This window comes from Citrobacter sp. Cf136 (genome assembly GCF_030333815.1).
In the GTDB taxonomy this organism is placed as follows: Bacteria; Pseudomonadota; Gammaproteobacteria; order Enterobacterales; family Enterobacteriaceae; genus Citrobacter; species Citrobacter freundii.
This window is the reverse complement of the sequence record NZ_JAOWFE010000032.1, coordinates 170,753-228,423: the sequence shown is the minus strand read 5'-3', so window position 1 is coordinate 228,423 and position 57,671 is coordinate 170,753. Positions and strand designations below refer to the sequence as shown.

The 57,671-nt window shown below is 52.9% G+C and carries 49 protein-coding genes and 1 pseudogene (2 of these 50 running past the window's edge); 22 read left to right on the top strand and 28 right to left on the bottom strand.

Annotated features, from left to right (window positions below):
- The 6 genes in view from napB to napF are tightly spaced (at most 6 nt apart) and all read right to left on the bottom strand, a layout consistent with a single transcriptional unit that may run on beyond the window.
- On the bottom strand, positions 1-84 hold the 5' portion of the coding sequence (gene napB / locus OGV98_RS05375) for a nitrate reductase cytochrome c-type subunit (RefSeq protein ID WP_003839442.1). It extends 366 nt beyond the left edge of the window; the window shows 84 of its 450 coding nt (coding positions 1-84); the start codon lies at positions 82-84; its stop codon lies off the left edge, out of view.
- Complete coding sequence (gene napH / locus OGV98_RS05370; protein ID WP_003027552.1) at positions 81-944, bottom strand: quinol dehydrogenase ferredoxin subunit NapH; 864 nt, start codon at positions 942-944, stop codon at positions 81-83. The genes napB and napH overlap by 4 nt, the downstream gene beginning before the upstream one ends.
- Complete coding sequence (napG, locus tag OGV98_RS05365) at positions 931-1,626, bottom strand: ferredoxin-type protein NapG (protein WP_003027555.1); 696 nt, start codon at positions 1,624-1,626, stop codon at positions 931-933. The genes napH and napG overlap by 14 nt, the downstream gene beginning before the upstream one ends.
- Positions 1,627-1,632: 6 nt before the next feature.
- Positions 1,633-4,119, bottom strand: coding sequence for a nitrate reductase catalytic subunit NapA (gene napA / locus OGV98_RS05360; protein ID WP_003027558.1), 2,487 nt, complete (start codon positions 4,117-4,119; stop codon positions 1,633-1,635).
- Positions 4,116-4,379, bottom strand: a complete 264-nt coding sequence (gene napD / locus OGV98_RS05355) for a chaperone NapD (RefSeq protein WP_032936605.1) — start codon at positions 4,377-4,379, stop codon at positions 4,116-4,118. Before napD ends, napA begins: the two co-directional genes overlap by 4 nt.
- Entirely contained in the window at positions 4,369-4,860 is a 492-nt protein-coding gene (gene napF / locus OGV98_RS05350) for a ferredoxin-type protein NapF (protein ID WP_003027564.1), read from the bottom strand. Before napF ends, napD begins: the two co-directional genes overlap by 11 nt.
- A 412-nt stretch (positions 4,861-5,272) precedes the next feature.
- Here napF and eco point away from each other — a divergent pair, with 412 nt between their 5' ends.
- Positions 5,273-5,770 (top strand): serine protease inhibitor ecotin, encoded by a 498-nt coding sequence (eco, locus tag OGV98_RS05345; RefSeq protein ID WP_044711545.1) that lies wholly within the window; start codon positions 5,273-5,275, stop codon positions 5,768-5,770.
- A gap of 92 nt (positions 5,771-5,862) precedes the next feature.
- Here eco and mqo read toward each other — a convergent pair whose 3' ends face one another.
- Positions 5,863-7,524: a malate dehydrogenase (quinone) gene (gene mqo / locus OGV98_RS05340; protein ID WP_202581147.1), complete on the bottom strand. Its 1,662-nt coding sequence runs from the start codon at positions 7,522-7,524 to the stop codon at positions 5,863-5,865.
- Between the two features lie 278 nt (positions 7,525-7,802).
- Between mqo and OGV98_RS05335 the strand changes: the two genes are divergently transcribed.
- Positions 7,803-9,050: a SulP family inorganic anion transporter gene (locus tag OGV98_RS05335; protein ID WP_202581146.1), complete on the top strand. Its 1,248-nt coding sequence runs from the start codon at positions 7,803-7,805 to the stop codon at positions 9,048-9,050.
- Here the strand turns inward: OGV98_RS05335 and mgtE are convergent.
- The 6 genes from mgtE to OGV98_RS05305 form a co-directional block, all read right to left on the bottom strand.
- The gene (gene mgtE, locus OGV98_RS05330) at positions 9,013-10,449 is read right to left on the bottom strand and encodes a magnesium transporter (RefSeq protein ID WP_003027576.1); all 1,437 of its coding nucleotides are present in this window, start codon (positions 10,447-10,449) and stop codon (positions 9,013-9,015) included. The genes OGV98_RS05335 and mgtE overlap by 38 nt on opposite strands.
- A gap of 105 nt (positions 10,450-10,554) precedes the next feature.
- Positions 10,555-12,198 carry a multidrug ABC transporter permease/ATP-binding protein gene (locus tag OGV98_RS05325; RefSeq protein ID WP_003027580.1) on the bottom strand — a complete coding sequence of 548 codons (1,644 nt, stop codon included), beginning with the start codon at positions 12,196-12,198 and terminating at the stop codon, positions 10,555-10,557.
- Between the two features lie 75 nt (positions 12,199-12,273).
- The gene (gene alkB / locus OGV98_RS05320) at positions 12,274-12,924 is read right to left on the bottom strand and encodes a DNA oxidative demethylase AlkB (protein WP_003027582.1); all 651 of its coding nucleotides are present in this window, start codon (positions 12,922-12,924) and stop codon (positions 12,274-12,276) included.
- Positions 12,924-13,988: a bifunctional DNA-binding transcriptional regulator/O6-methylguanine-DNA methyltransferase Ada gene (gene ada / locus OGV98_RS05315; protein WP_160180006.1), complete on the bottom strand. Its 1,065-nt coding sequence runs from the start codon at positions 13,986-13,988 to the stop codon at positions 12,924-12,926. Before ada ends, alkB begins: the two co-directional genes overlap by 1 nt.
- Positions 13,989-14,067: 79 nt before the next feature.
- A complete protein-coding gene (gene apbE, locus OGV98_RS05310) occupies positions 14,068-15,120 on the bottom strand; it encodes an FAD:protein FMN transferase ApbE (protein WP_202581144.1) in 1,053 nt (350 codons plus the stop codon).
- 115 nt (positions 15,121-15,235) lie between these two features.
- Positions 15,236-16,336, bottom strand: coding sequence for a porin OmpC (locus tag OGV98_RS05305; RefSeq protein WP_057101391.1), 1,101 nt, complete (start codon positions 16,334-16,336; stop codon positions 15,236-15,238).
- A gap of 738 nt (positions 16,337-17,074) precedes the next feature.
- Here OGV98_RS05305 and rcsD point away from each other — a divergent pair.
- Both rcsD and rcsB read left to right on the top strand, forming a co-directional pair.
- The gene (gene rcsD / locus OGV98_RS05300) at positions 17,075-19,744 is read left to right on the top strand and encodes a phosphotransferase RcsD (protein WP_003845134.1); all 2,670 of its coding nucleotides are present in this window, start codon (positions 17,075-17,077) and stop codon (positions 19,742-19,744) included.
- 16 nt (positions 19,745-19,760) lie between these two features.
- Positions 19,761-20,411 (top strand): response regulator transcription factor RcsB, encoded by a 651-nt coding sequence (rcsB, locus tag OGV98_RS05295; protein WP_003027592.1) that lies wholly within the window; start codon positions 19,761-19,763, stop codon positions 20,409-20,411.
- A gap of 112 nt (positions 20,412-20,523) precedes the next feature.
- Here the strand turns inward: rcsB and rcsC are convergent, their stop codons facing one another.
- On the bottom strand, positions 20,524-23,370 hold the full coding sequence (gene rcsC / locus OGV98_RS05290; RefSeq protein WP_202581143.1) for a two-component system sensor histidine kinase RcsC: 2,847 nt from the start codon (positions 23,368-23,370) through the stop codon (positions 20,524-20,526).
- 121 nt (positions 23,371-23,491) lie between these two features.
- Positions 23,492-26,128: a DNA topoisomerase (ATP-hydrolyzing) subunit A gene (gene gyrA / locus OGV98_RS05285; protein ID WP_044701169.1), complete on the bottom strand. Its 2,637-nt coding sequence runs from the start codon at positions 26,126-26,128 to the stop codon at positions 23,492-23,494.
- A 158-nt stretch (positions 26,129-26,286) separates the two neighbouring features.
- Between gyrA and ubiG the strand changes: the two genes are divergently transcribed.
- The 5 genes and pseudogenes from ubiG to OGV98_RS05260 all read left to right on the top strand — a co-directional run.
- Positions 26,287-27,015: a bifunctional 2-polyprenyl-6-hydroxyphenol methylase/3-demethylubiquinol 3-O-methyltransferase UbiG gene (gene ubiG / locus OGV98_RS05280; protein ID WP_003839414.1), complete on the top strand. Its 729-nt coding sequence runs from the start codon at positions 26,287-26,289 to the stop codon at positions 27,013-27,015.
- Between the two features lie 488 nt (positions 27,016-27,503).
- Positions 27,504-29,789, top strand: coding sequence for a class 1a ribonucleoside-diphosphate reductase subunit alpha (gene nrdA / locus OGV98_RS05275; RefSeq protein ID WP_003027604.1), 2,286 nt, complete (start codon positions 27,504-27,506; stop codon positions 29,787-29,789).
- Between the two features lie 110 nt (positions 29,790-29,899).
- Complete coding sequence (gene nrdB, locus OGV98_RS05270) at positions 29,900-31,030, top strand: class Ia ribonucleoside-diphosphate reductase subunit beta (RefSeq protein WP_003027605.1); 1,131 nt, start codon at positions 29,900-29,902, stop codon at positions 31,028-31,030.
- Positions 31,030-31,284: a ferredoxin-like diferric-tyrosyl radical cofactor maintenance protein YfaE gene (yfaE, locus tag OGV98_RS05265; protein ID WP_003027609.1), complete on the top strand. Its 255-nt coding sequence runs from the start codon at positions 31,030-31,032 to the stop codon at positions 31,282-31,284. The genes nrdB and yfaE overlap by 1 nt, the downstream gene beginning before the upstream one ends.
- Positions 31,285-31,305: 21 nt before the next feature.
- A pseudogene (locus tag OGV98_RS05260) lies at positions 31,306-31,395 on the top strand (hypothetical protein); the annotation flags it as partial.
- 62 nt (positions 31,396-31,457) lie between these two features.
- Here the strand turns inward: OGV98_RS05260 and glpQ are convergent.
- Both glpQ and glpT read right to left on the bottom strand, forming a co-directional pair.
- The gene (gene glpQ, locus OGV98_RS05255) at positions 31,458-32,525 is read right to left on the bottom strand and encodes a glycerophosphodiester phosphodiesterase (protein ID WP_003839410.1); all 1,068 of its coding nucleotides are present in this window, start codon (positions 32,523-32,525) and stop codon (positions 31,458-31,460) included.
- Positions 32,526-32,528: 3 nt separating this feature from the next.
- On the bottom strand, positions 32,529-33,887 hold the full coding sequence (gene glpT, locus OGV98_RS05250) for a glycerol-3-phosphate transporter (RefSeq protein ID WP_032949686.1): 1,359 nt from the start codon (positions 33,885-33,887) through the stop codon (positions 32,529-32,531).
- Positions 33,888-34,157: 270 nt separating this feature from the next.
- Between glpT and glpA the strand changes: the two genes are divergently transcribed.
- From glpA to OGV98_RS05230, 4 genes are all read left to right on the top strand, one after another.
- Positions 34,158-35,786: an anaerobic glycerol-3-phosphate dehydrogenase subunit A gene (gene glpA, locus OGV98_RS05245; protein ID WP_003845117.1), complete on the top strand. Its 1,629-nt coding sequence runs from the start codon at positions 34,158-34,160 to the stop codon at positions 35,784-35,786.
- Positions 35,776-37,035, top strand: coding sequence for a glycerol-3-phosphate dehydrogenase subunit GlpB (gene glpB, locus OGV98_RS05240; RefSeq protein WP_044714025.1), 1,260 nt, complete (start codon positions 35,776-35,778; stop codon positions 37,033-37,035). Before glpA ends, glpB begins: the two co-directional genes overlap by 11 nt.
- Positions 37,032-38,222, top strand: a complete 1,191-nt coding sequence (gene glpC / locus OGV98_RS05235) for an anaerobic glycerol-3-phosphate dehydrogenase subunit GlpC (RefSeq protein WP_003027620.1) — start codon at positions 37,032-37,034, stop codon at positions 38,220-38,222. The genes glpB and glpC overlap by 4 nt, the downstream gene beginning before the upstream one ends.
- 320 nt (positions 38,223-38,542) lie before the next feature.
- Positions 38,543-38,743, top strand: coding sequence for an Rpn/YhgA-type helix-turn-helix domain-containing protein (locus tag OGV98_RS05230; protein WP_072211985.1), 201 nt, complete (start codon positions 38,543-38,545; stop codon positions 38,741-38,743).
- 38 nt (positions 38,744-38,781) lie between these two features.
- Here the strand turns inward: OGV98_RS05230 and OGV98_RS05225 are convergent, their stop codons facing one another.
- Both OGV98_RS05225 and OGV98_RS05220 read right to left on the bottom strand, forming a co-directional pair.
- Positions 38,782-39,978: a nicotinamide mononucleotide deamidase-related protein YfaY gene (locus OGV98_RS05225; RefSeq protein WP_016150688.1), complete on the bottom strand. Its 1,197-nt coding sequence runs from the start codon at positions 39,976-39,978 to the stop codon at positions 38,782-38,784.
- A 79-nt stretch (positions 39,979-40,057) separates the two neighbouring features.
- Positions 40,058-40,600: a YfaZ family protein gene (locus OGV98_RS05220; RefSeq protein WP_202581142.1), complete on the bottom strand. Its 543-nt coding sequence runs from the start codon at positions 40,598-40,600 to the stop codon at positions 40,058-40,060.
- A gap of 317 nt (positions 40,601-40,917) precedes the next feature.
- On the opposite strand from OGV98_RS05220, the gene nudI reads away from it, so the two are divergent.
- The 8 genes from nudI to arnF all read left to right on the top strand — a co-directional run bounded on the left by nudI (position 40,918) and on the right by arnF (position 49,004).
- Positions 40,918-41,343, top strand: coding sequence for a nucleoside triphosphatase NudI (nudI, locus tag OGV98_RS05215; protein ID WP_003027643.1), 426 nt, complete (start codon positions 40,918-40,920; stop codon positions 41,341-41,343).
- Between the two features lie 284 nt (positions 41,344-41,627).
- A complete protein-coding gene (gene arnB, locus OGV98_RS05210; RefSeq protein WP_003027645.1) occupies positions 41,628-42,767 on the top strand; it encodes a UDP-4-amino-4-deoxy-L-arabinose aminotransferase in 1,140 nt (379 codons plus the stop codon).
- A 2-nt stretch (positions 42,768-42,769) separates the two neighbouring features.
- Positions 42,770-43,753 carry an undecaprenyl-phosphate 4-deoxy-4-formamido-L-arabinose transferase gene (gene arnC / locus OGV98_RS05205; protein WP_003027648.1) on the top strand — a complete coding sequence of 328 codons (984 nt, stop codon included), beginning with the start codon at positions 42,770-42,772 and terminating at the stop codon, positions 43,751-43,753.
- Positions 43,750-45,732, top strand: a complete 1,983-nt coding sequence (gene arnA / locus OGV98_RS05200; protein WP_049002879.1) for a bifunctional UDP-4-amino-4-deoxy-L-arabinose formyltransferase/UDP-glucuronic acid oxidase ArnA — start codon at positions 43,750-43,752, stop codon at positions 45,730-45,732. Before arnC ends, arnA begins: the two co-directional genes overlap by 4 nt.
- The gene (gene arnD / locus OGV98_RS05195; protein ID WP_196614907.1) at positions 45,729-46,631 is read left to right on the top strand and encodes a 4-deoxy-4-formamido-L-arabinose-phosphoundecaprenol deformylase; all 903 of its coding nucleotides are present in this window, start codon (positions 45,729-45,731) and stop codon (positions 46,629-46,631) included. Before arnA ends, arnD begins: the two co-directional genes overlap by 4 nt.
- Positions 46,628-48,286 carry a lipid IV(A) 4-amino-4-deoxy-L-arabinosyltransferase gene (gene arnT / locus OGV98_RS05190; RefSeq protein WP_202581141.1) on the top strand — a complete coding sequence of 553 codons (1,659 nt, stop codon included), beginning with the start codon at positions 46,628-46,630 and terminating at the stop codon, positions 48,284-48,286. The genes arnD and arnT overlap by 4 nt, the downstream gene beginning before the upstream one ends.
- The gene (gene arnE, locus OGV98_RS05185) at positions 48,283-48,618 is read left to right on the top strand and encodes a 4-amino-4-deoxy-L-arabinose-phosphoundecaprenol flippase subunit ArnE (RefSeq protein ID WP_149911206.1); all 336 of its coding nucleotides are present in this window, start codon (positions 48,283-48,285) and stop codon (positions 48,616-48,618) included. Before arnT ends, arnE begins: the two co-directional genes overlap by 4 nt.
- Entirely contained in the window at positions 48,618-49,004 is a 387-nt protein-coding gene (gene arnF, locus OGV98_RS05180) for a 4-amino-4-deoxy-L-arabinose-phosphoundecaprenol flippase subunit ArnF (protein WP_003027663.1), read from the top strand. The genes arnE and arnF overlap by 1 nt, the downstream gene beginning before the upstream one ends.
- Positions 49,005-49,006: 2 nt before the next feature.
- Here arnF and pmrD read toward each other — a convergent pair whose 3' ends face one another.
- From pmrD to OGV98_RS05135, 9 genes are all read right to left on the bottom strand, one after another.
- Entirely contained in the window at positions 49,007-49,270 is a 264-nt protein-coding gene (gene pmrD / locus OGV98_RS05175) for a signal transduction protein PmrD (RefSeq protein WP_003839377.1), read from the bottom strand.
- Positions 49,271-49,365: 95 nt separating this feature from the next.
- A complete protein-coding gene (gene menE / locus OGV98_RS05170; protein ID WP_088903243.1) occupies positions 49,366-50,790 on the bottom strand; it encodes an o-succinylbenzoate--CoA ligase in 1,425 nt (474 codons plus the stop codon).
- Positions 50,787-51,749 (bottom strand): o-succinylbenzoate synthase, encoded by a 963-nt coding sequence (gene menC / locus OGV98_RS05165; protein WP_003027669.1) that lies wholly within the window; start codon positions 51,747-51,749, stop codon positions 50,787-50,789. Before menC ends, menE begins: the two co-directional genes overlap by 4 nt.
- The gene (gene menB / locus OGV98_RS05160; RefSeq protein ID WP_003027671.1) at positions 51,749-52,606 is read right to left on the bottom strand and encodes a 1,4-dihydroxy-2-naphthoyl-CoA synthase; all 858 of its coding nucleotides are present in this window, start codon (positions 52,604-52,606) and stop codon (positions 51,749-51,751) included. The genes menC and menB overlap by 1 nt, the downstream gene beginning before the upstream one ends.
- 14 nt (positions 52,607-52,620) lie before the next feature.
- On the bottom strand, positions 52,621-53,379 hold the full coding sequence (menH, locus tag OGV98_RS05155; protein WP_058842313.1) for a 2-succinyl-6-hydroxy-2,4-cyclohexadiene-1-carboxylate synthase: 759 nt from the start codon (positions 53,377-53,379) through the stop codon (positions 52,621-52,623).
- Positions 53,376-55,046 (bottom strand): 2-succinyl-5-enolpyruvyl-6-hydroxy-3-cyclohexene-1-carboxylic-acid synthase, encoded by a 1,671-nt coding sequence (menD, locus tag OGV98_RS05150; protein ID WP_174500740.1) that lies wholly within the window; start codon positions 55,044-55,046, stop codon positions 53,376-53,378. The genes menH and menD overlap by 4 nt, the downstream gene beginning before the upstream one ends.
- Before the next feature lie 84 nt (positions 55,047-55,130).
- Positions 55,131-56,429, bottom strand: a complete 1,299-nt coding sequence (gene menF, locus OGV98_RS05145) for an isochorismate synthase MenF (RefSeq protein ID WP_106902345.1) — start codon at positions 56,427-56,429, stop codon at positions 55,131-55,133.
- A 104-nt stretch (positions 56,430-56,533) separates the two neighbouring features.
- Positions 56,534-56,839 carry a stress response protein ElaB gene (gene elaB / locus OGV98_RS05140; RefSeq protein ID WP_003027683.1) on the bottom strand — a complete coding sequence of 102 codons (306 nt, stop codon included), beginning with the start codon at positions 56,837-56,839 and terminating at the stop codon, positions 56,534-56,536.
- 63 nt (positions 56,840-56,902) lie between these two features.
- Positions 56,903-57,364: a GNAT family N-acetyltransferase gene (locus tag OGV98_RS05135; protein WP_003027684.1), complete on the bottom strand. Its 462-nt coding sequence runs from the start codon at positions 57,362-57,364 to the stop codon at positions 56,903-56,905.
- Positions 57,365-57,431: 67 nt separating this feature from the next.
- On the opposite strand from OGV98_RS05135, the gene rbn reads away from it, so the two are divergent.
- On the top strand, positions 57,432-57,671 hold the start of the coding sequence (gene rbn, locus OGV98_RS05130; RefSeq protein ID WP_202581140.1) for a ribonuclease BN. Its footprint extends 678 nt past the window's final position; the window shows 240 of its 918 coding nt (coding positions 1-240); it begins with the start codon at positions 57,432-57,434; its stop codon lies beyond the right edge, outside the window.

Sequence of the window (57,671 nt, the reverse complement as noted above, 5' to 3'; positions counted from 1 at the left end):
TGCAGCCCAAACTGCCCCACTGACTAGCAAGGCCAGCGCGGCCATCCATTGACTCAGCGCTTTAATCAGGTCATGGCTTTTCATGATTTCGCTCCCGAACTCCATCGTGTTGTTATTGTAAAAACATCCTCAGAACAGACATCCACACAGCGACCGCAGGCCATGCAATCGCGACTGGTTACCTGCACCGGACTTTGCTCATCCAGCACCGGCGCACGTAGCACATGCGGTTCCGGGCAAACATGAAAACAATCCATACAGCGGTTACATCTGTTACGTTCTTTTGCCGAAACGGTTAATGCACCTTTACTTCCCACCACGCTATACAGCGCACCCAGTGGGCAGAGATGCCCGCACCAGCCATGCTCAACGACCAGTAAATCAAATAAAAACAGCGCGAGGATCAGCAACGCTCCGCTACCGAATCCCATTACCAGGCTACGTCCCAGCAAAGAAACCGGGTTTATCCACTCCCACAGCAGCGTACCAGTCAGCGCTGAACCAACCAGAATGACCACCAGCAGGACGTACCGTATATGGCGCGGCAGGGTCGCAGACTGATTCAGGTCAAACCTTCTGCGCAACCAGCTGGCTAAATCGGTGACCGGGTTCATAGGACAAACCCAACTGCAAAACAGTCGCTTACCGGCCAGGGCATACAGCACCGTAATGATGGCTGCCCCCGTTAACGCCACCGTCGCTGGCAGATGCCCGCTGGCCAGGCTTTGCAGAGTAATCAGCGGATCGGTGAACGGGATAGCGTCCAGCAACAGGCTGCTACTGTAGTTGCCATGCAGAATCCAAACACCAAGCCACGGGCCGCTAAGGAACATCGCCAGTATCAGAAACTGACTCAGACGACGCAGCAGCAGCCAACGATGACTCTTCCACCATCCTTTTTTTGCCTGCGCTTCACGCCCGGCATCACGTTTACGATTTGCCATTGTTCCCCTCCAGCCAACCGAAGCGGTAATGGTGTCCTAACTCCCCTTTCGCCAGCGACAACGGCAGCACTTTTATTGCTGGCTGCTCCAGTACGCAGACTTTTTCGCATTTCCCACAGCCGGTACAGGCATCGCTGTGCACGGTAGGAATAAACCGCGCATGCTTGCCGGTACGCATGTTACGGTCCAGCTCCAGGGTGATCGCCTCATCGATTTTCGGGCACTCGCGATAGCAAACGTCACAGCGTAATCCCTGATAGTTGAGGCAGTTTTCGTGATCCAGCAGTACCGCCAGCCCCATACGCGAATCGTCAATGGATTCAATTTCTCTGTCCAACGCGCCGCTGGGGCAGACTTTGGCGCATGGAATGTCCTCACACATTTCGCAGGGAATATCACGGGCAATGAAATATGGCGTACCAGCCGCCAGCCCGGAGGCCAGCGTCGCCAGCTTCAGCGTGTCATACGGACATGCCTGAACGCACTGACCGCAACGTACGCAAGCGCTGGCAAATGCCTCCTCGCTCAGTGCACCTGGCGGGCGCAACCGCACGCCGGTTGCGCGTGCGGTTTGTTGTTGCAACCCCAGCGCCACGCCAACGACGGCCAGCCCGCCCGCTGCGCGAACCATATCGCGCAGAAAGCGGCGGCGGCCATTTTGGGGTTTTGCTGACCGGGACATAACGCGTTACACCTTCGCCAGTTTCACTGCGCACTTCTTGAAATCCGTCTCTTTTGAGAGCGGATCCGTCGCATCCAGCGTCAGGTTGTTCACCAGCTGTGCGGCGTCGAAGAACGGCATGTACACCAGCCCCTGCGGCGGACGGTTACGACCGCGTGTTTCAACAATCGAAATCACTTCGCCACGACGGGAAATCACTTTGACCTTATCGCCACGACGCAGATCGCGTGCTTTTGCATCCAGCGGGTGGATGAACAGCACAGCTTCCGGGAAAGCGCGGTGCAGTTCAGGCACACGACGCGTCATACTGCCGGTATGCCAGTGTTCCAGAACACGTCCGGTGGATAGCCACAGGTCATATTCTTTATCCGGCGCTTCAGCAGCAGGCTCAAACGGCAGCGCGAAGATAACCGCTTTACCGTCCGGTTTACCGTAGAACTTGTAGCTTTCACCTGCTTTCACGTAAGGGTCGTTGCCTTCGCTGTAGCGCCACTGGGTCTCTTTGCCTTCAACGACCGGCCAGCGTAAACCGCGGGCTTTGTGGTAATCGTCAAATGGCGCAAGGTCATGCCCGTGGCCGCGACCAAACCAGGCGTACTCTTCGAACAACCCTTTTTGCAGATAGAAGCCCAGCTCGCGGGATTCATCATTCAGTTGATCTTCAGCCAGTTCAGTCACCGGGAATTTTGTCACTGCTGGCGTGGCAAACAGCACGTCATACAGCGTTTTGCCACGCAGCTCCGGCTTTTGTGCCAGCAGCTCTTCGGGCCACACTTCTTCTGTTTTGAAGCGACGAGAGAACTGCACCAGTTGCCACAGATCCGACTTCGATTCGCCCGGTGCTTTAATCTGCTGACGCCAGAACTGTGTACGGCGTTCAGCGTTACCGTAGGCACCTTCTTTCTCTACCCACATCGCAGTCGGCAGGATCAGGTCAGCAGACAAGGCGCTGACCGTCGGGTACGGATCGGAGACAATGATGAAGTTGCGCGGATCGCGCCAGCCCGGCATACGCTCCTCATTGATGTTCGGACCAGCCTGCATGTTGTTGGTACACATCGCCCAGTAGACATTGAGCTTGCCATCTTTCAGCGCGCGGTCTTGCGCCACGGCGTGCAGACCGATTTTTGCCGGAATGGTCCCTGACGGAATATTCCAGTGCTTCTCGCAGATATCGCGGTGTTTTTCGTTTGTCACCACCATGTCCGCAGGCAGACGATGGGAGAATGTACCGACTTCACGCGCGGTGCCGCAGGCGGAAGGCTGGCCGGTCAGAGAGAACGGGCCGCAGCCTGGCTGGGAGATTTTGCCAGTCAGCAAGTGCAGGTTATAGACCAGGTTGTTGGCCCATACACCGCGGGTGTGCTGGTTAAAGCCCATCGTCCAGTAGGAGATGACTTTTTTCTTCGGATCGGCATACAGCTGCGCCAGCTGTTCCAGCTGATCTTTTGGTACGCCGGTCATTTCGGCGGTTTTATCCAGCGTGTACTCAGCAACGAAGGCTTTGTAATCCTCAAAGCTCATCGGTTCAGAGGCATCGGATCCCGGGTTTTTCGCCGCTTTTTCCAGCGGATGGGTCGGACGCAGACCGTAGCCGATGTCCGTCACGCCTTTACGCAGGTTGACGTGCTTGCTAAAGAAATCCTGGTTAATCGCATTGTTTTGAATGATGTAGTTCGCGATGTAGTTGAGGATCACCAGATCGGTTTGCGGCGTGAAGACCATACCGTTATCCGCCAGCTCAAAGCTGCGGTGCTGGAAAGTGGAGAGAACCGCGACGTTGACGTTAGGATCGGACAGACGACGGTTGGTGATGCGCGACCACAGGATCGGGTGCATCTCTGCCATATTCGCGCCCCACAGGACGAAGGCGTCTGCATGTTCGATATCGTCATAGCAGCCCATCGGTTCATCCATACCGAAGGTACGCATAAAGCCGACTACCGCTGAGGCCATGCAGTGACGTGCGTTCGGGTCGATGTTATTGGAACGGAAACCCGCTTTAAACAATTTGGCAGCGGCATAACCTTCCCAAATCGTCCACTGGCCAGAGCCGAACATGCCGATAGATTCCGGGCCTTTCTCTTTCATCGACGTTTTGAATTTCTCTTCCATCACGTCAAAAGCCTGGTCCCAGCTAATCGGGGTGAACTCACCTTCTTTATGATATTTGCCGTCTTTCATGCGCAGCATCGGCTGCGTTAAACGGTCTTTTCCGTACATGATTTTCGGCAGGAAGTAACCTTTGATGCAGTTAAGCCCACGGTTAACCGGCGCATCCGGATCGCCCTGGCATGCCACAACACGCCCTTGCTGCGTTCCGACCAATACGCCGCAGCCCGTCCCGCAAAAACGGCACGGGGCTTTGTCCCATTTGATGGCTTCTTGCTGACCGACTACCGCGCGGGCAACGCCCGGCACGCTTAACCCGGCAGCCGCCGCAGCGGCCGCAACGGCGTTAGCTTTCATAAAGCTACGACGACTGAGTTTCATGGTGTTTCCTCACCTTGCTCATCCTGCTGGTGATAAACCAGCGACACCGCCAGCACGCCCGCAACGTTGCGCACTGACTCAATTGTTTTCATTAGCGTTTCACTTTGATCAGCTTCCACCACCACAATCAACTGACCACTTTCCACATCGCTGAGGGCAACTTCGCAACCGGGAAAGGAACGCAACTGCGTGGCGATATCGTTGATATGCTGGCTTTTGGCCTGAACGACCAGGCTGCAGACCTGCCAGTTATTGTCCATGGTTGTACTCCGCGTTAATGGCTGATACCGGGCAGATAGCGACACAGGCGCCACATCCGTTACAGTCCTGATTGTCGAGCTGCGGCTGATAAATGCCGGACAGCGTGGGGCGAAAGGTTATTGCCATGGGCTCACAGCTATCCTGACAGCGGTGACATTCAACGGACTGATGTGCGAGACAGTTTTCCCCAATCGTAAAGTTCAGATCCCATGCCCTGGTGTGGCGCGGAAGAAAAAGTGATTCGGGACAGGCTTCTGCGCAGGCATAGCAAAAGCTGCACTCGCCGTGTTTGAAATTTACGCTCGGGTAACCACCCTGGCCTCGCTGCAGGATGTCGGTTTCGCACGCCTGGATGCAGGCGTCACAACGGAGGCAATGGGCCAGAAAGTGAGAGTCTTCCTTGCTCCACGGCGGACGGATCCCTGCGCTGGCGTTTCGCCAACTGCCTGTCAACATGCCTCGACGGGATAAATCAACCATGACATTGTCCTTCCATAATGACGCCCTCCCTCGGCGGGTTGAACGACATAAAAAACTGCACTATTTATGAGTAGTTATTTTTAGCCGTAAGATATTTCAGGATGTGTTAGAGGTGCATACCCCAATTGGGGTAAATGCTGTTGCCGGATCAAAGGAGTGTTGAGTTGGCGGGAAAAAATGCGCTTTTGCTCACATTTCAATGAGTTATATAGCCACGTATATAGCGATTCAATATTAAGATAATAATCTCATGTTTAAGATGATTCTTAGAATATATCGCTACATTGAACGTAAACTATTGCTGGATACACTTAAAATATAAGTAAATACAGATTAATTGATGATGCGAATATGTTAACCTGCCCCTGACTCGTTCAAAAGACAGAAGAAAGGAAACACTGTGAACAATAAGATGAAGACAATTGTCCCTGCCGTACTTTTCGCCGCCTTTGCCAGCACCTCTGCATGGGCTGCCAGTAACGATACCGCCGCTCAGCCGCTGGAAAAAGTCGCCCCTTATCCTAAGGCGGAAAAGGGTATGAAGCGCCAGGTTATCCAGCTTACTCCTGAGAAAGATGAATCTACTCTGAAAGTAGAACTGCTGATCGGACAAACGCTGGAAGTTGACTGCAACCAACACCGCCTGGGTGGCGAACTGGACAGCAAAACGCTGGAAGGTTGGGGATATGACTACTACGTCTTCGACAAAGTCACATCTCCGGTTTCAACCATGATGGCCTGCCCGGACGGTAAGAAAGAGAAGAAATTCATTACTGCGTATCTGGGTGATGACGGCATGCTCCGTTACAACAGCAAGCTGCCGATTGTGGTCTACACCCCGGAAAACGTGGACGTTAAATACCGTATCTGGAAAGCAGAAGATAAAATTCAAGACGCAGTCGCGCGCTAAGTCAGGATGTGCCGGATGGCGGCGTACCGCCTTATCCGGCCTACAGATGCATAAAACAGGCCGGATAAGCGCAGCGCCATCCGGCATTGTATTTACAGTGCGATATCCGCGACGGCTTTCTGTTCAGGCTGCGGTTGTGCCTGAGGTTTCAGCTGTGGTTTCGGTGCTTCATCAGCAACCTGCGGCTTGTCATATTTCAGACCCAGAACCTCACTGGTGTACTGCAACTCTTGTTCCGTAGCCTCAACGTTACCGTTCAGCTTAGTACCATAAGACGGAATGATGGTTTTCAGCTTCGCCTGCCACTCGGGGCTGGCCACTTTATCTTTAAACACTTTTTCCATCAGATGCAGCATGATCGGTGCCGCGGTTGATGCGCCCGGAGAAGCTCCCAGCAGCGCAGCAATCGTGCCTTCTTTATCGCTGACGACTTCAGTACCCAGACGCAACACGCCGCCCTTCTCCGCATCGCTTTTGATGATCTGTACACGCTGGCCCGCCTGCCATAAACGCCAGTCTTCTTTTTTCGCCTGCGGATAGTACTCTTGCAGCGCAGCAAAACGGTCGTCGTCGCTGAGCATCACCTGGCTCACCAGATATTTCACCAGAGCGAAGTTATCCAGACCCACGTTGACCATCGGCATAAAGTTCGACGTGGTGGTCGAGCTGAGCAGATCCCACAATGAACCGTTTTTCAGGAACTTGGTGGAGAATGTCGCGAATGGCCCAAACAGCACAACGCGCTTGCCATCAAGGATACGCGTGTCGATGTGCGGTACGGACATCGGCGGCGCGCCAACGGAGGCCTGACCATACACTTTCGCCAGGTGGCGGTTGACTACGTCCGGATTGTCCGCAACCAGGAACTGCCCGCCCACCGGGAATCCGGCATAGCCTTTCGCTTCCGGAATGTCGGTTTCCTGCAACAGCTTCAGCGCAGCGCCACCGGCACCGATAAAGACAAACTTCGCCTTGATATCATGTTCCGCTTCGTTATTTTTCAGATCGGCGACCGTGACCGTCCAGCTATTGTCGGCATTACGCTTAAAACCACGCACTTCGGTGCTCAACTGCAGCGCAAAGTTCGGCTTTTTCTGCAATGAAGTAATCAACTGGCGCGTGATTTCGCCGTAGTTCACGTCAGTACCAATCTCGGTACGCGTTGCTGCGACTTTCTGCTGCGGATCGCGGCCTTCCATGACCAGCGGCGCCCACTCTTTAATCTGCTCATGGTCTTCGGAATAACGCATACCTCGGAACAGCGTACTCTGCTGTAGTGCTGTATAACGGGCACGCAGGAAGTTCACGTTCTCGTCACCCCAGACAAAACTCATGTGCGGAACGGTGGTGATAAATGAACGCGGGTCATGCATCACGCCATTATTGACCTGCCAGGCCCAAAACTGGCGGGAAATCTGGAAGGCTTCGTTAATTTCGACTGCCTTTTCAATGCTGATGCTACCGTCGGCCTTTTTAGGCGTGTAGTTCAGCTCCATCAGTGCGGAGTGTCCCGTTCCGGCGTTATTCCAGCCATTTGAGCTTTCCTGCGCTACACCATCCAGTCGCTCAACCATGGTCATTGACCATTGCGGCTCCAGCTCCTGTAAATAGGTTCCCAGCGTGGCGCTCATGATGCCGCCGCCAATCAACAGTACATCCGTTTCCTGCTCTTCCGCCGCTTTCGCTTTTGCCGCCATCGAGACAACATTCAGCCCTACAGCCATGGTGAAGAGCATGGCAGTCACTTTTTTCATAATGTTAATGCCTTACTTTTAGTATCGCTTTTTTGCTTTTAATGCAGGTGAAAATCGAGCGGCATCAACGGTAACACTTAAGTAAAAATAATTAAATATTGTTTATAAATTATATTTAATTTTTAAAAATGTTATTAACACGTTGATAGTTTATACGGTTATTGACAATCATTTCTGGAAACCAGTCCGTCAGACGGGTACTATGCTGCGCTTTGCTATTCACCGCACGGATGCCTGTCGGTCTGCTGTATCAGGCCATTTTTGACCTGAGTGTAACTATGTCTGCAACTCAACATTCCTCTGTCGCAGTCGCGGAAAACGCGGCCCGAGCCGTGCTGCGCCAACCCCGTCTGCTGGTTCGCGAAACACTGGCCGGTGTGGTAACCGCCCTGGCGCTGATCCCGGAAGTGATTTCGTTTTCCGTTATCGCAGGCGTTGATCCTAAAGTCAGTTTGATCGCCTCCGTCGTACTGTGCCTGGCGATGTCCTTTTTAGGTGGTCGTCCCGCAATGGTTACCGCCGCTGCAGGATCGGTTGCGCTGGTGATTGGTCCGATGGTGCATCAACACGGCGTGCAATACATCCTGCCTGCAGTGGTGCTGGCCGGGATGATTCAGATCCTGTTTGGTGTATTGGGAATGGCACGTCTGATGCGATTCATCCCTACGGCCGTGATGACCGGATTTGTCAACGCACTAGGTGTTTTGATTTTCTTTGCCCAGGTCCCTCATTTCTGGGGGAAAAGCCCGCTCATCTGGGGGCTGTTTGTCCTGACGCTGCTGATTGTGCTGTGGGTTCCGCGGTTTATTAAAGCTATCCCCGCACCGCTTATCGCCATCGTGCTGCTGACCGTGTTCACTGTCACCAGCGGGCAACTGTTACCGACCGTCGGTGACGAAGGTTCGATGAGCGGCGGCCTGCCGGGTTTCACCCAGTTGTTGGTTCCGCTCAACCTGCAAACGCTGGCGATTATCTGGCCCTGCGCGCTGAGTATCGCTTTTGTCGGTTTGATGGAGTCGCTGTTGACCGCCCGTCTGGTGGATGACCTGACGGTGACGCCGTCGAATAAGAATCGCGAGAGTGCCGGGCTGGGGATAGCCAATATTCTGGCCGGATTTTATGGCGGCATCGCCGGGTGCGCGATGATTGGTCAAACCATCGTTAACGTCGAGATGGGCAAAGGACGCAGCCGCGTCTCGACGGTTGCCGCCGGACTGGTATTACTACTGTTAGTCACTGGGTTAAGCGAAGTGATGGCAGAAATACCCATGTCGGTGCTGGCGGGAATTATGGTGATTGTGGCGGTAAAAACCTTCAGTTGGCACAGCATCCAGCCCGCCACGCTGAGGAAACTCCCCGTCACTGAAACGCTGGTGATGCTGGTGACCGTCGCTGCCACGGTATCCACCGGCAACCTGGCGATTGGCGTGGTTGCCGGGGTGATGGCAATGCTCATTCTGCCACGTATCGTCAGAAGCAAACGCGCGGCTACATCAGAAACAGCGTTGCCAGACCGAGAAAAATAAAGAAACCGCCGGTATCGGTAATAGCCGTAATCATGACGCTCGAGCCAACCGCCGGGTCGCGCCCGAGCTTCACCATCGTCATCGGAATGATGACCCCCATTAATGCTGCCATCAACAAATTAAGCATCATCGCCAGGGTCATTACTCCGCCGAGCGCCATGTCATCGTACAGCCACCAGGTAATACCGCCCATAATTCCGCCCCATACGAGGCCATTAATCACTGCAACACCCATTTCGCGCAGGATCAAAAACGTCAGATTCCCCGGCTGAATATTTTGTAGCGCCAGCGCGCGGACGATCATGGTGATGGTTTGATTCCCGGTATTGCCGCCAATTCCCGCCACAATTGGCATCAGCGAGGCCAGCGCCACCAGTTGCGAAATCGTATGTTCAAAACCGTCGATCACCCGCGAGGCGATAAAGGCGGTACAGAGGTTAACGGCCAGCCACGCCCAACGGGTTTTTACCGCTTTGGTAACGGGCGCAAACACATCCTCTCCGGCGCTTAAGCCCCCCATTCGACGCAAATCGGTATCAGTTTCTTCATAGACCACATCGACGATCTCATCGATAGTTAAGCGGCCCATCAGCTTGCCTGAAGGGTCAACGACTGCAGCACTGACCAGGTCGTCACGTTCGAAGGTACGTGCAGCGTTTTCAGCGATATCGTCCGGAGAAAAGGTGAGCGGGTCATCTTCCATCACCTCGCTGACTTTGCGTTGCACATCATTGAGCAGGATGCAGGTTAGCGTCAGTTCTCCAACCAGCACTTTATTGCGATCGGTCACGAAGAGTTTATCGGTGTTCTCCGGCATTTTGCCCAACCGTCGCAGGTAGCGTTGCACCACTTCCAGCGTCACGTCCGGACGCACGGTGATGACTTCGAACTCCATAATCGCGCCGACGCGATTCTTCTCGTAATGCATTACCTGGCGGACACGCGCCCGCTCTTCGGCTGGTAACGTCGCCAGCAACCGTCCAGTGAGGTTACGCGGGAGATGCTGCACCAGATAAATCTGTTCATCGATATCGAGATATTGCAGCGCATCCAGTATTTCGCGGTCACTCATCTCATCGATCAGGTCGTCCCAGACGTTTTCAGACGCCTCAAGCAGGACGTTACCACGCTTTTCACTTTCGACCAGTCGCCACAGGGCGTGACGCTCTTCTGAAGGTAATGCTTCGAGGGTATCGGCTAAATCGGGAGGCGGCAGGTGGGCGACCAGCGCCCCTACCTCAGCAATATCGTCGGCTAACGTACCGACGTCATATTGCTCAGCCAGGGTAAGCTTGCCCAACAGTGTTGAAATAATGGCTTTATCAGTGGTCAGCAGCCAGATAAGGCGCGCACGCTCTTCATCACGCAGCCTGGCGCTGTTTTTGTTTATTACGGACATTAATCATAAATCCATGATATGAAATATCATTAATCATGATGCTGATTTATGTAAATAACAATAAACAGTGCCGCCGGGTGGCTAAAAAACCGGCGGCACGTAGGATCAGGCTGTGCGAGCCACCGCGTCACGCGAGGCGGCTTCACGTTCATCGCCCAGCAGTTCACTCAACTGTCCGTTACGCATTTCCAGCAGCCTGTCGGCATGAATAAAATAGTGATCGTCGTGGCTAATGGCGAAAATGGTTTTGCCCATTTCCTGCATCAAAGGCAATAGCACCTGATAGAACTCCCGGCGGAAATGGGGATCCTGATCGGCAGCCCATTCGTCCAGCAGAATGATGTCGCGCTCCTCCGCCAGGGCCAGCAGCAGCGCCACGCGTTTCTTCTGCCCTTTCGACAGCTTCAGATTGAGGATACGGCCATCGCTCAGCTCCAGCTTGTGCCCCATCTTCAGATGTTCCAGCCACTTCGCGACCAGCTGCGGATTAGCCTCTTTACCTTCCGGCCCCAGCAGTTTGTCGAACAGCCAGACGTCGGTAAACACGGCGGAGAATAGCTTGCGGTAGTCTTCCGGTTTTTCAACGGCAACGGCCTTACCATCAAGCAATATTTCGCCTGACTGCGGCTGGTATAGACCAGTCAGTAACATCGCCAGCGTAGATTTCCCGCTACCGTTACCGCCAATCAGAAAGATCAGTTCACCGCGATGAATCGTCAGATTCACGGGTCCAACGGAGAAGGCGTTATCCTGATAGTGGAAAACCACGTTACGTAACTCCAACGTCTGCCAGTTCGGAAACGCATTTGGACGTGGGAATTCGGCCTTAAAGGGCGCAAGGGCAAACCTGTTCAGCTTGTTGAACGCTACCTGCGCGGTGAGCAGCGTCGGTAGCGCGCCAACGGCAGAGAGCAGCGGCGTGCGCAAAAATAGCAGGGTCAGCGAATAGGTCGCCGCCACGGCGGTATCCGCCCAGCCCAGACTGTTGGCCATCCAGAACACCAAACCAATGGCGCCCAGCATCATAATGTTCGACCAGTTGACTGCGCTCAGGTGGAAAGTATCGGCGCGAATAATGTGGTGACGGTACTCTTTGGCATCCGGGACGTACATCTGATTAAAGATATGCTCGGCACGCTCACGGTTGAGCGTCAGCTCTTTGCGCCCTTCCAGCACCGTTTGATAATCGTTGTACAACTTATCTTCAGTTTCGCGCAAGGTGGCCATGTGTTTATACACCCGCGCCACCAGCACAAATCCGCCCCAGATGGTGATTGCCATCCAGATTGCCGTCACCAGCAACATTTTAGTCGACAGCATCGCCAGATACGCCGCCGATCCGACTGTCAGGATAATCCCCTGTACCAGCTCAGGCAGACGAACAAAGGCGATGGTGATGTTGCGGATATCACTGGTTAAACCCGCCAGCAACGAGGCGCTGCCAAGCTGTTCGATGCGCTCGACGTGGGTGTCCAGAATCCGTTTGATAAATTCGCTACGCAGTCGGTAGACAAAGTGGTGTCCCAGCGTGGTGAGCGCCAGTTGTGAACCGAGGGTGACGGCCATCAATAACAGCAGCAGGCCAAGAAACTCCGGTAGCACCATCAGCGTGGTGTCGACCGTTTCAATCAGACGCTGGTTGATAAACGCAATCAGCCCAATCCCCAACGCGGCGCTGGCGAGGCTGAGCGCCATCACGCTGATAAATGGCCAGCGATACTGCCGCCAGACAAGAAGTAAAAGTTCCATGCACACAACCCGGACAAGTAATAACAGCCCGCAGTTTAAACATCTCTTCGCTGACAGCAATAATAATTCTTATTTTTATTCTTTTTTACCTGCCTGACGAAACGTCAGATTGTAACGACAGTCTCCGGTCAACGGATGATACCCCGTTTTAAGCGGCTGGATCCCATGATAAAACAGCCGCGAATTACCGCCCCACACCACGACATCGCCATGTTCCAGCAGCAAACGCTTTAAAGGGTCATTACGGCGCAATCCGCCAAATTGAAAGATGGCCGGTAGCCCCAGCGATACAGAGACAATCGGCGCCCGCAGGTCGGGCTCGTCTTTATCCTGATGTAAGGACAGTTTTGCCCCTGGCGTGTAGCGGTTAATCAGGCAGGCATCGGGTTGAAAATCAGCATAGCCCGCCGCCGTCGCCGCCTGTTGACACAGGTCAGCAAATGCATCCGGCAGCGGCGGCCAGTGCACGCCGGTGAGTGGATCAAACGGAGAATAAAGATAGCCATGCTGATCCGTCGTCCAGCCCAGATGGCCGCAGTTGGTCATTGCCACCGACATCGTATAGCCGCCGGGCGTTACCATCTGACGAAATGGCGACTGTCTGGCGACAGCCGCTATCGCCTGCAGTAAAGTGGGTGCAGAGTCAAAAGCGAAACGTCGCAGAATAACCGCACCTGAAGCCAGCGGCTCCTGCCAGGGTTTAGCATCCGCAAAAAGATCGAGCATTATGTTTCCTCGCCAGTAGTTTCCCGTTGCAGTAACTGCGCCTTGCGCGCAATACCCCATCGGTAGCCCGAAAGTGCGCCATCACCACGGATCACCCGGTGACACGGAATTACAACCGCCAGTTTGTTGGCCCCACAGGCACTGGCCACCGCGCGTACCGCCTTCGGTTTGCCGATGGCGCTGGCCAGCTGTTGGTAGCTCATTGTTTCGCCGCACGGAATTGCGCGCAGCGCCTGCCACACCTGCTGCTGAAATGCGGTGCCCCGGATATCCAGGGGTAGCGATAGCGACGCGTCACGCGAGTTGATCGCGGCGATCACTTCGCGCACGCGCTGCTGAAAATCGGCATCTGCAGGAACATCCTGCGCGGCGGGAAACAGCTCATGCAGATCCGCAACTAACGTGGCGTCATCATCACCAAGTAAGATCGCACAGATACCCCGCTCGCTTTCTGCCACCAGACAACGACCCAGAGCGCAATCTGCGAGGGTATAGCGTACAGAAACGTTGTCGCCACCTTTACGAAATTGCTTTGCGGTCATGCCTAATGTCTGATCCGCTTTGCGGTAATAGCTGCTGCTGTCGGGGAATCCGGCGTTGAGAATCGCCTGCGTAACCGGAACACCTTTCGCCAGAGCATCGCGCAGACGGCGGGCACGCCAGGACTGCTGCCACGCTTTCGGGGTCATGCCTGTCGTAGCTTTGAACAAGCGATGTAAGTGATACGGGCTCATTGCCACCTGTTGTGCCAACTCGTCCAGCGTAAGAGGTGACTCTTGCTCCAACAACTGGCAGGCGCGGGCAATTTTGTCCAGCCGATGCTGCTGCGCGCTGTTTTTATCCGGCTGGCAGCGCTTACAGGGGCGAAACCCGGCAGCCTGCGCCTGCTGAGCATCAGAGAAAAAGCGGACATTTTTGCGCAGCGCATGTTTTGCCCGACAGGACGGACGGCAGAAAATACCGGTGGTCTGGACGGCAAAAACAAACTGACCGTCGGCGTCGGTGTCACGAGCCAAAACGGACTGCCAACGGTCATCGTCAGTGATGCGTAAACGATTTTTCATTTCGGACTCCTTTGTTAAGCATAGCGCTTAGCGTCAGTGTGTCCCCATAGCCGGATACAAAAACCCGCAATCTTGCTTTTTAATTTTTTCCGCTGACCAGAAAGCTTTTGAACTGCGGCGACATCCAGGTGTTAAACCCCTCGCCCTCTTTCATAATCATATAGACCGCCAGCCCTTCACGACGCACAACTTCTTTGGCCTTTTCCGGGCCGAGCACCATCAATCCTGTATCCCAGCCATCGGCCTCCAGCGCCGTTGGGGCAATGACCGTTACGGACACCAGGTTGTGTTCAATCGGACGACCGGTTTGCGGATCGATAACATGGGAAAGACGCTTGCCATCCAGCTCATAATAGTTACGGTAGCTGCCGGAGGTGCTAATGCCATGCCCGTTAATGTCTACAATCGCCTGCACCGCGTTTTCACGATCGGTCGGTTTCTGAATTGCGACACGCCACGGATGCCCTTCAGCATTCATACCGCGGCTGTTTAGCGCGCCGCCAACGGAAACCAGATAACGGGCGATCCCTTCCTGCTCCATTAATCGTGCCAGATGATCGGCGGCGTACCCTTCGCCAACGGTAGAGAGATCCACATACAGATCCGGCAAGTCTTTTTGCAGGTAATTCTGATGCGCTTCATTCACGACCTTTAGATGTGAAAGTCCGGTTTGCGCTTTTGCAGCGTCAATTTGCTCTTGGGTGGGAATATGCAACGGTTGCTGATCCGGGCCAAAGCCCCACAGATTGACTAACGGCCCCACGGTGATATCCATAGCCCCATCGGTTTTTGCACCAATGCGTAGCGCCGAGGTCACGATATCCGCCATGGCATCACTAACCGGCCATGGTGACAAACTATTCGATAAGTTAAAGCGCATCAATGCAGAGTCATTTTTATAGGTGGAGAGCAGTTGATCATCGGCATCAAGCTGAGTCTGGATCTTCACCTGTAGTTCTGCGGCGCGTTTTGCATCGACGCCCACTACACTGACCCGCCAGAAAGTGCCCATGGTTTTACCTTCCAGAACGGTGGCTGGCGTTGCGGTCTGAGCAGGTTTCGGGGCTTCATCGCACCCGACAAAAAAAATCGTCACCGCCAGCAGCGCTGCGCGATAAAATTTCATTTCCATACGTAATTATCCTCATGCGAACGCGCGCAAGAGTACACCAAAAATCGTTGTTTGTACGGCGGAAAAACAGCATTAAAAAAGGCCCCGCAGGGCCTTTGATAACAATAAATGTAGATTAGAACTGGTAAACCAGACCCAGCGCTACGATATCATCGGTACCGATACCTGCGTCACGGGTGAACTGATTGTCATCCAGCAGGTTGATTTTGTAATCAACATAGGTGGACATGTTTTTGTTGAAGTAGTAAGTCGCACCAACATCAACATATTTCACGATGTCTTCGTCGCCATAGCCACGGCCCAGGTCTTTACCTTTAGACTGCAGGTAAGCCACGGACGGACGCAGACCGAAGTCGAACTGGTACTGAGCAACCGCTTCGAAGTTCTGTGCTTTGTTAGCCCAACCCATGGAGCCTGCACGCGTTGCGTTGTAGGTCTGAGTGTACTGAGTTGCAAAGTAGAAGTTGTTCGCGTCGTATTTAATACCACCGGTATAGGTTTCAGCACGGTCGCCGGTACCGAAGTTCAAACGGTTCTGTTCGTCGGTACGTTTTGAACTGGTGACTGCAGTACCCAGAGAGAAGCCTTCGCCGATATCATAAGTGATAGATCCGCCAACGCCGTCGCCATTCTGACGCAGTGCTTCACGACCGTTGTTGGTCACGCCGGTCATGCCTTCGCCTTCCGGGCTACCGTTTTTACCCTGATACTGCAGGGCAAAGTTCAGGCCATCAACCAGGCCGAAGAAGTCGGTGTTACGGTAGGTCGCGAAACCGTTACCACGCTGCTGCATGAAGTTGTCAGAACCGTAGGTGTCGCCGCCGAATTCCGGCAGAACGTCGGTCCAGGACGTTACATCGTAAACTACGCCGTAGTTACGACCGTAGTCGAAAGAACCCACGTCTGCGAATTTCAGACCCGCAAACGCCACACGCGTCCAGGAGTTGTTCTGAGATTCAGGCGCGTTACCCTGAATCTGGTATTCCCACTGGCCGTAACCGGTCAGTTGGTCATTAACCTGAGTTTCGCCTTTGAAGCCGATACGCATATAGGTTTGGTCACCGTCAGCGCTTTTGTCATCGGAGAAATAGTGCAGACCGTCGACTTTGCCGTACAGGTCTAATTTGTTGCCGTCTTTGTTATAAATTTCAGCCGCATTCGCTGCGCCTGCTACCAGCAGTGCTGGTACCAGGAGGGACAGTACTTTAACTTTCATGTTATTAACCCTCTGTTATATGCCTTTATTGCTTTTTTATGCCACTGCATACTGATTAAGGTCATTAACCAGTCGGCAACTTCATTCTCCGCAAAAACACAGAATAATCCAACACGAATATGATACTAAAACTTTTAAGGTGTTTCATTTATCTGCATAGATGTTTCAAAATATTAATACAAGGGAACTTTTTTAAAATCAAAAAATAGGCAAAATAAGCACAAATAATCAAGAATCATATTAATGATCTTCAAAATCAACAAGTTACTCAAAAAAATCTTATAGCACTGAATGACAAAAAAAAATCTTCACTCGCAACTAAAATAGACCCGCTATCATCATTAACTTTATTTATTACCGTCATTCATTTATGAATGTCTGTTTACCCCTATTTCAGCCGAATGCTCAGCGTTCGGTTTTTTTTTACCCTTCTTTACACAAAACTTACCTTTCTGTGCTACCGATGCAAAACTATAACGACTATTAACTATCTCATAGCACTGCGCTCAGATATAAGCCTGACAAATAATTGATTGTTATTTAATGCTAAATGTATACTTTCCGTACGAATATTTGTACCCGCCGTTATCCACTGTACACCTTTGAACCGTCACGGGTGCAACCAAATGAGGCGTAAAAAATGCAACCTCTGCCGAGCGGTGTAAGTGTGGTAATTCATACATTACCCTTTATACTGCCCCTTCATCTTTCGCGTCGTTTAACAGGTCATAAACACGAATGAGTCAGTCTGACACAACGGTTTCCACCCGATTCTCCCTGTTGCCAGGAAGTATTACCCGTTTCTTCTTATTACTGATCGTTGTGCTGTTGGTGATGATGGGTGTTATGGTCCAGAGCGCCGTCAACACCTGGTTAAAAGATAAGAGCTATCAGATCGTCGATATTACCCATGCCATTCATAAAAGGGTCGATACCTGGCGATACGTGACCTGGCAAATCTATGACAACATTGCCGCCTCAACCAGTTCGCCGGGTGCAGAAGGGCTGCAGGAAACGCGTCTGAAACAAGACGTCTATTATCTTGAGAAGCCGCGCAGAAAGACCGAGGCGCTGATTTTCGGCTCGCATGACAGTTCTACATTGGAAATGACCCAGCGCATTTCAACATATCTGGATACGTTGTGGGGCGCAGAGAATGTCCCATGGTCAATGTATTACCTGAATGGTCAGGACAACAGCCTGATCCTAATCTCGACGTTACCGCTGAAAGATCTTACCTCCGGTTTTAAAGAATCGACGATTGGGAATATTGTCGATTCCCGGCGCGCTGAGATGCTGCAACAGGCTAATGCGCTAGATGAACGTGAAAGCTTCTCTTCACTGCGCCGTCTGGCCTGGCAGAACGGGCATTACTTCACGCTACGCACGACCTTTAATCAGCCAGGACATCTGGCAACGGTTGTCGCCTTTGACCTGCCGATTAATGACTTGATCCCGCCCGGTATGCCGCTGGACAGTTTCTATCTGGAACCTGATGCCACCTCAACGACCGAGCACCTGAATGAAAAAGAGTCGCCTGACAGCGTCAGCATTAATTTCAACAACAGTAAAATTGAGATCTCTTCGGCGCTAAACTCAACGGATATGCGGCTGGTATGGCAGGTTCCGTTTGGCTCATTGCTGCTCGACACATTGCAAAGCATTCTGCTACCGCTTTTGCTGAACATTGCGTTGCTGGCCCTGGCGCTATTTGGCTATACCACTTTTCGCCACCTCCCAGTCCGTTCCACCCAAGTGGCGCCAAACCTTGCGGCAAATAATGAACTGCGCGTTCTTCGCGCAATCAATGAAGAGATTGTTTCCCTTCTGCCACTGGGATTACTGGTACACGATCAGGAAGCAAATCGTACGGTTATCAGCAACAAAATTGCCGATCACCTGCTGCCGCATTTAAATCTGCAAAACATTACCAACATGGCAGAGCAGCATCAGGGAATCATTCAGGCCACCATCAATAATGAACTGTATGAAATCAGACTGTTTCGCAGCCAGATCTCCCCGAGAACGCAGATCTTTATCATTCGTGACCAGGACCGCGAAGTGCTGGTCAATAAGAAGCTGAAACAAGCGCAGCGGCTGTATGAGAAAAATCAGCAGGCCCGCGCGGCCTTTATGCAGAATATTGGCAGCGCGCTGAAAGACCCCGCGAAAACGTTGGCTGCCAATGCCGCCGCGCTCAATACACCGGACAGCCAGAAACTGGCAAATCAGGCCGACGTTTTGGTGCGAATGGTGGACGAAATCCAGCTAGCCAACCTGCTGGAGAACGATGCCTGGAAAGGTGAATCCACACTGTTTTCCGTGCAGGCATTAATTGACGACGTAGTTCCGGAGGTTCTGCCAGCCATTAAGCGTAAGGGGCTGCAGCTACTGATTAAAAATCACCTTAGCGCCCATGATGAACGCCGTGGCGATCGCGATGCCTTGCGCCGTATTTTGCTGCTGTTGATCCAATATGCGGTAACCACCACGCAGATTGGTAAAATCACGCTGGAAGTCGACCAGGATGAGTCAGAGGCTGAACGCCTGACCTTCCGCATTCTGGATACCGGGCAAGGCGTCACATTGAATGAAGTTGATAATCTCCATTTCCCGTTCATCAATGACACGCAGGGCGATCGGTATGGCAAAGCCAACCCTCTGACGTTCTGGTTGTGCGATCAGTTAGCCCGTAAGCTTGGCGGACACCTGAATATCAAAGCGCGGGAAGAACTTGGAACACGTTATATCGTCCATGTTAAAATGCCGCTGCACGATCAACATGCTGATAGTGAAGAGCGCCTGTTGGATGACGTCTGCGTAATGGTTGATGTCACCTCAAATGACGTACGTAGCATTGTATTACGTCAGCTGGAAAACTGGGGGGCAACCTGCATCACGCCCGATGAACGGTTGAATAGTCAAGAATATGATCTCTTTTTAACGGATAATCCGTCTAATCTTACTGCTTCAGGCCTACTTTTAAGCGATGATGAGTCTGGCGTGCGGAAAATTGGCCCTGGCCAACTGCGCGTTAACTTTAATATGAGCAATGCTATGCAGGAAGCTGTCCTTGAGCTGATTGAAGAGCAACTGGCGCAAGAAGGGTTCCAGGAACTCCCCCTCGGCGGAGATGAAAACGCCGAACTTCATGCCAGTGGTTACTACGCTCTCTTTGTAGACACAGTACCGGATGATGTTAAGAGGTTGTATACTGAGGCGGCTATCAGCGATTTCGCTGCGTTAGCCCAAACGGCCCATCGCCTGAAAGGCGTGTTTGCCATGCTTAATCTGGTACCCGGCAAGCAGTTATGTGAAGCGCTGGAACATCTTATTCAAGAGAAAGATGCTCCAGGTATAGAAAAATACATCAGCGACATTGACGTTTACGTCAAGAGCTTGCTGTAGCAAGGTAGCCCAATACATGAACACTATGAACGTAATTATTGCCGATGACCACCCGATTGTACTGTTCGGTATTCGTAAATCACTTGAGCAAATCGAGTGGGTAAATGTTGTCGGCGAATTTGAAGACTCCACTGCACTGATCAACAATTTGCCTAAGTTGGATGCGCATGTGTTGATTACCGACCTCTCCATGCCGGGAGATAAATACGGTGATGGGATCACGTTAATTAAATATATCAAGCGTCATTTCCCGAGCCTGTCGATTATCGTTCTGACCATGAACAACAATCCGGCTATTCTGAGCGCGGTACTGGATCTCGATATTGAAGGGATTGTACTGAAGCAAGGTGCGCCAACCGATCTGCCGAAAGCGCTTGCCGCACTACAGAAAGGTAAGAAATTCACCCCGGAAAGCGTGTCTCGTCTGCTGGAAAAAATCAGCGCCAGCGGCTATGGCGACAAACGTCTGTCACCGAAAGAGAGTGAAGTTCTGCGTCTGTTTGCCGAAGGTTTCTTGGTTACTGAAATCGCGAAAAAACTCAACCGCAGTATTAAAACCATCAGCAGCCAGAAAAAGTCGGCAATGATGAAACTCGGTGTGGAAAACGATATCGCCCTGTTGAATTACCTCTCTTCCGTAACGCTGAGTCCCTCAGACAAAGAGTAATTCTTTTAACACCAAAGTGCCTGATGGCACGCCGTTTATCAGGCCTACGAATGACACTGCGTGGTGCGTGTTCCGTAGGCCGGATAAGGCAAGCGCCGCCATCCGGCATCTGTTATTCCCGCGCCTTCCTCACCCTTTCCGCATAGACCGTCAGCGTTTGCTTCAATACATCCAACGTCACTGGCTTAGACAGACAGCTATCCATACCCGATTCCAGGCAACGCTGCTTCTCTTCGGCCAGCGCGTTGGCCGTCACGCCGACAACCGGCAGCGTTAACCCTAACTGGCGGATACGCTGGGTCAGGCGATAACCATCCATGTTTGGCATGTTGACGTCACTCAGCACAATGTCGATATGATTTTTGCTGAGCACATTGAGCGCATCCACACCGTCATTCGCGGTTTTACACTGATATCCCAACGATCCCAATTGATCGGCCAGTAAGCGCCGGTTTATAGGATGATCGTCAACAACCAGGATCATCATGTCATCGTTCGTCGCACCGGCTTTATCCGGGATTGGCAGCGCCGTGGAGAGATCTTCACTCCCCAACTCTACACTGTAGATATGTGCCAACAGCGCAGGCAGTTCGTGCGGTGACGCCACGCTGTGTACCCATTCTCCAGGCTCTCTTTCCAGCGGAATGCCAATATGTCGGCGGCAGAAAATCACCGCTGCTCGCCCCTGCCAGGCCTGTTCCAGCACATCGTCGGCCACCAACAGGTCATCCGCATCGGGCTGTTGTCCCTCATATCGCAGCACCTTCATCCCATTACGCGTCAGGCTGGATTCGAGAAAGTGGTACAGTGACGCATTACGTACTGCCAGCCAGCAACGCGTGCCAGCCAATCCTTCAACACCCTTTTTCAGCGGATACTGTGCGCCATAAAGCGGAATACGCAGCGTAAACTGGCTCCCCATTCCCGGCTCGGAATCGACGGAAATATCCCCATCCATCATGCTGATCAGTTTTTCACAGATAGCCAAACCAAGTCCCGTTCCCTGGAAATTACGCTGTACGCCAGTCCCCACCTGGAAGAAAGGATCGAACAACCGAACCACCTCTTTGGCAGGGATCCCTACACCGGTATCACGCACTCGAATGCTCAGGTAGTCGCCGCTGCACTGCACGTGCAACACAATACAACCGGTATCGGTAAACTTGATTGCGTTACTCAGTAGATTAGAAATCACCTGTTGTAAACGCATCGGATCGCCATTCAGCGCCACAGGCACATCCGGTTCGATAAAGCAGTACAACCCCAACTGCTTGCGGACCACCAGCGGCAAATAGTTAGCCGTAATATGGTTCATGACTTCACGCGGTGAAAACTCTCGCGGTTCAATCTTCAGTTGTTCAGATTCAATCTTTGAGAAGTCGAGAATATCGCTGATAATTTTCAGCAGCAGGCTGGAAGAGTTATTCATCGCCGTTACCAGACGATCCACCCCACTCGGTAACTCTTTGGTTTGCAACAAATCAAGGTTACCGATAATGCCATACAGCGGGGTACGTAGCTCATGGCTCACCGTCGCAAGGAACATCGATTTTGACTGGCTAGCCTGTTCCGCCGCCTGTGCCATCTCCTGCAACGACTCTTCCATTTTAACGCGCGCACTGACATCAACAAGGACACAAATTGCCACGTTTTCATTACGATAGCGCGAGTGCACAAAGCTGATTTGCAGATTGGTATTGTTGCTGGTCAGCACATCAACAAAATTGACCTGTTGGCCGCAAATAATTTGCGTTAACCGCTGACGGTCTTCATGCGTCAGCATGTTCAGATAGGTGTGCGCCAGTTCGTTACTCAGTATATTAATGCCATCCATCGTGCGCAGAATACAAATACCCACCGGCGCAGAAGCCACGATTTTACGGTTAAACTGCTCATGTTCTTCCAGCCGCTGAGCATCACTTTCCGCTGGAATAAAAATGCGCCGTTCATACATGCGCGTGAGCATAAACAATGCCGCCCCGACCAGCACGTTCAGCAATATAGCGTTCAGGATCATCATGCGGATCCGCTCCAGCACCAGGTCGACAGGAACGGAGTACACGATGCTCAGGGAGGACGGAGGCAGATTTTTCTTCAGTACCAGCTCGCGGAAACCTGGCGTGTAACCAAACCAGGAGCGCTCCTGCATCCAGTGGGGCTCAGCCTTAATATTCCCTTCAGGGCCGGTGAGAGAAATTAGCGCATGGCCATTTTCGTCGAGGATGGTCACGCCCATAGGTAAGCTACCCGGTGTGAAGAAATTCTCCATGCGAATAGGCTGCTCTACGCCCAACAGCGCCTGGAGACGATTGGCGAGGTAAACCGGCGTCAGTGCATAGAAATACCCTACTCCCGGACGCGGCCCCTGGCTAATCCAGAACAAGTTGTTGCCGTTTTCTTCTTGCGTAGCATTGCGATACTTAATAATGCGCTCATGCAGAGCCTTCAGGGCCTCGTCTCGTTCGACGGGCATATCACGCAAACCGAAATTGGCCATACAGAGGTTGTCGCTGCCGATCAGGAACACTCGATTTAAATCATAAGCGGCGGAAAAGTTGTCGCGCCAGTAGCGCATAAACCATGCCAGTGATTCCAGAGAACCTCGCCAGGCGTTGCCCATTACGGAACAGTCGGAGTCGGCAAACAGCGGCTCAAAATTAGGCACGACGGTTTTATCATCTCGCGCCCGCAGCGACATCACGCCGTTTTCCGCCGTTAAGCGATTTTCGGCAATATATTTCAGCTCTTTAATCACATCAGAGGTGCGCTGAATGTAACGTTGGGCCTGATCGGAGCTGAGATTAAGCTCCTGATGGATCTCAGACTCTCGCTGGTGCAGCGCATTCACAATGTAGAACACGGAGGCAAATGCAATCAGACACCAGATAACGAGCGCCAGCGCTCTGAACAGGTAGCGTGAGACTTTTAGGGTTGAATGAACGGAAGCAAGGTATTTCAAAGGGGCGAAGCTCCGCCTCAGGGCATTAATAGAGTGTGGTTAAGGTAGCGGTAAATGTCTTTTGTCGCAATGCCATTAAAAAAAGGGCCGGAGTTCTCCGGCCCTTCTTATTACGTTTTAATTACTCTTCAGCGTCATCCGCTGCATCATCATCGCTTTCCGCTTCAGGCGCGATATCCTCGTCACCTTCAGCTGCACTTCCGTCGATGGAGTCGAGCTCTTCATCATCAACCGGTTCAGCAACGCGTTGCAGACCCACAACGTTTTCGTCTTCCGCAGTACGGATAAGGATAACACCCTGGGTATTACGCCCTACCACGCTGATTTCCGACACGCGAGTACGTACCAGCGTACCTGCATCGGTGATCATCATAATCTGGTCGGTATCTTCAACCTGTACTGCGCCAACAACGGAGCCATTACGCTCGGTGACTTTGATGGAGATAACACCCTGCGTACCACGAGACTTGGTTGGGTATTCGCTTTCCGCTGTACGCTTACCGTAACCGTTCTGCGTGACGGTCAGGATTGCCCCTTCACCGCGTGGAACGATCAGGGAAACAACGGAGTCTTCACCTGCCAGTTTGATCCCGCGAACACCGGTCGCCGTACGACCCATCGCGCGAACTGCGTTCTCTTTAAAACGCACCACTTTACCGGCAGCAGAGAACAGCATAACTTCGTCATTACCGGACGTCAGATCAACGCCAATCAGTTCGTCGCCTTCGTTCAGGTTGACGGCGATAATACCGGCAGAACGCGGACGGCTGAATTCGGTCAATGCCGTTTTCTTCACGGTACCGCTGGCGGTTGCCATGAAGACGTTGACGCCCTCTTCGTACTCGCGTACCGGCAGAATTGCGGTGATACGTTCGTTCGCTTCCAGCGGCAGCAGGTTAACGATTGGACGTCCACGCGCACCACGGCTCGCTTCCGGCAGTTGATAAACCTTCATCCAGTACAGACGACCACGGCTGGAGAAGCAGAGGATCGTGTCATGGGTGTTGGCCACCAGCAGGCGGTCGATAAAGTCTTCTTCTTTAATGCGTGCTGCAGATTTGCCTTTACCGCCACGACGCTGCGCTTCGTAATCGGTTAACGGCTGATATTTCACGTAGCCCTGATGAGACAAGGTCACGACAACATCTTCCTGGTTAATCAGATCTTCGATGTTGATATCAGCGCTGTTCGCGGTAATTTCGGTCCGACGCGCGTCGCCGAACTGTTCACGAATCAGCTCCATCTCTTCACGGATAACTTCCATCAGACGATCTGCGCTGCCCAGAATGTGCAGCAGTTCAGCGATCTGTTCCAGCAGCTCTTTGTATTCGTCGAGCAGTTTTTCGTGCTCAAGGCCGGTCAGTTTCTGCAAACGCAGATCCAGAATAGCCTGAGCCTGCTGTTCAGTCAGGTAGTACTGACCGTCACGCACGCCAAATTCCGGCTCCAGCCATTCAGGACGCGCGGCGTCATCACCAGCACGTTCCAGCATGGCGGAAACGTTGCCCAGTTCCCACGAACGCGCAACCAGCGCGGCTTTCGCTTCTGCCGGGGTCGGCGCACGGCGGATCAGTTCAATGATCGGATCGATGTTCGCCAGCGCAATCGCCAGCGCTTCAAGGATGTGCGCACGGTCGCGGGCTTTACGCAGTTCAAAGATAGTACGACGAGTTACGACTTCACGGCGGTGACGTACGAACGCGGCAATAATATCTTTCAGGTTCATGATCTTCGGCTGGCCATGGTGCAATGCAACCATGTTGATACCGAAGGAAACCTGCAATTGGGTCTGGGAGTAAAGGTTGTTCAGAACCACTTCCCCGACCGCATCGCGTTTCACTTCAATCACGATGCGCATACCGTCTTTGTCAGACTCGTCACGCAGCGCGCTGATGCCTTCAACGCGTTTGTCTTTTACCAGTTCGGCGATTTTCTCAATCAGGCGCGCTTTGTTTACCTGATACGGAATTTCGTGGACGATGATGGTTTCACGACCCGTTTTGGCATCCGCTTCGACTTCCGCGCGTGCGCGAATGTACACTTTGCCACGGCCGGTACGGTAGGCTTCTTCGATACCACGACGACCGTTGATGATCGCTGCAGTCGGGAAGTCCGGACCCGGAATATGTTCCATCAGCCCTTCAATGCTGATGTCTTCATCGTCAATATATGCCAGACAGCCGTTGATCACTTCAGTCAGGTTGTGCGGCGGAATGTTGGTCGCCATACCTACCGCGATACCGGACGAACCGTTCACCAGCAGGTTAGGAATTTTGGTCGGCATGACATCAGGAATTTGTTCGGTGCCGTCGTAGTTATCGACGAAATCAACCGTTTCTTTTTCCAGGTCAGCCATCAGCTCATGGGCGATTTTCGACATACGGATTTCCGTATAACGCATCGCCGCTGCGGAGTCGCCATCGACAGAACCAAAGTTACCCTGACCATCTACCAGCATGTAACGCAAGGAGAATGGCTGCGCCATACGAACAATGGTGTCGTAAACGGCGATATCACCATGAGGGTGGTATTTACCGATTACGTCACCAACGACACGGGCAGATTTTTTATAGGCTTTATTCCAGTCGTTGCCCAATACGTTCATGGCGTAAAGTACGCGACGGTGAACCGGCTTCAGGCCATCTCGGACGTCTGGCAGCGCACGGCCAACAATGACCGACATCGCATAATCCAGATAGGAGCTCTTCAGCTCTTCCTCAATGTTGACCGGTGTAATTTCTCTCGCAAGGTCGCTCATCTAACCGCTATCCCTCTACTGTATCCCGGATTCAAAGGTCGCAAATTATAACACATACGTGAAGATTCAGGTAAATGGATTCCCCCTGACAGAGGCTTTATTCATCCCGTCAGGCTGATATACTCATTTGCATCGCAAATTTAGGAGTAGAAGCCCCAATGAATGCCGAAAAACCCCCGGTTACTCACAACGTTGACCATGAAGAAATTGCCAAGTTTGAAGCAGTCGCGTCACGCTGGTGGGATCTTGAGGGTGAATTTAAGCCACTGCACCGTATTAACCCGCTGCGTCTGGGCTACATTACTGAGCGCTCAGGCGGCCTGTTTGGTAAAAAGGTTCTCGACGTCGGCTGCGGCGGCGGCATTCTGGCGGAAAGCATGGCGCGCGAAGGCGCAACTGTCACCGGGCTGGACATGGGCTTTGAACCGTTACAAGTCGCAAAACTGCATGCGCTGGAGAGCGGCATCCAGGTGGAGTACGTACAAGAAACTGTCGAAGAACATGCGGATAAGCATGCGCATCAGTATGACGTTGTGACCTGCATGGAAATGCTGGAGCACGTACCAGATCCGCAGTCGGTGGTCAGGGCCTGCGCCAGACTGGTTAAACCGGGCGGCGAAGTCTTTTTTTCCACGCTTAACCGCAACGGCAAATCCTGGCTGATGGCGGTGGTCGGAGCGGAATATATTCTGCGGATGGTGCCGAAAGGCACGCATGATGTGAAAAAATTTATTAAGCCGGCAGAGTTATTACAGTGGGTAGATCAGACCGTGCTGAAAGAGCGTCATATGACCGGCCTGCACTACAACCCCATCACCAACACCTTCAAACTCGGTCCGGGCGTTGATGTGAACTATATGGTGCATACCACCGCCAAAAGCGAATAAACCAGCGTTCATGGCCTTATGACGCTGGATTGTAGGCCGGATAAAGCGCGCCAGCGCCGCCATCCGGCACGACTCCGGGCTTTGACGCCTGATGGCGCTTCGCTTATCAGTCCTACGTTATTACGCATCGCCTACCAATCCTGAGTAGTACCGGTACAGCAATTTTTGCGCCAGATCATAAGAACTTTCCTTACCTTAGATGAAGAAATCAGCACTCGATCAAAATTTCTATTTTTTTTCTCAATTATTGACATCCCCGCCAGGCCTTATAAGACGCGCACTTAGCGATTCTCACCCTTTTGCAACCTCAATTTAACCTCAAAATCAACTCTTGTGCTGAAAAGAATCCCTACTAGAATACTCACCATATAGCGTCTATTTTATCAAACAACCCCTACATATAGTATTTATCCACAGACTTAGTCACAACATGACTCTGTGGATAATATGGGGGATATTTTTTCTTTCACGGACAGGTAAAAAACCACATGAATCAGAGTCTGCTGGTGACAAAGCGTGATGGTAGTACAGAGCGCATCAATCTCGACAAAATCCACCGAGTTCTGGATTGGGCGGCAGAAGGACTGAATAACGTATCGATCTCTCAGGTCGAGCTGCGCTCCCACATTCAGTTTTATGACGGTATCAAGACCTCCGATATCCATGAAACAATCATCAAAGCTGCCGCCGACCTGATCTCCCGCGAAGCGCCGGATTATCAGTATCTGGCCGCCCGTCTGGCGATTTTCCATCTGCGCAAAAAAGCCTACGGCGAGTTTGAACCGCCAAAACTGTTTGACCATGTCGTGAAAATGGTTGAAATGGGCAAATACGACAATCATCTGCTGGAAGACTACACGGAAGAAGAGTTCAAGCAGATGGACTCGTTCATCGTACACGATCGTGATATGACCTTCTCCTACGCTGCGGTGAAGCAGTTAGAAGGCAAATATCTGGTGCAAAACCGTGTTACCGGTGAAATCTATGAAAGCGCACAGTTCCTCTACATTTTGGTAGCAGCCTGCCTGTTTTCTAACTATCCGCGTGAAACACGTCTGCAATATGTAAAACGTTTCTACGACGCTGTTTCTACGTTCAAAATCTCGCTGCCGACGCCGATTATGTCCGGCGTGCGTACCCCAACGCGTCAGTTCAGCTCCTGCGTACTGATCGAGTGCGGCGACAGCCTTGACTCCATCAACGCAACCTCCAGCGCGATTGTGAAATACGTTTCTCAGCGTGCCGGTATCGGCATTAACGCCGGTCGCATCCGTGCGCTGGGTAGCCCGATTCGCGGCGGTGAAGCGTTCCACACTGGCTGTATTCCGTTCTACAAGCATTTCCAGACTGCGGTGAAATCCTGCTCTCAGGGTGGCGTACGCGGCGGTGCAGCCACGCTGTTCTACCCAATGTGGCACCTGGAAGTTGAAAGCCTGCTGGTCCTGAAAAACAACCGTGGCGTCGAAGGCAACCGCGTTCGTCACATGGACTACGGCGTACAGATCAACAAACTGATGTACACCCGTTTGCTGAAAGGCGGCGACATCACCCTGTTTAGCCCGTCCGACGTCCCGGGTCTGTATGACGCGTTCTTCGCCGATCAGGATGAGTTCGAACGTCTGTACACCCAATATGAAAACGACGACAGCATCCGCAAACAGCGCGTGAAAGCGGTTGAGCTGTTCTCACTGATGATGCAGGAACGTGCCTCTACCGGTCGTATCTATATTCAGAACGTTGACCACTGCAACACCCATAGCCCGTTTGATCCGGTTGTCGCGCCGGTACGCCAGTCCAACCTGTGCCTGGAAATCGCCCTGCCGACCAAACCGCTGACCGACGTTAACGATGAAAACGGCGAAATTGCGCTGTGTACGCTGTCCGCATTTAACCTGGGCGCTATCGAAAGTCTGGACGAACTGGAAGAGCTGGCCGTACTGGCGGTACGTGCGTTGGATGCGCTGCTCGATTACCAGGATTATCCGATTCCGGCCGCCAAACGCGGTGCGATGGGGCGTCGTACGCTGGGTATTGGCGTTATCAACTATGCCTACTGGCTGGCGAAAAACGGTAAACGTTACTCTGACGGCAGCGCCAATAACCTGACTCACAAAACCTTTGAAGCGATTCAGTATTACCTGCTGAAAGCGTCTAACGAGCTGGCGAAAGAGCAAGGCGCATGCCCGTGGTTTAACGAAACCACCTATGCGAAAGGCATTCTGCCGATCGATACCTATAAAAAAGACCTGGATGCTATCGTCAGCGAATCCCTGCATTACAACTGGGAAAGCCTGCGCGAATCAATTAAAACTCACGGTCTGCGTAACTCCACGCTCTCCGCTCTGATGCCGTCCGAGACCTCTTCGCAGATCTCCAACGCCACCAACGGTATTGAACCACCACGCGGTTACGTGAGCATCAAAGCATCGAAAGATGGAATTCTGCGTCAGGTCGTGCCGGACTACGAACACCTGCACGACGCATACGAACTGCTGTGGGAAATGCCGAACAACGACGGCTACTTGCAGCTGGTAGGTATCATGCAGAAATTTATCGATCAGTCGATTTCTGCCAACACCAACTACGATCCGTCGCGCTTCCCGTCCGGAAAAGTACCGATGCAGCAGTTGCTGAAAGACCTGCTCACCGCCTACAAATTTGGTGTCAAAACGCTGTATTATCAGAACACCCGTGACGGTGCGGAAGACTCTCAGGACGATCTGGTACCGTCCATTCAGGACGATGGCTGCGAAAGCGGCGCATGTAAGATTTAATCTTTTGCCGGGTGGCGTAGCGCTTACCCGGCCTACAAATTAATTCGCGGTATTGTAGGCCGGATAAGCAAAGCGCATCCGGCAGTACATTCCAGACAGGATTCACATCAATGGCATACACCACTTTTTCACAGACGAAAAATGATCAGCTTCTGGAACCGATGTTCTTCGGCCAGCCGGTGAACGTCGCCCGCTACGATCAGCAAAAATATGACATCTTTGAAAAACTGATCGAAAAGCAGCTCTCTTTCTTCTGGCGTCCGGAAGAGGTCGATGTTTCTCGCGATCGTATCGATTTCCAGGCATTGCCGGAACATGAAAAACATATCTTCATCAGCAACCTGAAGTATCAGACGCTGCTGGACTCCATTCAGGGACGTAGTCCAAACGTCGCGCTGCTGCCGTTAATCTCGATCCCTGAACTGGAAACCTGGGTGGAAACGTGGGCGTTTTCTGAAACTATCCATTCCCGCTCCTACACCCATATTATTCGCAATATCGTTAACGATCCGGCGGTGGTGTTTGACGATATCGTCACTAATGAGCAAATCCAGAAACGCGCAGAAGGTATTTCCAGCTACTACGACGAATTGATCGAGATGACCAGCTACTGGCATTTGCTCGGTGAAGGTACGCATACCGTTAATGGCAAAACGGTTGTCGTAAACCTGCGTGAGCTGAAGAAGAAGCTGTATCTGTGCCTGATGAGCGTCAACGCGCTGGAAGCGATCCGCTTTTATGTCAGCTTCGCCTGCTCCTTCGCATTCGCCGAACGTGAACTGATGGAAGGCAACGCGAAAATTATTCGTCTGATCGCCCGCGACGAAGCCCTGCATCTGACCGGTACTCAGCATATGCTGAACCTTCTGCGCAGCGGTGTGGACGATCCGGAGATGGCGGAAATTGCCGAAGAGTGCAAACAAGAATGTTACGACCTGTTCGTACAGGCCGCGCTGCAGGAAAAAGAGTGGGCGGACTATCTGTTCCGTGATGGCTCAATGATTGGCCTGAATAAAGACATTCTGTGCCAGTACGTTGAGTACATCACCAACATCCGTATGCAGGCTGTCGGACTCGATCTGCCATTCCAGACACGCTCTAACCCGATCCCTTGGATCAATACCTGGCTGGTGTCTGACAACGTCCAGGTCGCACCGCAGGAAGTGGAAGTCAGCTCTTATCTGGTCGGCCAGATCGATTCGGAAGTTGATACCGACGACCTGAGTAACTTCCAGCTCTGATGGGCCGCGTTACTTTGCGCATCTCTGGCACACAACTGCTGTGCCAGGATGAACATCCTTCCCTACTTGCCGCACTCGAGTCGCACGATGTTGAAGTCGAATATCAGTGTCGTGAAGGCTACTGCGGCTCCTGTCGTACCCGCCTGGTGGCGGGACAGGTTGACTGGATTGCAGAACCTCTGGCCTTCATTCAACCGGGTGAAATATTGCCCTGCTGTTGCCGGGCAAAAGGCGATATTGAAATAGAGCTGTAACGCAAGGCGGGATAAAAATTGTTACTGGCAAAAGAGCCGCCGATGAACGGCAGCCCTTTATTTCTCCTGCAGGCATGTAGGAAAACGTTAACAGCAGACGGCCTTATCTAGCAGTTAATCACGTTTCGTCCAATAAGGCCTGTGACCGGAGGTGCATCACAGGCCTTATGCCATTACTCTTTATTCAGGAATTTCACTGCTTTGTCGGGGAAGTCGGTGAACAGCCCGTCAACACCCGCTTTGTTATAAAGAATGTCATACAGCTGGTTTACGTCAGTGGTGTAATCCGGCAGTTGATCGGCGCGAACGGTATAAGGATGCACCACCATCTTATTCTGATGTGCGTCCTGCACCATGCCAGTTAACGAGATATTGCCCTTCTTCGACTTCTCATCAATCAGCATGTGGTAGTCCGGCCCAATGCCGTCCGCATACTGCGCAACCTGCTTCATGGCACCCGGTTTAAACATCCAGTCGTAGTTGTAATTAACCCAACTGCCGTCTGGCTTTTTCTCCTGAGTTTCATTCCAGTCAGTGTACGCAATCAACTGTACCAGATTGAGATCCATCCCCATCTTCGGTTCCAGTTCATTCTTAATGCGCTTTAACTCTGCGACATCAAAACACTGCAGATAGACCTTATCGTTCTTGTCGGTGTACCCGTACTTTTTCAGTACTTCCAGCGTTTTAGCCGCAATGTCCTTCCCTTCCTGATGATGGAACCACGGCGCTTTCATTTCCGGGTAGATGCCGATGTTTTTACCGGTTGAATGATTTAATCCCTGAACGAACTCAATCTCTTCTTCGAAAGTGTGCACACGGAAATCAGATTTACCCATCGGGAAACGCCCCGGGTAGGTCTGGACCTTTTTGCCATTTTCGATATCAAAGCCTTCAGTAAACTTCAGCGACTTAATCTCATCCAGCGTAAAGTCGATAGCGTAGTAACGCCCATCTTTACGCGCACGATCCGGGAAACGCTCGGCAACATCGGTGACGCGGTCAAGATAGTGGTCATGCAGGACGACCAGATGGTCGTCCTTAGTCATCACCAAATCCTGTTCCAGGTAATCCGCTCCCTGAGCATAGGCCATCGCTTTCGCAGGTAACGTATGCTCCGGTAGATAACCGCTGGCGCCACGGTGCGCAATCACGACTTTATCTGCAGCAACCGCCGCGCTGCTCACAACCATACCTGCCAGCATCAGCGCCACGCTGAGACTTTTCAATGTGGTTTTCATCTATTAGCCCCCGTTACGCTTGAGCTGCATCTCTTCGTGATGGCGTTTTTCGCCAATCATGACGACTACCAGCAGAATAACCGCCAGCACGCTACCGCCAATCATCACCATAAAGCCGCCGTCCCAACCGAAGAAATCAACGGTGTAGCCGACAATGGCGCTCGCAGCCACAGAACCGCCGAGATAACCGAACAGACCAGTAAAGCCAGCCGCCGTACCTGCCGCTTTTTTCGGTGCCAGTTCCAGCGCATGCAGACCAATCAACATGACCGGGCCGTAGATCAGGAAGCCGATGATAATCATACAAGCCATATCTACGTTCGGGTTGCCTGCCGGGTTCATCCAGTAAACGATGGTCGCAATCGTCACCAGCGTCATAAAGAACACGCCGGTCGCGCCACGGTTTCCACGGAAGACTTTATCCGACATCCAGCCACACAGCAGCGTGCCCGGAATACCCGCATATTCATACAGGAAGTAGGCCCAGGATGATTTATCCAGTGCAAAATGCTTCACTTCTTTCAGGTAAGTCGGCGACCAGTCCAGGATGCCGTAGCGCAGCAGATAAACAAACACGTTGGCGATAGCGATGTACCACAACAGTTTGTTCGGCAGTACGTACTGCATGAAGATCTGCTTCGCAGTCAGCTCTTCTTCCGCTTTCTCGTTGTAATCGTCCGGATAATCGTTCTTGTACTCTTCGATTGGCGGCAGACCACAGGACTGTGGCGTATCACGCATCAAAGCAAAAGCAAACAGCGCGACAACGATCGCACCGAAAGCAGGCATGTACAGCGCCGCTTTCCAGTCATTGAACCAGGCCATACCCAGCAGGAACAACAGAGGAGGCAGACCGCCACCCACGTTATGCGCACAGTTCCAAACGGAAACGATGCCGCCACGCTCTTTCTGCGACCACCAGTGCACCATGGTACGACCACACGGCGGCCATCCCATCCCCTGGAACCATCCGCAGAGGAACAGCAGCACAAACATAATCGCAATGCTCGATGTCGCCCACGGTACAAAGCCCATAAACAACATCACTGCCGCAGCCAGTATCAGACCCGCAGGCAGGAAAACGCGCGGATTCGAGCGATCCGAAACGGACCCCATGATGAATTTCGAAAATCCGTAAGCAATGGAGATACCGGACAACGCAAAACCCAGATCGCCACGCGAGAATCCCTGCTCAACCAGATACGGCATCGCAAGGGCAAAGTTCTTACGTACCAGATAGTACGCGGCATAACCAAAGAAAATCCCCAGAAAAATCTGCCAACGTAATCGACGATATGTCGGGTCGATCTCCGCTGCAGGTAAACGCGCCGTGTGTGACGCTGGTTTAAAAATGCTCAACATAGTGTAGCCTCCGTGGCCGTCTTTCATTCGAAGTAAACACTGCAGTTCGTCATTACTACCCTACCGCTCCCAGTGTGGCCGCGATGTTAAGGAAAGATACATAACAAAAATGTGAAACGCAGCACATATTGTTACAGATTTATGACAAATGTTCATAAAGGCGCACGAAATCACGTTTCATTTTCGAATAATGAGCGATTATGCGCGAAATCAAACAATCCATGTTTTTTATGTGGCTAAATGATAAAAAACGAACTGTGAGGAAAAACAATGAAAACTCGCGACTCGCAAACAAGTGACGTGATTATCATTGGTGGAGGAGCAACAGGTGCAGGGATCGCACGCGATTGTGCGCTGCGCGGGTTGCGCGTCATCTTAGTGGAACGCCACGATATCGCCACAGGTGCGACCGGGCGCAACCACGGCCTGCTGCACAGCGGTGCACGCTACGCCGTCACCGATGCTGAATCTGCCCGTGAGTGCATCAGCGAAAACCAAATTCTGAAACGTATCGCCCGCCATTGCGTTGAGCCAACGGACGGTCTGTTTATTACCCTGCCGGAGGATGAGCTCTCCTTTCAGGCGACCTTTATTCGCGCCTGTGAAGAAGCAGGGATTCGCGCAGAAGCGATTGACCCTCAGCAGGCACGTATTATCGAACCTTCCGTGAATCCACAGCTGATTGGTGCGGTAAAAGTGCCGGACGGCACGGTTGATCCTTTCCGCTTAACCGCCGCCAACATGCTGGATGCGCGTGAGCATGGCGCGGTTATCTTAACGGCGCATGAAGTGACAGGACTGATTCGCGAAGGCGCGACGGTTTGCGGCGTTAACGTGCGCAATCATCTGACGGGCGAAATGCAGTCCCTGCATGCACCGGTTGTCGTTAACGCCGCCGGGATCTGGGGTCAACGCATTGCGGAATATGCCGATCTGAGCATCCGTATGTTCCCGGCCAAAGGTTCGTTGCTGATTATGGATCATCGCATTAACCAGCATGTCATCAACCGCTGCCGTAAACCGTCTGACGCCGATATTCTGGTGCCAGGCGATACCATCTCATTGATCGGTACCACCTCGCAGCACATTGATTACGATGATATCGACAGCAACCGCGTCACCGCAGAAGAAGTCGACATTCTGCTGCGTGAAGGCGAGAAACTGGCGCCGATTATGGCAAAAACGCGCATTTTACGCGCCTACTCCGGCGTGCGTCCGCTGGTGGCCAGCGATGACGATCCCACCGGTCGTAACGTCAGCCGTGGGATTGTGCTGTTCGATCACGCAGAGCGTGACGGACTGGAAGGGTTTATCACCATTACCGGCGGCAAACTGATGACTTACCGCCTGATGGCGGAATGGGCTACCGATGCTGTTTGCCGTAAGCTGGGCAATACCCAGCCTTGCACAACCGCAGACACCGCGCTGCCTGGCTCACAGGAATCTACCGAGCATACGCTTAAACGCGTTATTTCGTTACCTGCGCCGCTACGCGGTTCGGCAGTCTATCGCCATGGGGATCGTACCCCAGCGTGGCTGAGCGAAGGCCGTCAACATCGCAGCCTGGTCTGTGAATGCGAAGCGGTCACCGCAGGCGAAGTGCAATACGCCGTCGAGAATCTAACCGTCAACAGTCTGCTCGATTTACGTCGCCGTACCCGCGTCGGAATGGGGACCTGCCAGGGCGAATTGTGTGCCTGTCGTGCTGCAGGTTTGCTGCAACGTTTTAATGTCACTACCGCAGCACAATCCATTACTCAGCTTTCCGACTTCCTCAACGAACGCTGGAAAGGTGTGCAGCCTATCGCCTGGGGAGATGCACTGCGCGAAAGCGAATTCACTCGCTGGGTTTATCAAGGGTTGTGTGGTCTGGAAAAGGAGCACCAGGATGAAATTTGATACCGTCATTATCGGCGGCGGCCTCGCTGGACTGCTATGCGGCCTGCAACTGCAAAAAAGCGGACTGCGCTGCACGATTGTTACCCGCGGCCAAAGCGCCCTGCATTTTTCCTCCGGCTCACTGGATTTGCTCAGCAGCTTACCCGATGGTCAACCGGTGACGGATATAGAAGCGGGTTTGAATGCGCTGCACACTCAGGCACCCGCACATCCGTATAGCACCATCGGAACGCAGAACGTTCTGGAACTGGCCCAGCAGGCGCAAAATTTACTGGAAGAATGCGGAACGCATTTGCAAGGCAACGTGCATCAGGCACATCAACGTGTTACCCCGCTGGGCACCCTGCGCTCAACCTGGTTAAGTTCCCCGGAAGTGCCGGTCTGGCCGCTATCCGCGCAGCGTATATGTGTTGTAGGGATTAGCGGGTTACTGGATTTTCAGGCGCATCTCGCCGCGGCGTCATTACGCCAACGTAATCTCAGCGTCGAGACGGCAGAAATCGAACTGCCGGAACTGGATGTCCTGCGTGATAACCCAACCGAGTTTCGCGCCGTCAATATTGCGCGCCTGCTGGATAACGAAGATAAATGGTCGCTGCTCTATGACGCATTGCTGCCAATGGCAAAAGCCTGCGACATGATAATCATGCCGGCCTGCTTTGGTCTGGCAGATGAGCGGCTCTGGCAGTGGCTTAACGAGCGCCTCCCCTGCTCGCTGACACTGTTACCGACCCTACCTCCTTCGGTACTGGGCATGCGTTTACACAACAAATTGCAGCGCCAGTTTGTGCGCCAGGGCGGTGTGTGGATGCCGGGTGATGAAGTGAAGAAAATCACCTGTCAGGACGGCGTAGTCAGTGAAATCTGGACCCGTAACCATGCCGATATCCCGTTGCGTCCCCGCTTCGCCGTACTCGCCAGCGGCAGCTTTTTCAGCAGCGGTCTGGTCGCCACGCGCGAGGCCATCCACGAACCGATCCTCGGACTGGATGTACAGCAAACCGCCACCCGCGCCGAGTGGTATCAACGCGACGTCTTCGATCCGCAACCGTGGCAAAAGTTTGGCGTCACAACCGATGCTACGCTGCGCCCGTCACTGGCGGGTAAAACGGTAGAAAATATGTATGCCATCGGTTCTGTTCTCGGTGGTTTCGACCCTATTGCCGAGGGTTGCGGAGGCGGCGTATGCGCAGTCAGCGCCTTACACGCCGCACATGACATTGCGAAACGTGCAGGAGGACAGCAATGAGCGACACACGTTTTGAAAGTTGTATCAAATGCACGGTGTGCACCACCGCCTGCCCGGTAAGCCGCGTCAACCCTAGCTACCCGGGCCCTAAGCAGGCCGGCCCGGACGGTGAGCGTCTGCGCCTGAAAGATGGCGCGCTATATGACGATGCGCTGAAATACTGCATCAACTGTAAACGCTGCGAAGTGGCCTGTCCGTCAGACGTGAAAATCGGCGATATCATCCAGCGCGCGCGCGCCAAATACGACACGACGCGCCCATCGCTGCGTAACTTCGTCTTAAGCCATACCGATTTAATGGGGAGCGTTTCCACCCCCTTCGCCCCAATAGTGAATACCGCCACCTCACTAAAACCGGTACGTCAGTTGCTGGATTACGCGCTAAAAATCGATCATCGCCGTACGCTGCCGAAGTACTCCTTTGGCACCTTCCGCCGCTGGTATCGCAGCATTGCCGCACAGCAGGCGCAGTATCAGGATCAGGTCGCCTTTTTCCACGGCTGTTTTGTGAATTACAACCATCCCCAGCTTGGCAAAGACCTGATCAAGGTGTTGAATGCGATGGGAACCGGCGTGCAACTGCTGAGTAAAGAGAAATGCTGTGGCGTGCCGCTGATTGCTAACGGATTTACAGATAAAGCACGTAAGCAGGCGGTCAGCAACGTGGCCTCACTCCGGGAAGCGATTGATGGCAAAGGCATTCCGGTGATCGCCACCTCATCAACCTGTACCTTTGCGCTACGTGATGAATATCCGGAAGTGCTGGATGTCGACAACTCAGGCCTGCGAGAACACATTGAACTGGCAACCCGCTGGCTGTGGCGCAAGCTGGATGAAGGTAAAACGCTGCCGCTGAAAACGCTGCCACTGAAGGTGGTCTATCACACGCCATGTCATATGGAGAAAATGGGCTGGACGCTTTACACGCTGGAGCTACTGCGACAAATTCCGGGGCTGGAGCTGACGGTGCTGGATTCGCAATGCTGCGGCATTGCCGGGACTTACGGCTTTAAAAAGGAAAACTATCCGACTTCACAGTCTATTGGCGCACCGTTATTCCGCCAAATTGAAGAAAGCGGCGCTGATATCGTCGTCACCGACTGCGAAACCTGTAAATGGCAGATTGAGATGTCTACCAGTAAGCGTTGCGAACATCCCATCACCCTGCTTGCCAAAGCGTTGGGTTAAACCTGTTGCCCGGTGGTATTTGCTACCGGGCATTTTTTTTGCGTAGCCCGTTCCGCTTAATTGAATACGTTGCAGTCGGACATATTTATCTCTGATTCATCCCCGCAAAGACCCCATTTCCCGCATGCAGCGCATATTAAAAGTGGATACCGTCACGCCATCTACTCTATCAGTTACAAGCACCATTAGTTACAAGCACCGCTAATGACAGCCAGCTACAAACGCTATTTAATTACCTGCTACGGTACGGTGACGTTTCTCACGTCAGCGAATTTATCCATGAAGTTGCCGAACGTTCCCCCCATCATAAGGAGAGGTTGATGACAATCGCAGAGAGGCTAAAACAAGAAGGTCACCACAATGGGCTACAACAAGGGCTACAACAAGGGTTAGAGCAAGGGGTGCAAAAAGGAACGCAAGAAGAAGCCTTACGTATCGCGCGCATGATGCTGGAAAATGGAATTGATCGTGATTTGGTTAGGTTAATTACTGGGCTATTACCTGACGATGTCACAGAATGAGTCAGATTGGGAAGGTTTGTAACCTTCCCTGTTAATAATTAAATCGTGAGCGACTCAACCACTTCGATCCAGCCGTGCTCGCTGGCAAGATCCTGATTGTTAAGCCAACGGCGCAGCATATTTAGCGCCATCATTGCGCACACTTCCTGACGAATCGACAAGCTGTAGCGATTAGCGTTCAGCCGAACGCGCAAACCATATGTCCCATTGGGGGTGGCCAGCGCAAAGTTAATATGTTCGTTTTCGAAAGCTGATATCGCCAAAGCCAGCCCGGCATAATGTTTGCTACGTCGCTCGGTTACCCAATGCGCCGTTTGAGCCAGCGTTTCTTCCTGGGGCGGAACAACTTCACTCGCCAACAACGGAGCATTAGCGCGAGAAAGCTGCAACGCGACCAGACCACCGGTAAATTGTTCGCTCAGCGTCAGGCTGTATTGCCGTTCCTGTAACGTGCGGGCAATTTGTGCGGGCAAGCCTTCCGTACCTTCGAAAATCATATTCTGTCCGGCAACTCGCTTAACTTCTGGCCACAGCGCCAACATCGCTTCACGTTGGGAATCCGGCCCGGTCAGCTTCAGCTCAATAATCGGCATTGAGGAGCGATATCCCATTGTTACGCCCGGTGGCAAAGTCAGCGGATCCAGGCTTTGTGCCAGCTCGCTTTCAGAACGGCCAAAGGTGGTTAATCGCAGGCATAACGGGGGCTGAGCCAAAGAGAAACGCTCACGCAAACGCGGCAGAATCTCATGCTCAACCATGACTTTGAATTCTGACGGTACACCCGGTGTAAAGAACATCAGGCAGCGGTTAAGCTTCAGGGCGAACCCACACGCGGTACCCACCGGATTATTGATAAACTCCGCGCTGGCGGGAAGTTCAGCCTGTTTGCGGTTGCTCGGCGCCATCACGCGGCCACGATCGCGGAAATATCGCTCCATCTCGGCGAGCCATGCGTCATGCAACACCAGCCCTTCGCCTTTTGCCGTTGCCGCTGCCAGCGCACTCAAATCATCGCTGGTTGGCCCCAAACCGCCATTAACGATCAGTATATCGGCGTGTTCGCTACGCTCACGCAAAACGGCGACTAAATCGTTAAGATTGTCACCTACCGTGTTGCGGCGTGTTAGCGGTAAACCCTGATTAAAGAAAAAATCGGCCAGCCAGGCGGCATTGGTGTCGACGATTTGTCCGTGCAACACTTCATCCCCGGTGGATAGCATCTCCACGTTTAACATCGTGTTCTCCTGCTTTTATGATTAAAACACTATAACGCATGGAGGGGGGAAGGCGCGACTGAACGCCGCGCCAGAAATGTTAGAAGCTGGCGTTAACCCCAACGTACGGGCCATCAGCAATTGCGTTATCACGGTTACCGTCTTTACCTGCCAGGTTCAGGTAACGATAACCGGCTTCGATGCTCAGCGGACGCATAATAGTCAAACGCGCACCGGCATTTGCTTCTTCATAGCTGTCGATACCGCTGGAAAGCGAATCAGGAGAGTAATAGTACTCACCAAACAGACGAATGCTGTCGCCGATCGGCCACTGTAAACCACCACCGACAGCCGCAGCATAACCTTCATCGCCATCGTTTGGATTGGTATAAACACCTTTACCACCAACGGTCGCCAACAGTGGACCCAGCGGGATATTCAGCCCCAGGCCCAGCCCAGCAACATCGCCGTCGTCATCATTATGCATCCAGTTGCCGCTGACGGCCAGACCAGTGGTCTCAGTACCCATACCGAATCCAAGGTTGGTGTAGTCTTCGCCAGCCTGACCGTTGATGCTAATCGCGTTTGCCGAAGCAGAAACAAACAGCATTCCGGCAAAACCAAACAGTAAACTTTTTTTCATTTTCTATCCTTTCCTGCAAGAATCAAAACATAGCCCCAAAACCGGTGAATTGTACTGTCAGATGACGAGGAATCAATGAGCTAAAAAAGCGATGCAAGACCATATTGTAACTAAATACTACTTAATGAGATTAGATAAGGTTAAATTTTTGTATGTAATCTATCGTTTGCATCCTTAATCGCCATTTTCAACAACAATCAATTTTTCCTCGCCCGTACGGACTTAATCGTCGATGAAGCGTTTTTTCTCCAGCCAGCAAAAGGTAAGATAGGTGGAGGATGGAATTCTTAATACCCGCCCCTGGAAGGACTTGACCTATGCGCCAAAGAACAATTGTTTGCCCATTAATTCAAAACGATGGCTGCTATTTACTCTGCAAAATGGCTGACGACCGCGGCGTGTTTCCCGGTCAGTGGGCGCTGTCTGGCGGTGGCGTTGAGCCGGGTGAGCGCATCGAAGAAGCTTTGCGTCGGGAAGTGAGAGAGGAGCTGGGCGAGCAGCTGGTGTTATCAGAAATTACGCCATGGACATTCAGTGACGATATTCGTACTAAAACGTACGCGGATGGCAGCCAGGAAGAGATTTATATGATTTATCTCATCTTCGATTGTGTGGCAGCTAATCGTGAAGTGAACATTAACGAAGAGTTCCAGGCGTTCGCCTGGGTTAAAGCGGAAGATCTCGGCACCTACGACTTAAATATCGCCACACGTAAAACGTTAACCTTGAAAGGGTTACTGTAAGTCCCCCGAGTTTAAACGTAATATAAACAATGATCACATTAGCGGTATTGCTCTCAGCATTCAGCAACAGAGAACAATACCGCCATAATGACTAAAAACTCTTTATATTCAAACAAATAAATCACTCCCCACTGTCTTTGTTATTATCTCCCAAACCTTAAACCCTTAAGGATAAATTAACCTTCGGCCATTAACCTTTGTAGCCTGATGAAATAATTAACGACGCCCCTGTTTAGTCCCAAAAATAAAACTTCGGTAGCGTTAAATGGCTTGAAGGAATAATGATGTCTGACTTTTTGCCTTTCTCTCGCCCGGCAATGGGTGCTGAAGAGCTTGCCGCTGTAAAAGCGGTGCTGGACTCTGGATGGATAACCACTGGCCCGAAGAACCAACAGTTGGAAGAAGCCTTCTGCCAGCTCACAGGAAATCAACACGCCGTCGCCGTCTGCTCTGCCACGGCGGGTATGCACATCACACTGATGGCGTTGGGTATAGGTGCTGGCGATGAGGTCATTACGCCGTCAATGACGTGGGTTTCCACCCTCAACATGATTGTCCTGCTGGGTGCGACGCCAGTCATGGTCGACGTCGACCGCGATACACTTATGGTCACACCTGAGCAAATTGAAGCCGCTATTACCCCACGAACTAAAGCCATTGTTCCAGTACATTACGCAGGCGCCCCCGCCGATCTTGACGCGATTTATGCCATTGGCGAGCGTTATGGCATCCCGGTAATAGAAGATGCTGCCCATGCCGTAGGGACATTGTATAAGGGCCGTCATGTCGGCGCGCGCGGTACGGCAATCTTCTCGTTTCACGCCATCAAAAATATCACCTGCGCAGAAGGTGGACTGATTGTTACCGACGACAGCCAGCTTGCCCAGCGGCTTCGCAGCCTGAAGTTTCACGGTCTGGGCGTTGATGCTTTTGATCGACAAACCTATGGCCGGGCACCGCAGGCCGAAGTGCTTGCGCCAGGATACAAATACAACCTGACGGATATCAATGCCGCTATTGCGTTGGTACAGCTGAATAAGCTGGAGCAACTGAATTCACGCCGGGCGCAAATTGCCCAGCAATATCAGCAGGCGCTTGCTGATACGCCATTTCAACCGCTGGACCTGCCCCGGTGGCCGCACGTTCATGCCTGGCACTTATTCATCATTCGTGTTGACGAAACCCGCTGCGGGCTGAGCAGAGATGCCCTGATGGAAGCGCTGAAGACTAAAGATATCGGCACCGGTCTGCATTTTCGTGCAGCCCATACGCAAAAATATTATCGCGAACGCTTCACTACCCTTTCGCTCCCAAATACTGAATGGAACAGCGCGCGCATCTGCTCGCTGCCGTTATTCCCAGACATGACCGAAGCGGATACCCAGCGGGTCATTACGGCACTTCGCGAGATTGCAGGACAATAATCATGTTTGAAGCAGCACCAATCAAAAAAGTCTCGGTGGTCATTCCCGTTTTTAATGAACAGGAAAGCCTGCCAGAGTTAATCAGACGCACCAGCGCCGCCTGCGAGAAATTGGGTAAAGACTATGAAATTCTGCTGATCGACGACGGTAGCAGTGACAATTCCGCTCAGTTGATGATGAACGCCTCCCAGGCACCAAACAGCCATATTGTTTCTATTTTGCTGAATCGCAATTACGGACAACACTCGGCGATTATGGCCGGTTTCAGCCATGTCACTGGCGACTTGATCATCACATTGGATGCCGATTTGCAGAACCCGCCGGAGGAGATCCCTCGGTTGGTCGCCACAGCAGATGAGGGGTTTGATGTGGTGGGCACGGTGCGCCAGAACCGGCAGGACAGCGTATTTCGTAAGACCGCCTCACGCATGATCAACCATCTGATTCAGCGCACCACCGGAAAAGCGATGGGTGACTACGGTTGCATGCTACGCGCCTATCGCCGTCACATCGTCGATGCCATGCTGCATTGCCAGGAGCGCAGCACCTTTATCCCGATTCTGGCCAACATTTTTGCCCGTCGCGCGACGGAGATCCCGGTACATCATGCAGAGCGCGAATTTGGTGATTCCAAATACAGCTTCATGCGTCTGATCAACCTGATGTATGACCTGGTGACTTGCCTTACCACAACACCGCTTCGCATGCTGAGTCTGTTGGGCAGCGTGATCGCCGCCACGGGCTTTACCTTATCAGTCTTGCTTGTTGTTCTGCGCCTGACGCTCGGCCCACAGTGGGCCGCGGAAGGGGTATTCATGCTGTTTGCCGTCCTGTTTACCTTTATCGGCGCACAGTTTATTGGCATGGGTTTACTCGGCGAATATATCGGTCGCATCTATAACGATGTCCGCGCCCGCCCCCGCTATTTTGTTCAACACGTTATCCGCCCACAAACCACGCAGTCAACCGAGGAAAACCGCGCATGAAAGCCGTCGTATTTGCCTATCACGATATGGGATGTCAGGGTGTCCAGGCCTTGTTGGATGCAGGTTATGAAATCGCTGCCATTTTTACGCACACCGACAATCCGGGTGAAAAAGCGTTTTTTGGATCTGTTTCCCGCCTCGCGGCCAGCGCCGGTATTCCGGTTTACGCCCCTGACGAGGTTAATCATCCCCTGTGGATTGAGCGCATTAGCCAACTGGCACCTGATGTTATCTTCTCGTTCTACTATCGCCATTTACTGAGTGATGAGATCCTCAGCCTTGCCCCTAAGGGTGCATTTAATCTGCACGGCTCGCTGCTGCCGAAATACCGTGGCCGCGCGCCGCTGAACTGGGTACTGGTCAATGGTGAAACCGAAACCGGCGTCACGCTTCACCGGATGGTCAAACGCGCGGATGCCGGTGCCATTGTTGCCCAGCAGCGGGTTGCTATTTCGCCCGATGATGTGGCGTTAACGCTGCACCATAAATTGTGCCAGGCAGCGCGTCAGTTACTCGAAGAGGCGCTGCCCGCGATTAAAACGGGAGATTATGCAGAACACCCCCAACAGGAAGCAGAGGCGACCTGTTTTGGTCGCCGCACGCCGGAAGATAGCTTCCTCGACTGGAACAAACCAGCCGCAGAGTTGCATAACCAGGTACGCGCCGTCAGCGATCCATGGCCGGGCGCATTTAGCTATGTTGGTACGCAAAAATTCACCGTCTGGTCGTCACGTGTTTGCAAAAATGACCGCGCAGCCCAGCCAGGAACCGTCATCTCCGTTTCTCCTTTGCTGATCGCCTGCGCTGATGGCGCACTGGAGATTATTACCGGGCAAGCTGGCGATGGTATTGCCATGCAGGGGTCACAGCTGGCGCAGGTTCTGGGCCTGGTACCAGGTTCTCGCCTGAACAGCCAGTCAGTTACTACCGCTAAACGCCGTACTCGCGTGCTGATCCTTGGCGTCAATGGCTTCATTGGTAACCATCTGACCGAACGCCTGTTGCAAGAAGACAATTACGAAGTGTATGGACTCGACATTGGCAGCGACGCCATTAGTCGTTTTCTGCAGCATCCACGATTCCATTTCGTCGAAGGCGATATCAGCATTCACTCCGAATGGATTGAATATCATGTGAAAAAATGCGACGTCGTGCTGCCGCTGGTAGCGATCGCCACGCCAATCGAATATACCCGCAACCCGCTGCGCGTGTTTGAGCTCGATTTTGAAGAGAACCTGAAAATCATTCGCTACTGCGTGAAATACCGTAAGCGCATCATTTTCCCGTCAACCTCCGAAGTCTACGGCATGTGTACCGACAAAGTTTTTGATGAAGACAGCTCGAACCTGATCGTCGGTCCGGTCAATAAACCACGCTGGATCTACTCCGTTTCCAAGCAGTTGCTGGACCGCGTAATCTGGGCATACGGCGAAAAAGAGGGATTGCGCTTCACCCTGTTCCGTCCGTTTAACTGGATGGGACCGCGTCTGGACAGCCTTAACGCCGCGCGTATCGGCAGCTCACGCGCCATTACCCAACTGATCCTCAATCTGGTGGAAGGTTCACCGATTAAGCTGATTGAAGGCGGTAAGCAAAAACGCTGCTTTACTGATATTCGCGATGGTATCGAAGCCCTGTACCGCATCATTGAAAACGAAGGCGGACGCTGCGATGGCGAAATTATCAACATCGGTAACCCGGAGAATGAGGCCAGTATTCAGGAACTGGCAGAAATGCTGCTTACCTGCTTTGAAAAACACCCATTACGCAACCACTTCCCGCCGTTTGCCGGTTTCCGTGACGTCGAAAGCAGTAGCTACTATGGTAAAGGTTATCAGGACGTTGAGCATCGTAAGCCCAACATTCGTAATGCAAAACGCTGCCTGAACTGGGAGCCCACCATTGAGATGCAGGAAACGGTAGAAGAGACGCTGGACTTCTTCTTACGCAGTGTGGATATCACGGAACACACATCATGACCAAAGTAGGCTTGCGCATTGATGTCGATACTTTCCGGGGGACGCGCGAAGGTGTGCCCCGCCTGTTGGAGACATTGAACCGGCATAACGTTCGGGCAAGTTTTTTCTTTAGTGTTGGACCTGACAACATGGGGCGCCATCTCTGGCGTCTTGTGAAGCCACAATTTCTGTGGAAGATGCTGCGTTCAAACGCAGCATCGCTCTACGGATGGGATATATTGCTCGCGGGAACCGCGTGGCCGGGAAAAGAGATTGGCCAGGCCAATGCGGCGATCATTGCGCAAACCGCCCTGATTCATGAAACCGGTTTGCATGCCTGGGATCACCATGCCTGGCAAGCGCGAAGCGGAAACTGGAATGATAAACAGCTGATTGATGATATTTCACGAGGCATTACCGCCCTTGAAGCCATCATCGGACAACCGGTTACCTGTTCTGCGGTTGCCGGATGGCGTGCCGACAACCGCGTCGTCGAGGCAAAAGAAACGTTACATTTACGCTATAACAGCGACTGTCGGGGAACGTCGCTATTTCGCCCTGTACTGGCGTCCGGGAAAACAGGTACGCCGCAAATTCCCGTCACGTTACCAACATGGGATGAAGTGGTTGGTCAGGAGGTCCAGGCGGTGGACTTCAACGCTTATATTCTCTCCCACATCCAGATGAGCAGAGGAACACCGGTGTACACCATTCATGCGGAAGTTGAAGGCATCGCCTTTCATCAGAATTTTGACGAGCTGCTTACTCGCGCCGCGGACATGGGGATGACATTTTGCCCGCTTGGCGAGCTGTTACCAGACGATATCAGCACGCTGCCAACAGGGCAGATCGTGCGGGGAAAAATACCGGGCAGAGAGGGATGGCTCGGCTGCCAACAACCGGTGAGTGCGACACAATGAAACCTGCTGCCCGCTACACTCTGGCCTGTATCGCGTTTATTGCGCTGTATTTTATTCTCCCCATCAACAGTCGCCTGCTCTGGCAGCCTGATGAAACGCGCTATGCCGAAATCAGTCGGGAAATGCTGACGTCCGGCGACTGGATCGTGCCGCACTTTTTAGGGCTTCGTTACTTTGAAAAACCCATTGCCGGATACTGGTTAAACAGCATCGGGCAATGGCTATTTGGCGCTAATAATTTTGGCGTCAGAGCGGGGGCTATATTTGCCACCTTGCTGACGGCGCTACTGGTAGCCTGGCTTGCCATGCGGTTATGGCAGGATAAGCGTACCGCCGTACTCTCTTCTGCTATCTTTTTAACGTTTTTCTCGGTTTACAGCATCGGCACCTACGCGGTACTTGATCCCATAATTGCGCTTTGGCTGATGGCGGGCATGTGCTGTTTTTGGGAAGGCATGCAGGCCACCACCAGAACGCGCAAAATCATCGCTTTTTTGCTGTTAGGGTTAACCTGCGGCATGGGCGTGATGACCAAGGGCTTCCTGGCGCTTGCCGTTCCTGTGCTCAGCGTACTGCCGTGGGTTTTCGCGCATAAGCGCTGGAAAGATCTCATACTCTACGGTCTGCTGGCGGTTATCGGCTGCGTCGTGATTGTGCTGCCGTGGGGAATAGCGATTGCCCAGCGTGAGCCGGATTTCTGGCATTACTTCTTCTGGGTTGAACATATTCAACGCTTCGCACAGGATGATGCCCAACACAAGGCTCCCATCTGGTACTACATTCCGGTATTCGTGGCTGGCGCATTACCATGGCTCGGGCTGCTTCCTGGCGCGCTGCGTACGGGCTGGCGTGAGCGGGATGTTCCGCGCAGCGCACTGTACCTGTTAAGCTGGATTGTCATGCCAATCCTGTTTTTCAGCATCGCCAAAGGAAAACTGCCGACCTATATTCTTTCTTGCTTCGCCCCGCTGGCGATATTAACGGCGCGTTTCGGCCTGCAGGCCGCGGAAAAAGGCTCCGCCGCACTGCGCGTGAATGGCTGGATCAACGTGCTGTTCGGCGTGACCGGCATTGTCGCCACATTTATTGTTTCCACATTGGGTCCGTTAAAGACGCCGGTCTGGTCGCCTATCGAAACGTATAAGGTGTTTTGCGCGTGGGGTATTTTTATCACCTGGGCACTGTTCGGCTGGTATACGCTAAATAACCGCGAGAAGAACTGGAAATTCGCCGCGCTGTGTCCGCTGGGACTCGCGCTGTTGTTTGGTTTCTCAGTCCCTGACCGGGTGATGGAGTCTAAACAGCCGCAGTTTTTTGTCGAGATGACTAAAGAGTCGCTGGAGTCGAGCCGTTACATTCTCACCGACAACGTTGGCGTTGCCGCAGGGCTGGCCTGGAGCCTGAAGCGTGACGACATCATGATGTACGGCCAAACGGGAGAGTTAAAATATGGCCTCAACTACCCGGATGCTCAGGGGCGCTTTGTCAGTCGGGAAGACTTTGCCGACTGGTTAGCGCAACATCGTCAGCAAGGAAATATTACGCTCGTGCTCACGATTGATAAGGATGAAGATATTAATCATCTCGCTCTCCCTCCCGCTGATTACATTGATAATCAGGGGCGACTGGTCCTGATTCAGTATCGGCCAAAATGATCTGGATAGCCTTAGTTCTCGCCAGCCTGCTCAGCGTCTGCGGCCAGCTATGCCAGAAGCAGGCGACCCGACCGGTGTCCATTCGTGCGCGAAAACGCCACGTCACGCAATGGATTGGGCTTGCTCTGGCAAGCCTCGGTCTGGCCATGCTGCTATGGCTGGCGGTACTGCAGAACATTCCTGTCGGCATCGCCTACCCCATGCTGAGTCTTAACTTTGTATGGGTGACGCTGGCCGCGTGGAAAATCTGGCGCGAACCCGTCACTACACGCCACTGGCTGGGAGTTGGGCTGATCATTACCGGCATCTTTATTCTTGGGAGCGCAGTGTAATGGGCATCTTTTGGGGATTATGTAGCGTTATTATCACCTCCGCAGCCCAGTTGAGCCTCGGCTTCGCAATGGATAATCTGCCGCCAATGATGCAGCCGCTGGCGTTCATCTCCGCCGTATTCTCTCTCAGTATTGGAGCGTTTGCTTTATCTGCCGGGCTGGCAGGCTATTTGCTGTCGGTTATTTGCTGGCATAAAGCCCTGCACCAGCTCGCGCTGAGCAAAGCTTATGCCCTGCTCAGCCTGAGCTATGTGCTGGTTTGGGTTGCATCAATGATTCTGCCCGGCTGGCAGGGAACATTTTCAGTAAAGGCGCTGGTTGGGGTACTGTGCATCATGGCGGGTTTAATGACGATTTTTCTGCCTGCAGACAAGCACCGGCGCTGAGCTCATTTATCTGCCGACAGTCGTAACAGGCGCTCCCATTCGTCACATATGTACTGTCTGGCATCGATTATTTTAATCACGCGGGATACATCGCGATTAACACAATACTGCGCATCTTTCAGCGGTGAAAGAAGATCGCCAGGTTTAACCCGCTCGAAAGATTGCGCCTCAGCGAGCATCTTAAGCGAACCACCACTATCGCAAAGTACAATATAGAGCCTCTCTGCTTTCTTGTGACAGCAAGACTTCTTCACATGCCATTCCATAGCGCACCTTTTGTTAAAAAATTTCACAATAGGTTACACTTCAGCAGATAAACAAAAGGACAATAGCTGCGGAATGACAAAAATGAGAAATGTAATTAATGCTTTCTTAATGTTAATGATGAAGCACTTACCCAATCCGACAACGCACGACGCGAGATTTTAATCCCTCCGGCTTTAAGCTCGGGTGGCAATGTCAACCAACATACCGGTTGCTGAAAGCGTGCCAGCTTATCTTTTACCCACTCTGCCAGATTAGTTTCTCCAGCATTAGCGTCATACTCAACGACCGCCACCGGGCGATGGCCAAATTCTTTGTCTTCTATCGGCACAATAAAGGCCTGCAGAACATGTGGATGTGCGGCAATCACGCGTTCCACCTCTTCCGGCTGTATGCCTTCCCCGCCGCTAAAGAACAGATTGTCCATACGACCGACAATGGTTAACTTGCCGTCCTTCAACACGCCGCGATCGCGGGTTGCAAACCAGCCTTCCGCGTTCACTAAAGGCATAAGCTGTCCGTTACGCCAGTAACCTTGCGCCATGCTGGCGGCTCGTAGCCAAACTTCGTCATTAACGATCCTGACTTCCCGCCCCGGTAAAGCAGAGCCCACATCCGCCAGGCCATCTGCCTCTTTCGCACAAACCGTAGAAGCAAACTCCGTCAATCCGTAACCGCACCAGCAACGAATCCCCTGTTCACGCGCCTGTTCCGTCAACTCAACAGGAATTGCCGCACCGCCCAGCAGTACCGCTTTTAGCGTGACTGGCGTGTTATTAACAAGTAAGCGCCACAGTTGCGTGGGCACCAGTGAAGCGTGAGTGCATCCAGCCAGCATTTGATCCAGCGGCTGTTTGTCGCGCACGGTCATTCGCGCCCCGGCGAACAACCATCGCCACAAAATGCCTTGCCCGGAAACATGAAACAGCGGCAGTGAGAGCAGCCAGTCATCCTCAACATCAAACGGCATTAATGACAGTACGCCCTGCGCGCTTGCCAGATGCGCCTGACAGGTATGCACCGCCGCCTTTGGTAATCCGGTAGAACCTGAGGTTAACGTCATCGTGCTCAAACGCTCGGGCAACCATGCAGCGGCGTGATCGCCTGGCAACGACTGCATCTGTAACGGACTGAGTTCCGGGAGTGCGATAGCAGCCTCCAGATCCAGCGCAAAACGTAGCGTTAAGTCCGGGACCAGCGCATCAAGCAGCGACTGAGGCAACTGTGGGTTCACAGGTAAAACCCGCGCCCCACACTGCAGCAGCGCGAGCCAGGCCAGCAAAGCGCGCGGATGATTCCAGGCGCGAAGCAGGACGCCATCGCCTTCTTCCACGCCCTGAGCGGCAAAACCGCTGGCCAGATGGTCGATGCGCGCGCAGAGCTCGCTCCAGCTTAATGCCTCATCGTTGAGGCGTAAGGCTGGCGCCTTCGCACGAACCTGTCGCCAGTGACGCCACGGCCAGTCACTGGGTTGTATCAGGCCCGATAAGCTCACGCTATCGGGCCTTTCCTGCTGGGTCATAGCAGACGTTCCAGCGCATCAACGTCGATACACGGCAACGCGCTACCCGGCCAGGTGCGTACCTGCTGGCACTGCATCAGGCTCAGGGTATCCAGACCCGGGATGGTTTGCGGCGTCAACCAGGCGGCAATTCGCGCCAGCTGGGTTAAGCCCAGACTCGACTCGATTGACGAACTGATAACGGCAGTAAGACCAAGCGCATGCGCCGCTGCCACCTGTTCACGGACTTTATCGAGACTGCCGGTCAGCGTAGGTTTGATAACCACAGCCTTGACGCCCTCTTCGGCTTCGAAGGTGAAATCCGCTTCACGCAAACTTTCATCCCAGGCGATGGCAATGCCGGTTTCACGCGCGAAGGCACGAGAATCATCACGGGTTTTGCACGGTTCTTCGAGGAAGGCAATGCGTCCGCGATACTCCGGATTAACGTATTTCGCGAACTGCTGAGCTTTCAACGGCGTCCAGGCCCGGTTGGCGTCAAGTCGTAAATGCAGCTCCGGGATCGCCTCAAGTAACAGATTGGCTACCATGCCGTCGCGAACCGCTTCATACAGACCGACCTTAATCTTCGCCACTTTTTCGCCCGGCATGTCCGCCAGTTGCAGTACCAGATCGTCAGGATCGCCCGTACACAGCGGTGCAGCACGATAGTCTGCGTCCTGTGGCAATACGCCAGCCAGTTCGGCCAGCGCACAGCTTACGCCAAAGGCGACTGAAGGCAGTTGCGGTAAGGAGGCATCCCCTTGCAGCCAGCCTTTCACCCAAGCCAGCAACTCGGTTTGCGCTTCTTCCCAGCTTTCCTGACTGAAGCCCGGCAGCGGGGAGATTTCTCCCCACCCTTCACGCTCACCGTCACGAAGACATACGTATAACCCGTCACGCGTTTTTAACCGCCTGTCGCGCAGAATCACCCCCGCGTCCATGGGGATCTGCCAGCGGTATACCTGCGCGCTACGCATTACGGATTCCGTTTGAATTTGCTGAAATCAGGCTGACGTTTCTGGTTAAAGGCGTTACGGCCTTCCTGACCTTCTTCCGTCATGTAGAACAGCATAGTGGCGTTACCTGCCAGCTCCTGCAGACCTGCCTGACCATCACAGTCGGCGTTCAGTGCAGCTTTCAGGCAGCGCAGCGCCATTGGGCTGTTTTGCAGCATTTCGCGACACCAGCGTACTGTCTCTTTTTCCAGATCCGCCAGCGGAACCACGGTGTTGACCAGCCCCATATCCAGCGCCTGTTTCGCATCGTACTGACGGCACAGGAACCAGATTTCACGCGCTTTTTTCTGACCGACGATGCGCGCCATATAGGAAGCGCCCCAACCGCCGTCGAAGGAACCGACTTTTGGACCGGTCTGACCGAAGATGGCGTTTTCAGCCGCAATGGTCAGGTCACACATCATGTGCAGCACATGACCGCCGCCAATGGAGAAACCTGCAACCATCGCTACTACCGGTTTCGGACAGGTACGAATCTGACGCTGGAAGTCCAGTACGTTCAGGTGATGCACACCGGAGTCATCCTGGTATCCGCCGTAGTCGCCACGTACCTTCTGATCGCCGCCTGCACAGAACGCTTTATCGCCCGCACCGGTCAGAATAATCACGCCGATGTTGTCATCATAGCGAGCATCCGCCAGCGCCTGGATCATCTCTTTCACGGTGACCGGACGGAAGGCATTGCGTACCTGCGGACGATTAATGGTGATTTTTGCGATACCGTCGGTGGATTTCTCGTAAAGAATGTCGGTATAGCCTTCAGAGCAATCGTGCCATTCTACCGGTGCGTAAAGCATTGTTTCATCAGGATAGATCATAAAATGTCCTATAGTCAGCGACGCAGAATCTGAGCCAGACAGTCCACTACACCCGCGGGGTTGTCCCGATGCGCGTTGTGTCCGGCATTACGAATCACATGGTTTGGTACTGATATTTCCGCCGCCAGAGCGCGGAATTTATCGTCACGTTCACCACATAAATAATAAAACGGAAATGTGCGCGTCGTGAGTTGCGCACGTAAATCAGGTTGTACGGCAAGCGAGGTGGCCTCCAGCATTGCCGCCAGCGTTTGCCCATTATTCTGGCTACGCAGAGCGACCAGCGCCTCTCTTTGTGCCGTGTTCAGCGAGGAAAAAACGGGCTGTTGATACCAGTCATTAAACACCTCACGTAGCGGCTCTGCGCGAAAACGCGCAGCCCAGCGGCCATCCGAGAGACGACGCTGAACGCGCGCCTCTTCGCCTTGCAAGCCTGGATGTCCACCTTCAACCACCAGACCACAAAGCCCTGGCATCTCCTGACAGGCCGCCATCATCGCGACTCTGCCACCAAGAGAGTATCCCACCAGCCAGTAGTTAAGTATGTTGTAACTAAATAGAGTGTTACGCAGCAAAACGTTTACGTCATCGAATCCGCTCACGCTGATGTCAGCGGAGCCACCGTGTCCCGGCAGATCGATGTATAGCCGCGAATAATCCTGAAACGCTTCGCCGACCGTCTGCCATTCCCGACAATCGCCAGAAAAACCGTGCAGGAAAACCAGCCAGGGAAATCCCGTCTGGCCCTCTTTCGCCTGCGCATGCAGGATCATAGATGACTTACCTGCGCCAGCAGTTGCTGCAAGGTTTGCGCGCCGTCAGTTTCATTCACCACCAGCTCAATCACCGTGGCCGCAGGAGTACGCCAGGCGTTAGTCAACGCGCTCTCCAGTTGCTCCCAGTTTTCCGGGCGCTGGTATTTAAGGTTAAACATGGCGGCAGCATGCTCGAAATTTACGTTCTGCGGCATCAGATAGAACCGTTCGCGTTCGCTGGCTGGCGTCGGCAGTAGAGAAAAAATCTGTCCGCCGTTATTGTTGACCACTATCAGGACAAACGGTGCAGAAACCTGACGCAATAACGCCAGCGCATTCAGGTCATACAATGCAGATAAATCGCCAACAATCGCCAGCGTCGATTTCGCGCTGGCACGCTGTACACCTGCTGCCGTAGACAGCAGGCCGTCAATACCGCTCGCGCCACGGTTGCTATAGATCGGGTAACCAGCCGGAAGCTGCGACAGCGCATCAATCAGGCGTACCACCAGACTGTTACCCACGAACAGCTGCCCCTGCTCCGGCAAGTATTCGCGAATACGGTGGGCTAACTGCGCTTCACCAAACGCCTCACGACGGGCTTCTACCGCCTGCCAGGCCAGTTGTGCCAGGCGAGGGATTTCCACGTACCAGGGCTGACGTTTCTCCGCCGGATGCAGCTCCAGCCAGTCGCCAACTTTCGCCACCAGCCTGCGGCCACGATGGTGAGCCGGATCGAGGCGGCCTTCGATATTATCGACAATCCAGTATTCCTGCGGATCGCAGTTGGCCTGCCATTGCAGGAGTCGTTTTCCGGTCAGGCTGCTACCAAGCTGCACCACAATCTGCGCCTGCTGTAACTCAGCTACCGCTTTCGCATTTCCCAGCCACAGGTCGGCGCACGGCAGCGGTTGTCCGGTTTGCGACAGAACATCACCAATCAGCGGCCAGCCTAACGTCTGCGCCCACTGCGCAACCTTCTTACCTTCTTCAGCGCTCATGCGGCCCGCAATGACTACGCCGCGTTTTTGTCGCCAGAAAAACCAGTCGCGCTGTTTGTCGCTTTCCAGCCGACGCGCTTCTCGCAGCCAGGGTTTATCGTCCTGCCACCAGTCGCCTAGGCGCTGCTGCCAGGCAATCCCCGTTTCGTCCATATCGCCATACAGCGGTTCCGCAAACGGGCAATTGATATGAACCGCCCCGCTATGCAGGGTTGCTAACGCATTATCAATAGTGGACACCAGCCAGCTTGCCGGAATGTCCTGAGTCGGACGCGGTAAAGAGAGCGTTTGCGATGGATGCGAGGCAAACATTCCGGCCTGACGAATCGCCTGGTTCGCGCCACAGTCGATAAGCTCTGGCGGTCGGTCTGCCGTAAGTAAAATTAGTTTTTCACCGGTCAGGCCCGCTTCAATCAACGCGGGATATAAATTCGCCACCGCGGTACCGGACGTCACAATCACGGCGACAGGCTGACGGCTAACTTTTGCCAGACCTAAGGCCAGATGCCCAAGACCACGCTCGTCAAAATGGGTGTGGTGGATGAATGCGGGGTTTTCCGCTGCCGCCAGCGTCAACGGTGTAGAACGAGAGCCAGGGGCAATGCAGACATGCCTGACGCCGTGGCGAGTGAGTGCTTCCAGAATGACCGCCGCCCAGCGTCGGTTAAATGCGCTTACTGACATGAGATTGTCCGGTATCAATATTGCGACACAGTATAAAGAATCGAATAAATGGATTTTTGATATGAGTCGGTAATGTGTGACTCATTAGGCTTCCATCTGTAATAAAGTACGTAAACCCGCCGCTTTGTTGTCTATTTCTTGCCATTCCTGCTCAGGATCTGAACCACGTACGATCCCTGCTCCGGCATACAGGCGCACCACGTTTGCGCTAATTTTCGCCGAACGTAGTGACACGCAAAACTCACTTTGGCGCCGTGAAAGATAACCCGCAGAACCGGCATACCACTCACGTTCAAAGGGTTCATTTTGTTGGATGAATTCACGTGCCAGCTCTCGCGGAATACCGGCGACAGCCGCCGTGGGCTGGAGTTGCATCAGGCAAAGCATATCGTCGGCCTGATTCAGTTCCGTCCAGATGCAACGGCGCAGGTGCTGCACTTTACGCAGTCTCAGCACCTGTGGCGGCAGCACGTCAAGAGTTTGCGTACAGCCTTGCAGGCGCTGGCAAATATCTTCAACCACCAGCATATTCTCACGCTGGTTTTTATCATCTTTCATTAGCCATTCACCCAACTGCCAGGCGCGATGATCCTCAGGGTGGTTAGCAACGGTTCCGGCCAGCGCCTCGGTGCGCAGCGCCGTGTCTCGCCGCCGATACAGACGCTCAGGGGAAGAGCCAAGAAAAGCGGAGTCGGCAGAGAATGCCATAAAGAAATGGTAGCAGTTCAGGTTTAAGCGACGGCTGGAAGCCATCACGGCCGCGGCATTAACCGACTGAGAAAACTGTAAGTCGGTCGCCCGTGCCAGCACAACCTTATCGAGTTCTTCCCTATTGATCGTTTGCGTGGCGAGTTTTATCAGATTTGTCCAGCCCGCTTTATCTGGCCAGTTCTGTTCTCCCGTCAAACTGAGACGCAATGCGGGTAGCGGCTTAACGTTGGCAAGCGAGGTGATAAACGCCACCGCCTGCGCGGCGTCGTCTCGCAGCGATACGTCGCTATAGAGATGTAAGCGTAAGCTCGCCACCCCGGCACAACGTCGCCACTCCAGCCGCGGCAGCAGCAAATTGCCGCGCTGAGGCTCAAAGGCATTCAGGCCCCAGATACGCAGGTCGGGATGATTATCATGCTGGCGTAAAAACTGCTGAGCTGATTCCAGCGAGGAAAATGCGGCGACGGCTCCCAGTACGGCAGCCTCTTCGTCGCCGTTACGCTGCTGCCAGTAAAACTGGGGCCAGACGGGTTGGCTAGCCAGCCATCCTAAAGCGTCAAACGCATCATTCAGTGGGAAAGGTATGTCGTAAATACGAATTCCAGGTGCGGCTGGTAACTCTTGCGACAAATGACGCATCAGACTTTCCAGCGCAGTAGTGATTGAATGCACGCGGACCTCTCCCTGTTAAAAACCTCACATTATACGGGGTACTGAGCAGAAAAAGCAGTACCCCCAGTTAGGGAGTACGTACAAATGCGATGACAGAACGGAATTTATCGCCGTGCTAACAATAATCCCATCACTAAACCGACTGTGGCGCCAACACCGATCCCGCGCCAGGGTTTTTCGTGCACATAGTCATCCGCCCGACAAACAGCTTTTTTCGCACGGTAATAGTAGCTATCAGAAGCATGGCTGACGCGATTTCTCACCTCTTCTAACGCCCGCTCTGCCCGCGCTTTTAACTCAAGGTATTTTTGATCTGCTGGGTCGCCAGAAGAACGCAGCACCTCTTCCAGCGTTTCACTTAATAATTCCAGATCATCATCGATACGTGATTCATAAGAATGAAAAGACATTATATTCTCCCTTTCAATTGACGTACCCGCTAACTATAGACAACCTGGACTGTTTGCGCCTGTTTACGCCTGATGTGCTTCCCGCGCCATTCCGACGTGTGGAATACCGTCTTCGTCATAGATATCCGTTACCGGAACAAAGCCAAAGCGCGCATAGAACGATTGCAGATGCGCCTGCGCGCCCAGATATAACGCCTTGTGTGGCCAGTGTTGCGCGCAGGATGCCAGCGTCTGGGCCATCAGCTGTTGCCCCAGTTTTTCACCGCGCAGCGCTTCGCTTACAATCACCCGACCAATCACCACCGGCTCCAGCTCGTCATCGCTTTTCAGAATCCTCGCATACGCCACCAGCTCATCGTTATGCCAGCCCAGAATATGGCGATTCTCTCCAACCAGGTCATCGCCATCCACATCCTGGTACGGACACTGTTGCTCAACTACAAACACCGCGCATCGCAACTGAAGTAGTGCGTACAGTTGTTGGGTACTCAGCTTTGCATGGTGGAGATCTTGCCAGTGAATCATTGTCTGCCCCTATGTTGTGATAACCTGAACACCCTGCCTTATTGATGGCGAAAAGTGTAACGCGAAGATGGAATTACTATTTTTAGGCACGTCAGCGGGAGTCCCCACTCGCTCACGCAATGTAACGGCAATTTTACTGAATCTGCAACACCCGACTCAGGCGGGGCTGTGGCTTTTTGATTGCGGTGAAGGGACGCAGCATCAGATGCTCACCACTCCTTTCAATCCAGGAAAACTCGATCGTATTTTTATCAGCCATCTGCACGGCGATCACCTGTTTGGTTTACCGGGACTACTGTGCAGTCGC

Bases quoted from the DNA above. Each gene is read 5' to 3' on its own strand.
- glpT (WP_032949686.1), bottom strand. From the start codon at position 33,887: ATGTTGAGCATTTTTAAACCAGCGTCACACACGGCGCGTTTACCTGCA.
- menC (WP_003027669.1), bottom strand. From the start codon at position 51,749: ATGCGTAGCGCGCAGGTATACCGCTGGCAGATCCCCATGGACGCGGGG.
- OGV98_RS05135 (WP_003027684.1), bottom strand. From the start codon at position 57,364: ATGATTCACTGGCAAGATCTCCACCATGCAAAGCTGAGTACCCAACAA.
- napG (WP_003027555.1), bottom strand. From the start codon at position 1,626: ATGTCCCGGTCAGCAAAACCCCAAAATGGCCGCCGCCGCTTTCTGCGC.
- nrdB (WP_003027605.1), top strand. From the start codon at position 29,900: ATGGCATACACCACTTTTTCACAGACGAAAAATGATCAGCTTCTGGAA.
- napD (WP_032936605.1), bottom strand. From the start codon at position 4,379: ATGGACAATAACTGGCAGGTCTGCAGCCTGGTCGTTCAGGCCAAAAGC.
- OGV98_RS05225 (WP_016150688.1), bottom strand. From the start codon at position 39,978: ATGTTAAACGTGGAGATGCTATCCACCGGGGATGAAGTGTTGCACGGA.
- arnF (WP_003027663.1), top strand. From the start codon at position 48,618: ATGGGCATCTTTTGGGGATTATGTAGCGTTATTATCACCTCCGCAGCC.
- OGV98_RS05325 (WP_003027580.1), bottom strand. From the start codon at position 12,198: ATGGAACTTTTACTTCTTGTCTGGCGGCAGTATCGCTGGCCATTTATC.
- arnE (WP_149911206.1), top strand. From the start codon at position 48,283: ATGATCTGGATAGCCTTAGTTCTCGCCAGCCTGCTCAGCGTCTGCGGC.
- menE (WP_088903243.1), bottom strand. From the start codon at position 50,790: ATGACCCAGCAGGAAAGGCCCGATAGCGTGAGCTTATCGGGCCTGATA.
- arnA (WP_049002879.1), top strand. From the start codon at position 43,750: ATGAAAGCCGTCGTATTTGCCTATCACGATATGGGATGTCAGGGTGTC.
- napH (WP_003027552.1), bottom strand. From the start codon at position 944: ATGGCAAATCGTAAACGTGATGCCGGGCGTGAAGCGCAGGCAAAAAAA.
- arnB (WP_003027645.1), top strand. From the start codon at position 41,628: ATGTCTGACTTTTTGCCTTTCTCTCGCCCGGCAATGGGTGCTGAAGAG.
- rcsD (WP_003845134.1), top strand. From the start codon at position 17,075: ATGAGTCAGTCTGACACAACGGTTTCCACCCGATTCTCCCTGTTGCCA.
- ada (WP_160180006.1), bottom strand. From the start codon at position 13,988: ATGAAAAATCGTTTACGCATCACTGACGATGACCGTTGGCAGTCCGTT.
- gyrA (WP_044701169.1), bottom strand. From the start codon at position 26,128: ATGAGCGACCTTGCGAGAGAAATTACACCGGTCAACATTGAGGAAGAG.
- elaB (WP_003027683.1), bottom strand. From the start codon at position 56,839: ATGTCTTTTCATTCTTATGAATCACGTATCGATGATGATCTGGAATTA.
- yfaE (WP_003027609.1), top strand. From the start codon at position 31,030: ATGGGCCGCGTTACTTTGCGCATCTCTGGCACACAACTGCTGTGCCAG.
- glpB (WP_044714025.1), top strand. From the start codon at position 35,776: ATGAAATTTGATACCGTCATTATCGGCGGCGGCCTCGCTGGACTGCTA.
- mgtE (WP_003027576.1), bottom strand. From the start codon at position 10,449: ATGTCCGTAATAAACAAAAACAGCGCCAGGCTGCGTGATGAAGAGCGT.
- apbE (WP_202581144.1), bottom strand. From the start codon at position 15,120: ATGGAAATGAAATTTTATCGCGCAGCGCTGCTGGCGGTGACGATTTTT.
- menB (WP_003027671.1), bottom strand. From the start codon at position 52,606: ATGATCTATCCTGATGAAACAATGCTTTACGCACCGGTAGAATGGCAC.
- menH (WP_058842313.1), bottom strand. From the start codon at position 53,379: ATGATCCTGCATGCGCAGGCGAAAGAGGGCCAGACGGGATTTCCCTGG.
- glpC (WP_003027620.1), top strand. From the start codon at position 37,032: ATGAGCGACACACGTTTTGAAAGTTGTATCAAATGCACGGTGTGCACC.
- eco (WP_044711545.1), top strand. From the start codon at position 5,273: ATGAAGACAATTGTCCCTGCCGTACTTTTCGCCGCCTTTGCCAGCACC.
- OGV98_RS05335 (WP_202581146.1), top strand. From the start codon at position 7,803: ATGTCTGCAACTCAACATTCCTCTGTCGCAGTCGCGGAAAACGCGGCC.
- napA (WP_003027558.1), bottom strand. From the start codon at position 4,119: ATGAAACTCAGTCGTCGTAGCTTTATGAAAGCTAACGCCGTTGCGGCC.
- rcsB (WP_003027592.1), top strand. From the start codon at position 19,761: ATGAACACTATGAACGTAATTATTGCCGATGACCACCCGATTGTACTG.
- napF (WP_003027564.1), bottom strand. From the start codon at position 4,860: ATGGTTGATTTATCCCGTCGAGGCATGTTGACAGGCAGTTGGCGAAAC.
- nrdA (WP_003027604.1), top strand. From the start codon at position 27,504: ATGAATCAGAGTCTGCTGGTGACAAAGCGTGATGGTAGTACAGAGCGC.
- arnD (WP_196614907.1), top strand. From the start codon at position 45,729: ATGACCAAAGTAGGCTTGCGCATTGATGTCGATACTTTCCGGGGGACG.
- glpQ (WP_003839410.1), bottom strand. From the start codon at position 32,525: ATGAAAACCACATTGAAAAGTCTCAGCGTGGCGCTGATGCTGGCAGGT.
- alkB (WP_003027582.1), bottom strand. From the start codon at position 12,924: ATGCTCGATCTTTTTGCGGATGCTAAACCCTGGCAGGAGCCGCTGGCT.
- nudI (WP_003027643.1), top strand. From the start codon at position 40,918: ATGCGCCAAAGAACAATTGTTTGCCCATTAATTCAAAACGATGGCTGC.
- arnT (WP_202581141.1), top strand. From the start codon at position 46,628: ATGAAACCTGCTGCCCGCTACACTCTGGCCTGTATCGCGTTTATTGCG.
- ubiG (WP_003839414.1), top strand. From the start codon at position 26,287: ATGAATGCCGAAAAACCCCCGGTTACTCACAACGTTGACCATGAAGAA.
- OGV98_RS05230 (WP_072211985.1), top strand. From the start codon at position 38,543: ATGACAATCGCAGAGAGGCTAAAACAAGAAGGTCACCACAATGGGCTA.
- menD (WP_174500740.1), bottom strand. From the start codon at position 55,046: ATGTCAGTAAGCGCATTTAACCGACGCTGGGCGGCGGTCATTCTGGAA.
- OGV98_RS05220 (WP_202581142.1), bottom strand. From the start codon at position 40,600: ATGAAAAAAAGTTTACTGTTTGGTTTTGCCGGAATGCTGTTTGTTTCT.
- glpA (WP_003845117.1), top strand. From the start codon at position 34,158: ATGAAAACTCGCGACTCGCAAACAAGTGACGTGATTATCATTGGTGGA.
- OGV98_RS05305 (WP_057101391.1), bottom strand. From the start codon at position 16,336: ATGAAAGTTAAAGTACTGTCCCTCCTGGTACCAGCACTGCTGGTAGCA.
- pmrD (WP_003839377.1), bottom strand. From the start codon at position 49,270: ATGGAATGGCATGTGAAGAAGTCTTGCTGTCACAAGAAAGCAGAGAGG.
- mqo (WP_202581147.1), bottom strand. From the start codon at position 7,524: ATGAAAAAAGTGACTGCCATGCTCTTCACCATGGCTGTAGGGCTGAAT.
- arnC (WP_003027648.1), top strand. From the start codon at position 42,770: ATGTTTGAAGCAGCACCAATCAAAAAAGTCTCGGTGGTCATTCCCGTT.